Annotated in this window: 40 protein-coding genes (1 of these 40 cut by a window edge); 26 read left to right on the top strand and 14 right to left on the bottom strand. The window is 34.5% G+C overall.

The window, feature by feature from the left end; translation table 11 throughout:
- Positions 1-295: 295 nt before the first annotated feature.
- Positions 296-976 carry a DUF4294 domain-containing protein gene (locus tag Q1A60_RS19160; RefSeq protein ID WP_299769868.1) on the bottom strand — a complete coding sequence of 227 codons (681 nt, stop codon included), beginning with the start codon at positions 974-976 and terminating at the stop codon, positions 296-298.
- Positions 977-1,082: 106 nt separating this feature from the next.
- Here Q1A60_RS19160 and Q1A60_RS19155 point away from each other — a divergent pair, with 106 nt between their 5' ends.
- The 9 genes from Q1A60_RS19155 to Q1A60_RS19115 all read left to right on the top strand — a co-directional run bounded on the left by Q1A60_RS19155 (position 1,083) and on the right by Q1A60_RS19115 (position 10,465).
- Positions 1,083-2,171, top strand: a complete 1,089-nt coding sequence (locus Q1A60_RS19155; RefSeq protein ID WP_299769871.1) for a M42 family metallopeptidase — start codon at positions 1,083-1,085, stop codon at positions 2,169-2,171.
- Positions 2,172-2,360: 189 nt separating this feature from the next.
- On the top strand, positions 2,361-3,785 hold the full coding sequence (locus Q1A60_RS19150) for a hypothetical protein (protein ID WP_299769874.1): 1,425 nt from the start codon (positions 2,361-2,363) through the stop codon (positions 3,783-3,785).
- Between the two features lie 151 nt (positions 3,786-3,936).
- Positions 3,937-5,055, top strand: a complete 1,119-nt coding sequence (locus Q1A60_RS19145; RefSeq protein WP_299769876.1) for an outer membrane beta-barrel protein — start codon at positions 3,937-3,939, stop codon at positions 5,053-5,055.
- 122 nt (positions 5,056-5,177) lie between these two features.
- Positions 5,178-5,945, top strand: coding sequence for an AAA family ATPase (locus Q1A60_RS19140; RefSeq protein WP_299769878.1), 768 nt, complete (start codon positions 5,178-5,180; stop codon positions 5,943-5,945).
- Positions 5,946-5,950: 5 nt separating this feature from the next.
- Positions 5,951-6,850, top strand: a complete 900-nt coding sequence (locus tag Q1A60_RS19135) for a ParB/RepB/Spo0J family partition protein (RefSeq protein WP_299769880.1) — start codon at positions 5,951-5,953, stop codon at positions 6,848-6,850.
- Complete coding sequence (locus Q1A60_RS19130; protein WP_299769882.1) at positions 6,840-7,439, top strand: DUF5683 domain-containing protein; 600 nt, start codon at positions 6,840-6,842, stop codon at positions 7,437-7,439. Before Q1A60_RS19135 ends, Q1A60_RS19130 begins: the two co-directional genes overlap by 11 nt.
- Positions 7,439-8,140: a 4-hydroxy-tetrahydrodipicolinate reductase gene (gene dapB, locus Q1A60_RS19125; RefSeq protein WP_299769884.1), complete on the top strand. Its 702-nt coding sequence runs from the start codon at positions 7,439-7,441 to the stop codon at positions 8,138-8,140. Before Q1A60_RS19130 ends, dapB begins: the two co-directional genes overlap by 1 nt.
- Positions 8,141-8,194: 54 nt before the next feature.
- Positions 8,195-9,808, top strand: coding sequence for a signal peptidase I (lepB, locus tag Q1A60_RS19120; protein WP_299769886.1), 1,614 nt, complete (start codon positions 8,195-8,197; stop codon positions 9,806-9,808).
- A 9-nt stretch (positions 9,809-9,817) separates the two neighbouring features.
- Positions 9,818-10,465 carry a WbqC family protein gene (locus tag Q1A60_RS19115; protein WP_299769888.1) on the top strand — a complete coding sequence of 216 codons (648 nt, stop codon included), beginning with the start codon at positions 9,818-9,820 and terminating at the stop codon, positions 10,463-10,465.
- Positions 10,466-10,469: 4 nt separating this feature from the next.
- Here Q1A60_RS19115 and Q1A60_RS19110 read toward each other — a convergent pair whose 3' ends face one another.
- The 7 genes from Q1A60_RS19110 to Q1A60_RS19080 all read right to left on the bottom strand — a co-directional run bounded on the left by Q1A60_RS19110 (position 10,470) and on the right by Q1A60_RS19080 (position 16,768).
- Positions 10,470-11,501: an endonuclease/exonuclease/phosphatase family protein gene (locus tag Q1A60_RS19110; protein ID WP_299769890.1), complete on the bottom strand. Its 1,032-nt coding sequence runs from the start codon at positions 11,499-11,501 to the stop codon at positions 10,470-10,472.
- Positions 11,501-12,394: a rhomboid family intramembrane serine protease gene (locus Q1A60_RS19105; protein WP_299769893.1), complete on the bottom strand. Its 894-nt coding sequence runs from the start codon at positions 12,392-12,394 to the stop codon at positions 11,501-11,503. Before Q1A60_RS19105 ends, Q1A60_RS19110 begins: the two co-directional genes overlap by 1 nt.
- Position 12,395: 1 nt before the next feature.
- Positions 12,396-13,094 (bottom strand): rhomboid family intramembrane serine protease, encoded by a 699-nt coding sequence (locus Q1A60_RS19100; protein WP_363322602.1) that lies wholly within the window; start codon positions 13,092-13,094, stop codon positions 12,396-12,398.
- Positions 13,095-13,143: 49 nt separating this feature from the next.
- Positions 13,144-15,000, bottom strand: coding sequence for a DNA mismatch repair endonuclease MutL (gene mutL, locus Q1A60_RS19095; protein ID WP_299769899.1), 1,857 nt, complete (start codon positions 14,998-15,000; stop codon positions 13,144-13,146).
- Positions 15,001-15,008: 8 nt separating this feature from the next.
- The gene (locus Q1A60_RS19090; RefSeq protein ID WP_089374097.1) at positions 15,009-15,302 is read right to left on the bottom strand and encodes a hypothetical protein; all 294 of its coding nucleotides are present in this window, start codon (positions 15,300-15,302) and stop codon (positions 15,009-15,011) included.
- A gap of 123 nt (positions 15,303-15,425) precedes the next feature.
- The gene (gene ribH, locus Q1A60_RS19085) at positions 15,426-15,923 is read right to left on the bottom strand and encodes a 6,7-dimethyl-8-ribityllumazine synthase (RefSeq protein WP_299769934.1); all 498 of its coding nucleotides are present in this window, start codon (positions 15,921-15,923) and stop codon (positions 15,426-15,428) included.
- A 62-nt stretch (positions 15,924-15,985) separates the two neighbouring features.
- A complete protein-coding gene (locus tag Q1A60_RS19080; protein WP_299769937.1) occupies positions 15,986-16,768 on the bottom strand; it encodes a tetratricopeptide repeat protein in 783 nt (260 codons plus the stop codon).
- A gap of 138 nt (positions 16,769-16,906) precedes the next feature.
- Here Q1A60_RS19080 and Q1A60_RS19075 point away from each other — a divergent pair, with 138 nt between their 5' ends.
- The 3 genes from Q1A60_RS19075 to Q1A60_RS19065 are packed head-to-tail and all read left to right on the top strand — an operon-like array spanning position 16,907 to position 18,747.
- Positions 16,907-17,998, top strand: coding sequence for a DNA replication/repair protein RecF (locus Q1A60_RS19075; RefSeq protein ID WP_299769940.1), 1,092 nt, complete (start codon positions 16,907-16,909; stop codon positions 17,996-17,998).
- Between the two features lie 33 nt (positions 17,999-18,031).
- The gene (locus tag Q1A60_RS19070) at positions 18,032-18,457 is read left to right on the top strand and encodes a hypothetical protein (protein WP_299769943.1); all 426 of its coding nucleotides are present in this window, start codon (positions 18,032-18,034) and stop codon (positions 18,455-18,457) included.
- Positions 18,454-18,747 carry a DUF721 domain-containing protein gene (locus tag Q1A60_RS19065; RefSeq protein ID WP_299769946.1) on the top strand — a complete coding sequence of 98 codons (294 nt, stop codon included), beginning with the start codon at positions 18,454-18,456 and terminating at the stop codon, positions 18,745-18,747. Before Q1A60_RS19070 ends, Q1A60_RS19065 begins: the two co-directional genes overlap by 4 nt.
- 76 nt (positions 18,748-18,823) lie before the next feature.
- Here Q1A60_RS19065 and Q1A60_RS19060 read toward each other — a convergent pair whose 3' ends face one another.
- Positions 18,824-19,243 carry a nucleoside-diphosphate kinase gene (locus Q1A60_RS19060; protein WP_299685604.1) on the bottom strand — a complete coding sequence of 140 codons (420 nt, stop codon included), beginning with the start codon at positions 19,241-19,243 and terminating at the stop codon, positions 18,824-18,826.
- A 230-nt stretch (positions 19,244-19,473) separates the two neighbouring features.
- Between Q1A60_RS19060 and Q1A60_RS19055 the strand changes: the two genes are divergently transcribed.
- The 3 genes from Q1A60_RS19055 to Q1A60_RS19045 are packed head-to-tail and all read left to right on the top strand — an operon-like array spanning position 19,474 to position 22,203.
- Complete coding sequence (locus Q1A60_RS19055) at positions 19,474-20,484, top strand: bifunctional oligoribonuclease/PAP phosphatase NrnA (protein WP_299769950.1); 1,011 nt, start codon at positions 19,474-19,476, stop codon at positions 20,482-20,484.
- A 3-nt stretch (positions 20,485-20,487) separates the two neighbouring features.
- A complete protein-coding gene (gene gldI, locus Q1A60_RS19050; RefSeq protein ID WP_299769969.1) occupies positions 20,488-21,039 on the top strand; it encodes a gliding motility-associated peptidyl-prolyl isomerase GldI in 552 nt (183 codons plus the stop codon).
- Positions 21,040-21,054: 15 nt separating this feature from the next.
- A complete protein-coding gene (locus Q1A60_RS19045) occupies positions 21,055-22,203 on the top strand; it encodes a peptidylprolyl isomerase (RefSeq protein WP_299769972.1) in 1,149 nt (382 codons plus the stop codon).
- Between the two features lie 72 nt (positions 22,204-22,275).
- Here the strand turns inward: Q1A60_RS19045 and Q1A60_RS19040 are convergent, their stop codons facing one another.
- Both Q1A60_RS19040 and Q1A60_RS19035 read right to left on the bottom strand, forming a co-directional pair.
- Entirely contained in the window at positions 22,276-23,739 is a 1,464-nt protein-coding gene (locus Q1A60_RS19040; RefSeq protein ID WP_299769974.1) for an aminoacyl-histidine dipeptidase, read from the bottom strand.
- 193 nt (positions 23,740-23,932) lie between these two features.
- A complete protein-coding gene (locus Q1A60_RS19035) occupies positions 23,933-24,679 on the bottom strand; it encodes a CDP-alcohol phosphatidyltransferase family protein (RefSeq protein ID WP_299769977.1) in 747 nt (248 codons plus the stop codon).
- 123 nt (positions 24,680-24,802) lie between these two features.
- On the opposite strand from Q1A60_RS19035, the gene Q1A60_RS19030 reads away from it, so the two are divergent.
- Entirely contained in the window at positions 24,803-25,870 is a 1,068-nt protein-coding gene (locus Q1A60_RS19030; RefSeq protein WP_299769984.1) for a PorV/PorQ family protein, read from the top strand.
- Positions 25,871-25,875: 5 nt separating this feature from the next.
- On the opposite strand, the gene Q1A60_RS19025 is transcribed toward Q1A60_RS19030, so the two are convergent.
- On the bottom strand, positions 25,876-26,517 hold the full coding sequence (locus Q1A60_RS19025; RefSeq protein ID WP_299769987.1) for a M23 family metallopeptidase: 642 nt from the start codon (positions 26,515-26,517) through the stop codon (positions 25,876-25,878).
- 499 nt (positions 26,518-27,016) lie between these two features.
- On the opposite strand from Q1A60_RS19025, the gene Q1A60_RS19020 reads away from it, so the two are divergent.
- Positions 27,017-27,676, top strand: coding sequence for a helix-turn-helix domain-containing protein (locus Q1A60_RS19020; protein WP_299769990.1), 660 nt, complete (start codon positions 27,017-27,019; stop codon positions 27,674-27,676).
- Positions 27,677-27,750: 74 nt separating this feature from the next.
- On the opposite strand, the gene Q1A60_RS19015 is transcribed toward Q1A60_RS19020, so the two are convergent.
- Positions 27,751-34,920, bottom strand: a complete 7,170-nt coding sequence (locus Q1A60_RS19015) for a T9SS type B sorting domain-containing protein (protein ID WP_300008222.1) — start codon at positions 34,918-34,920, stop codon at positions 27,751-27,753.
- 171 nt (positions 34,921-35,091) lie between these two features.
- Positions 35,092-35,913 carry a dihydropteroate synthase gene (gene folP / locus Q1A60_RS19010; RefSeq protein WP_299768911.1) on the bottom strand — a complete coding sequence of 274 codons (822 nt, stop codon included), beginning with the start codon at positions 35,911-35,913 and terminating at the stop codon, positions 35,092-35,094.
- A 132-nt stretch (positions 35,914-36,045) separates the two neighbouring features.
- Here folP and Q1A60_RS19005 point away from each other — a divergent pair, with 132 nt between their 5' ends.
- The 9 genes from Q1A60_RS19005 to sucC form a co-directional block, all read left to right on the top strand.
- A complete protein-coding gene (locus tag Q1A60_RS19005) occupies positions 36,046-36,582 on the top strand; it encodes a DUF1599 domain-containing protein (protein WP_299768909.1) in 537 nt (178 codons plus the stop codon).
- A 65-nt stretch (positions 36,583-36,647) separates the two neighbouring features.
- Positions 36,648-38,387 (top strand): BT_3928 family protein, encoded by a 1,740-nt coding sequence (locus tag Q1A60_RS19000; protein ID WP_299768906.1) that lies wholly within the window; start codon positions 36,648-36,650, stop codon positions 38,385-38,387.
- Entirely contained in the window at positions 38,384-39,460 is a 1,077-nt protein-coding gene (locus tag Q1A60_RS18995; RefSeq protein WP_299768903.1) for an ABC transporter permease, read from the top strand. Before Q1A60_RS19000 ends, Q1A60_RS18995 begins: the two co-directional genes overlap by 4 nt.
- A gap of 589 nt (positions 39,461-40,049) precedes the next feature.
- Positions 40,050-40,802, top strand: coding sequence for a triose-phosphate isomerase (gene tpiA, locus Q1A60_RS18990; RefSeq protein ID WP_299768900.1), 753 nt, complete (start codon positions 40,050-40,052; stop codon positions 40,800-40,802).
- 458 nt (positions 40,803-41,260) lie between these two features.
- Positions 41,261-41,776: a hypothetical protein gene (locus Q1A60_RS18985; RefSeq protein WP_299768897.1), complete on the top strand. Its 516-nt coding sequence runs from the start codon at positions 41,261-41,263 to the stop codon at positions 41,774-41,776.
- Positions 41,777-41,780: 4 nt separating this feature from the next.
- On the top strand, positions 41,781-43,391 hold the full coding sequence (locus Q1A60_RS18980) for a S8/S53 family peptidase (protein ID WP_299768893.1): 1,611 nt from the start codon (positions 41,781-41,783) through the stop codon (positions 43,389-43,391).
- A complete protein-coding gene (gene prmA, locus Q1A60_RS18975) occupies positions 43,388-44,254 on the top strand; it encodes a 50S ribosomal protein L11 methyltransferase (RefSeq protein ID WP_299768890.1) in 867 nt (288 codons plus the stop codon). The genes Q1A60_RS18980 and prmA overlap by 4 nt, the downstream gene beginning before the upstream one ends.
- Before the next feature lie 78 nt (positions 44,255-44,332).
- Complete coding sequence (locus tag Q1A60_RS18970; protein WP_299768887.1) at positions 44,333-44,608, top strand: ATP-dependent Clp protease adaptor ClpS; 276 nt, start codon at positions 44,333-44,335, stop codon at positions 44,606-44,608.
- Between the two features lie 122 nt (positions 44,609-44,730).
- A protein-coding gene (gene sucC / locus Q1A60_RS18965) for an ADP-forming succinate--CoA ligase subunit beta (protein ID WP_299768885.1) crosses the window boundary here: on the top strand, positions 44,731-45,339 show its 5' portion. It continues 582 nt past the right edge of the window; the window shows 609 of its 1,191 coding nt (coding positions 1-609); the start codon lies at positions 44,731-44,733; its stop codon lies beyond the right edge, outside the window.

Here is a 45,339-nt window from a genome sequence, read left to right as displayed (position 1 = left end):
AACAAACAAAAAATGAAAAAAAATTTAATCTTTTTTTACCCCTCTAAAAACAACCAACATGCTATGTATATGAACTACCGCTTTCGCCGAAACGGACCGCAAAGATAACACCCCTTTTTTAATTAAAAACAATATTTATTCAACTTTTTTTGAAAAATATACAATTACCTGAAAAACAATTACATAAACCACACGAAAATAACCCCAACTTACCTTAATATATATAGACTACTAAATGCACGCAGAAAATGAAGGGATTTCGTTTTAGAAATGATGTATTTTAAAACTAGTAGATTTAATCTTCTTGCTTAGGAGTAGATTTCCATTTATTGGACAAATCCCAATATTCAAAATCCAAAACTGAATTACGCCTTTCAAGTATTCCAGATTGGAATGAACGTTGTAATATATCTTCAATTAAATAGTCTTCTTCTATATTTTCAGGGTCATACTCCCTCTTTAAAGAAATATCAAACGCACTTGCTGTTGTATTGTACCAAAAAGCTTTCCATCCACTTCGTAAGCGCTTCACCAATTCAAAAGTAGTTTCTCCCGTTTGCCTATGAATAAGTTTAATTAAAATCTGACCTTCTGTTCTAGTGAGTTTTTTAAGTTCTGTAGAAAATTCATTTTCAAGATACTTATGAATCACTTTTGTGTACTTCTTTTTAGCACTTTTCTTCTCAATAGATGCCAATCTTTCATTTAATGCAACTAGCCTATCTGCTGCGAGTTTAGCATATGGATATACTTTACGTGTTTTTCTACGAAGGATTAGGTAACGTCTACGTTCTTCTTTAGAGTCAAATTTTAAAGGTTTAAAAACAATTACTTCATTAAGATCTATAGCACTTCTAGGTATTGTATCTCCTTGTATTATATAGTATTCTATGTTTTCTTCAGGCTTGACAATAGTGTCTTGTGCCATTACTAATAATGGAAAGAATATAAATATGACTATTATGATGATGCGCATACTTTTATTTCGCTTTAAGCTAAAATCATTCCAAAATTAAAGATTACAGCGTTATAACACTATTAACTTCTTATTAATATTCTTATTTTTATAAAAAAATATTTAAATGGCTTCAAAAAGTATATTGAACAAAAAATCATTAGATTTTCTAGAGAAATACCTTAACAATGCTGCCCCAACTGGTTATGAGTGGGATGGGCAAAAAATATGGATGGACTACCTAAAACCGTATGTAGATGAATTTATTACCGACACATATGGTACTGCTGTTGCTGTAATTAACCCAAAAGCAAAATACAAAGTAGTCATAGAAGGTCACGCAGATGAAATTTCTTGGTATGTGAACTATATATCAGAAAACGGACTCCTATATGTTATACGAAACGGAGGAAGTGATCATCAAATTGCTCCTTCTAAAATTGTAAACATCCACACTAAAAAAGGAATTATAAAAGGCGTCTTTGGATGGCCTGCAATTCATACACGCAACAGAGCCAAAGAAGAACCTCCTAAGCCTAATAATATTTTTATTGATGTAGGCGCAAAAGATAAAGACGAAGTTCACAAAATGGGGATTCATATAGGATGTGTTATTACATATCCAGATGAATTTCACATTCTTAATGATGATAAATTTGTTTGTAGAGCGATTGATAATAGAGCTGGAGGTTTTATGATTGCAGAAGTAGCTAGATTGTTACACAAAAACAAAAAGAAATTACCATTTGGCTTATATATAACCAATTCTGTTCAAGAAGAAATAGGCTTACGAGGTGCTCAAATGATTGCAGAACGAATTCAACCTAATGTAGCTATTGTCACTGATGTAACTCATGACACAACCACTCCTATGATAGATCAAAAAATTCAAGGAGAAGCTGCCATAGGTAAAGGACCCGTTGTTGCGTATGCTCCTGCTGTACAACAAAAACTTAGGGATCGTATTACAGAAACTGCAGAGAAAAATAAAATTCCATTTCAGAGAGCTGCTTTATCCCGTGCTACAGGGACAGACACAGATGCATTTGCATACAGTAATAGCGGTGTAGCTTCTGCCCTTATCTCTTTACCTTTACGATATATGCATACCACGGTAGAGATGGTGCATCGCGAAGATGTAGAAAATGTCATCAAATTAATATACGAAACACTTTTAACGATAGAAGACGGAGAAACCTTTAGCTATTTCGAATAAATACGCTTTCGCGAAAGCGTATACACAAAACAAGGAAAATCATAAATAATGCAATAATTACACTTGCATCATTTATGATTTTTCATTTTTCAAGCTTATAAGTACCAAAGAATTAATGATAAAGTAATATAAAACTAATAAAATCCATCTATTTTTGCAGCGCATAATAAACAACAAATCAATATTATAATGAAGAAGGTTTTATCCTATTTTCTACTAGCCCTCATAGTGATAGCTTGTAGTACAGAAGAAAACATAGATAGTAGTACAGATATTGCTACTCTTGAAGTTGAAAATTACAAAGGAATATTTACAACGGTAAATGGAGATAATAGAGGTACATTAGATGTTACACTATCTGACGATGCTCTCTCTGCAACAGCTAATTTAACATTAGCTACAGGTGAAGTTATCAGTATTACTACAGATCAAATCTCTAATTTAGGAAACACAAAAGAAATCATATTTACATCAAATGAGCTTTCTTTTACAATGACTACTGGAAACGAAGGAGAAACATTAGAAATAAATACTGTTTCTTTTAGAGGTGCTGAAAGTTCAATTTTAGCAGCTAGAAATACATCAAGAGCTCCGGTAACGCCTGTTACTGGAACATACACTTGTACTACTTGTGCTGGGCCCGTAGACAACTCTATGACACAAACATTTAATTTTATGTTTGTAACTGCAGATGGAGATAGCTCTATTGCAACTCAGACTACATTAGGAATGACAGTCTATAATGGTATAGGAGTTCAAGATAATTGTATTGCAAGCGGTGATGAAACTACTTGTGATGTCACTAGTGGTGATGGAATGACTACTGTAGGTTATACTGCGGGAGATGGTGATGTAACATGGTCTGGAACACACACGTTTAATAATGAAGCTACTGGGCCTAATGATTGCTCTGGTATTTCTGGGACTTGGTCTTGGGCTTCTCCTCTAGTAGGAACTGTAGATGGAACTTTTGTTAGTGATGTTTCCTGCACAGAACCATTAACAACATTATATTCTGAAGATTTCCAATCTTTTACAGGTGCTGGGTTTGCGCCTATGCCTAGTGCTGGACAACTTGATTCTGACATCGTTATTGTAGATGGCGTTAGTGGTTCTTTGGATTATGGAGGTACTCAAACATCTGGAGATTTTGCAAGAGGTACAAGTAATGGAGGTGTAGGTACTGGAGGTATCTATGCTTTTGATGTAGATGGCGCTGGAGATACATCATTAGGAGCTCAACCGACTGGAGGTGATTTTACACCTGGATCATTTGATTTTAGAATAGAAAATACAACTGGAGCACCTGTTTCAAATTTCATGATTAGCTATGATATATATGTCAACAACAATGGAGCTGTAAACAGAAGCAATAGTCTAAATTTTTCTTATTCTACAGATAATATAACTTTTACTCCTATACCTGCGTTAGATTACGCATCACCGGGGACTAGTGATGCACTTGGCTTTGTTAGTACAATGAGATCTGCTTCTTTTTCTGCTACAGTTGCAGATGGAGCATTTATTTACATCCGTTTCGAAAGTAATGATATCTCGGGTAGTGATTCTCGTGATGAACTTGCTATTGATAATATTCTTTTACAAGCAAATTAATATAAAGCGTATTATAGTAAAACGCTAATCAATTATATAAAAAAGGGAAGCATTTAAAATGCTTCCCTTTTTTTTTACGTAAGAAATGAACTGTAGTTTCGACCAAATAGACATATTTTTTGATGATTTTAAACTCAAAAAAACTACTGCTATGAAAAAAAATATTCTCCTACTAGTATTTTCTCTAATTTTTATTTCCACAACTAGTATTGCTCAAAATTATACGAAAGGATCTATTGCTACTACTTCTAATGAAACCATTAAAGGACGCGTACTTATAGATTATGAAACACAAAAAATATCCTTGAAAAAAGACTTGAAAGAAAGTTCATATACTTTTAGTCAAGTTAAGTCAGTCACTTTAGGCACTACTACGCTAGTGAAAGGAGATATTGATGGAACTGCATATTACACATCAAATGTTGTATCTGGGAAAGGAAGTTTATATAAAATAAATGACTCTCAATACCTTATCACAGGGAATAACGGCAAAAATGTTGTTATTAACACAGATGAAAAATCTAGTAAAACACCTGGAAAACTAGCCGTTTTATTTGATGACTGTAACAGTATACGAGCTCTTTTAAATAATGAAGATAATTTTAACGCACCCGCACTTCGTAAAATAGTCGAGATTTATAATACCTGTGATTATGGCATTTACACTCCTACTAAAAAAGAAGTGAAAAATGCCACATTACATAATACAGACCAAGCAAGTTTTTTTGCGGGTATTGGGGCAGGCTTAAATAATGTGCGTTTTTTTGACAATAATAACTCGGAATCATTAGCTTCTGTACAAGTACAGGCGGGAGTGATTGCATCTCCAAGCTTCTTTGGTCGTATACAAGGCAATCTTTTTATAACACTCGAAGGGAGTGCTAATTTTTCTGGAGAAAAAGATTTTGATACGAATACCTCAGAAACCACTAGTTTTAGAATAAACAGCTATAGAGCCTTTTTAGGATTAGAATATTTATTTAATAAAACAGGGAAAATTAAACCTTTTGCTGGTTTCAGTATTGGAGTAACATCAGATTCTTTTGAAGGAAATGTAGATGGTTTTAATTTTGACATTACTGGAGGGAATCCAATTTTAGCTCCTAAAATTGGAGTGCGTTTACAGCTTCCTAATCAAAAGCATATAGGAATTACATTTACATACGTATCAGAATACGAAAACAATTTATCATTTCCTGTAAATAACACGGTCATACCACTTATTGTAAACAATGAAAACGTTACTCTAAGTCTTAATTATTACTTTTAATTTACATTATAAATCACGATAATTAAAAAGGTCATTGCTAGCAATGACCTTTTTAATTTTGAAAGCATTTTATTTACTCATTATAAATTGTATTTTTACTTTTTAAATTTCCTCAAATCTATATGGGCAAAATAATTGCTATCGCAAATCAAAAAGGAGGTGTTGGAAAGACAACAACTTCTGTAAACTTAGCTGCATCACTTGGTGTACTTGAAAAAAAAGTACTACTCATAGATGCTGACCCTCAAGCCAATGCCACCTCTGGCTTAGGCATTGACGTAGACAGTATTCAAATAGGAACGTATCAACTTTTAGAACATACAAACACTGCTGAAGAAGCTATTATACAAACAAGTTCACCTAATTTAGACTTAATTCCTGCGCATATAGACCTTGTTGCTATTGAAATAGAACTCGTTGATAAAGACAAACGAGAGTATATGATGCAAAAAGCAATAGGGCATTTAAGAGATATATACGATTATATTTTAATAGATTGTGCACCTTCTTTAGGGTTACTGACCTTAAACGCGCTTACTGCTTCAGATTCTGTTATTATTCCCATACAATGTGAGTATTTTGCACTAGAAGGTCTAGGCAAACTGTTAAATACTATTAAAAGTGTGCAAAAAATACATAATACAGCACTGGATATAGAAGGACTTTTATTAACTATGTATGATTCTAGACTACGTTTATCAAATCAAGTAGTTGAAGAAGTTCAAAAGCACTTTAGTGAAATGGTATTTAAAACCATTATTCAGCGTAATGTACGATTGAGTGAAGCTCCGAGTTATGGAGAGAGTATTATAAATTATGATGCTGGAAGTAAAGGAGCTACAAATTATTTAAGCTTAGGACAAGAGCTTATTACCAAAAATAACAGCTAGAGCATATGGCTAAAGCAACAAAAAAACAAGCACTAGGCCGTGGTCTTTCTGCATTATTGAAAGACCCTGACAATGACATCAAAAGTGCAGAAGATAAAAATGCAGATAAGGTTGTAGGCAATATCGTTGAGTTAGACCTAAAAGATATTGAAGTAAACCCTTTTCAACCTCGTACAAGCTTTAATGAAGAAGCCTTACGCGAGTTAGCTTCGTCTATACGTGAATTAGGCGTTATACAACCTATAACTGTACGTAAACTTAGCTTTAACAAGTACCAACTTGTTTCAGGAGAGCGACGTTTTAGAGCCTCAAAACTTATAGGCAACGAAACCATTCCTGCTTACATACGTATTGCAAATGATCAAGAGAGTCTTGAGATGGCGCTTGTAGAGAATATTCAGCGTCAGGATTTAGACCCTATAGAAATTGCCCTTTCCTATCAACGTCTTATTGATGAGATACAACTTACACAAGAACAAATGAGTGAGCGTGTAGGTAAGAATAGATCTACGATTGCAAACTATTTACGTTTATTAAAACTAGATCCTATTGTACAAACAGGGATGCGTGATGGTTTTCTATCTATGGGACATGGTCGTGCCTTGATTAATATAGATAATACAGGCGATCAACTTGATATTTACGAAAAAATCATTGCCAATAAATTATCTGTAAGACAAACAGAAGCACTAGTAAAGAATTACCATTCTACTTCTGAAGCAGTGCTTCCCCAAAAACAAAACGCACCTGAATTTATTCAAAAAGGGAATAAAGAATTTGCTGAGTATTTTGGAGCCAAAGTAGCTATACAAGTATCCAAAAATGGAAGAGGTAAAATTACGATTCCGTTTTCTTCAGAAGAAGATTTTAACCGCTTACAGAAATTGATCAAAGGTGCTAAATAGAAACAGCATATTACTCTTAGGTTTTCTTTTGGTATACGCTTTCGCGAAAGCGCAAACAGAAGACACCATTATTACAGACGATACAGATCCTGACACGATAAAAACGCAACAGAGTATAGACCCTCTTCGCCCTGCTAAAGCTGCTTTTTATGCAGCGGCATTACCTGGATTAGGACAAGCATACAATAAAGATTATTGGAAATTACCTATCGTATACGGGGCTTTAGGAACGGGTGTGTTTTTTGCTATCGATAATGACAGAGAATTTAAACGTTATAGAACTGCGTTTAAAGATAGACTTGCTGGACGTATGGATGAATTTACCATCATTAATGAAGATGGAACCACAACAGAAGTTTTTGACAATAACGGCCTTATTGAAGCTCAAGACTTTTTTAGAAGACAAAAAGAACTTGCCATTCTTGTGACAGCAGGGATGTATGTTCTCCAGATTATTGAGGCAAATGTAGATGCGCATCTCACTCAATATAACGTAAGTGATGATTTGACTTTTGCTCCAGATATTCAGACAGATGATTTAGGGCAGGCATTTCGTTACGGTTTTAAACTCACCTATCATATAGACTGATGAAGATTGCACTTTTAGGATATGGAAAAATGGGCAAGGCCATTGAAAAAATAGCACTAGCCCAAGGCCATGAAGTTGTTATAAAACGAAATGACAGTACTCCATTTAGTTTTGATACTATAGATGTAGCTATAGATTTTAGTCTTCCAGATGTTGCTGTCTCTCATATTAGCGCTTGCTTACATGCAGGAGTTCCTATTGTTTCAGGGACAACCGGATGGTTAGCGCATTATGATGAAATGATTGCCTTGTGTAAAGAAAAAAATGGAAGTTTTATCTATGCATCAAATTTTAGTATTGGAGTGAATATCTTTTTTGAAATTAATAAGAAGTTAGCACAGTATATGGCGCCTCATCACAGTTATAAAGTAGCGATGGAAGAAATTCATCATACTCAAAAACTAGACGCTCCAAGCGGTACCGCGATTACACTTGCCGAAGGCATTATAGATGCAGGAAATTATTCTAACTGGAAGAATACCGCTACTGAAGAAGCACATACCATTCCTATTATTTCTAAAAGAGAAGGAACTGTCCCTGGAACGCATGTGATTACTTATAAAAATGAAATAGATACCATACAATTATATCATGAAGCACATTCTAGACTTGGTTTTGCACAAGGAGCATTGGTTGCCGCTTTATGGCTTGTTGGCAAAAAAGGCGTATTTTCTATGGCAGATGTATTAAATATTTCTTAATTACGTAACATCAACAAACACTAAGACACTAACTACCCATAAATACAATATATCATGACAATCACACAATGGTTTATTTTTTTTCTAGCCGTACAAGTCATTCACTTTCTAGGGACTTGGAAATTATACATACGAGCTGGAAGACAAGCTTGGGAAGCAGCAGTACCTGTATACAATGCAGTGGTACTTATGAAGATCATAAATCGACCGTGGTGGTGGACGATTTTACTTTTTATTCCTATTGTAAACTTAATTATGTTTCCCGTAGTATGGACCGAAACAGCAAGGAGTTTTGGCTTTAATTCCTATAAAGACACTGCCTTAGTTGTTTTAACCTGTGGATTGTATTTATTTTATATCAACTATGCTACAGATGCTCCTCATATAAAAGAAAGAGATTTAAACCCTAAAAGCAGTAATGGAGAGTGGGTAAGCTCTATTCTTTTTGCTATCGTAGCAGCTACGATAGTGCACACCTATTTTATGCAACCCTTTACAATACCTACGTCTTCATTAGAAAAAACATTATTAGTAGGAGATTATCTTTTTGTAAGTAAGTTTCATTATGGCGCAAGAACGCCCATGACTACCGTGGCAACACCTATGTTACATGATGCAATTCCTGTAGTAAATAAAAAATCATATCTTTCTTCTCCTGAGTTACCTTATTTTAGGTTACCAGGCTTTCAAAGTATCAAACGTAATGACATCGTTGTTTTTAGTTGGCCTGTTGACACATTAACTGTAATAACAGATCCTACAAGTGAAGCTATATATAAGCCTGTAGATAAGAAATCTAATTATGTAAAACGCTGTGTTGCATTACCCGGAGATTCTCTAGAAGTTAGAGATGGATATGTGTATACAAATGGGGTTAAGAATAATCTTCCTGATAGAGCTAAATTACAGTTTTCTTATAAGATAGTATCTAAAGAACCTTTTGTAACTCAAAACGAAAGAGGCGAATATGCTTCCCCGACGCCTTTTTTGTCAAATCGATACGATATTAGTGATATTTATTTAAGTGATTATGATAAGGATAATAGAATTTACACTCAAGTCGCTCAAATGACTGATGCAGCTTATCAAAAATTAAGTAACAATTCTAGTATTATAAGTATTGAACCAAAAGATATACCTAACAATACTAATTCAAGTTTGTTTCCAGCTAGGAGCGGACATGACTGGAGTGTTCATAACTATGGTCCTATCTACATCCCAGAAGAAGGAAAAACAATTACCATCACACCTGAATCTATTCCTTTTTACAAGCGTATTATAGAGGTATATGAAGGTTCTGAAATGGGCATAAAAAATGACATCCAAGTAAATGGTAATGAAGTCACCTTAAATGGTAACTCTATCACAGAATACACCTTTAAACAAGATTATTACTGGATGATGGGAGATAATCGTCATAATTCTCAAGACGCAAGAATGTGGGGATATACACCATACACACACGTAGTCGGAAAACCTGTATTTGTATGGTTTAGTTTAGATCCAAATAAAAAAGGATTTCTAAATCGTATCCGTTGGGATCGTGTCTTTACTACGGTAGGCGGTGATGGAAAATTAACGAGCTATCGTTATCATTTTTTAGGGTTATTAATTTTATATTTTGGTTTCAATTTCTTTAGAAAGAAAAAGAAACAACAGAAAGCGTAACCCCATATAATGAGTCTAGATACTATTCTAATACATCCAGGGTATTGCTTGCCTATTATACATTATGCATGTATTGCCCAAGCTGATACTGTTATTTTTGAGGCGTTAGACAACTATCAGAAACAATCGTATAGAACACGTACTAAAATTGCTACTGCTAGCGGTATGTTACAGCTAACAATTCCTGTAAAACACAATCGTACATCTAAACAGCATCAACTCACTTTTGAAGTACAATTAGAAAACAAATTTCACTGGCAGCGTGATCATTGGCGCTCTTTAAAAGTAGCCTATCAAACCTCTCCATTTTTTGAATATTATGAAGATACGTTTGAACCCTTATACACAACGGTATATGATACCCTTATTGAATTTAATTTGGCGTGTCACACCTGTATCATGGAATGTTTGCAATTAGAAAAGGAGATTAGTTATACTGAAGAGTATTTTAGGAATCCAAAGCCACCTATTACCAACGTACGTCACCTTATTACGTCTAAAAAAGAACCTGATTATAACCTTCCTGAATACCATCAGTTATTTCATGATAAACATGGATACCTATCTAATTTATCTATTTTAGATTTGTTATTTAATGAAGGTCCTAATGCGATTACCTACCTAGAAAATGTAGATCTATCTAAGGTTATTTCTTAATCCCTTAGAACTTAAAATCCTTATTGATACTACTTTCTATAGGATAATGATCTGATAATTTGATATTATAATTTTTAAATTGAAGTATTTCAAATTTCGGATCGGCTAGTATAAAATCTATACGTAACGGGATAAAATCAAACGTAAATGAACGTCCAGTTCCAGAACCTGATTTCTCATATGCATCCTGTTTTGTTCCTCTTATCTTACGATACATATATGAGGTTGAACTATTATTGAAATCGCCAGCAACTATAACTGGATACGGTGATTTTTTTTCACTTTCAAGAAATTGCATTACTTGTTCTTCTTGTTTTTTGAAAGACTCCCCCATCCTACCTAATAATCGCTTTGACCCTTCTTCATTAAAGGTGCCAAATTTTGGAGACACCCGTAACGACTGAAAATGTACATTATATACTCGTATCGTATCATTATTTACAACAACATCGGCATATATCACATTATTACCTGTCTTATAAAAGTCTAAAGAACCCGTAGTAACAATCGGGAATTTAGAATATATAACCTGTCCAAAGCTTTTAGAGATCTCACTCATTTTTTTATACTGATACGGGTATTGATCTTTAGACAATGAATATTTAGGGTAATATTCTTGCAAACAAACAATATCTGGATCTTTTTGAGATATAAATTCTATAATACGATCGCCTACATTTTCTTGTTTAGACCAACCATGAATATTAAAAGAACGCACATTATAACTCAAAAGTTTGACTCCTTCTACACCAGCCTCACTTTTAGTATTACCAAAATGATATAGCGAACTTATATGTCCTATTCCAATAATAAGAACAAAGGCAGAAAGGAATAACTGTCTCTTTCCTCTCAAAACCCAATAGATAAGAAAAACAGCATTGATAAGAAGTAATACAGGCAACAACAAACTCAGTACAGAAAGTCTTGGAAATATATGTGGTGGGATATACGGCAATGCATACCCTAAAACTAAGAGAATGGCAAATATGCTATTAAAAAAGAAAATAGCTTTTCCAAAAAAGGAGAGTCCTTTCATCAATTATCTTTTCCAGCCTTAAATAGAAAGTCTTTTTCTGCTTTAGAAAGACTATCGTAACCACTCTTACTTATTTTATCAAGGATGGCATCTATTTGTTGCTGTTGCTCACTTTTACTAACGGGGGTTTGTCTGGTTTTCGTACTTTTTGGTGGTGCCTTTTTTGTTTTACGGTGCACTGTACGCATTCTTGCATTCTTCGTTTTTGGTTTGGAGGAAAACCAACCTGCAACTGTATCCATGATCTTTTCAAACCAGAGACCTATATCATTTCCCTTTGCAAGTTGCATTGCATATATATACCCAAAAGCGGCACCTCCTAAATGGGATATTAGCCCTCCTGCATTGCTAGAAGAATCGAGCGTTAGTAAATCTCTTAGCACAACAAAAGCTGCAATATGCCAAAGCTTTAAGTTAAACATAAAAATGCGTATAGGCGTATTAGGGCTATAGGTCGCTATAAAAATGATAATAGCATTTACTGCCGCAGATGCACCAAGCAAGACACTATTTCCTTTAAAAGCAGGCAATAGAAGGTAGACCAACACAAATGTTAACCCACCTACAATCCCACCTAATAAATAGATCGTGAGGAATCGTTTTTCTGTAAATAGATTTAAGATAAACTTAGAAAAAACATACAGAAATAACATATTAAATAGAATATGCAAGAAACCACTATGCAAAAACGCATATGTGATTACAGACCAAGGTTGCTGTATGAATCGCATAAGATCTGTAGGCAACACAAAATACCTTGTTAGCACCCCATTATCTATTTGTACAAGCCATGGTAAAATATTGAATATCAAAAAAACAGCGACATTAATTACGATAAGTTTAATCGCAATATTTGCTGTCTTAAATTGATTTAAAAATGAATTTGCCGCCATATTAATTCCAGCGTTTATTATTAAAACTATTTTTCTTCCAGTAATACATCATAATAAAACCAATTAGGGCACCTCCTATATGCGCCCAATATGCTGTATTTGAAGGTCCAATTATACTATGACCTGTGATAGCAGAATATACGTTCAACAAGAAATACCCTCCTATTAAATATTTTGCTTTAACTGGTATTGGAATAGGGAAAACCATTAATTCTAAATTAGGGAACAAGATCATAAAACCTGCAAGTAATCCAAATACTGCTCCAGATGCACCTAACATAGGATTCCTATTTGCAGTATAAGTGTTGTACAGGGCATCTTCGCTCACAAATTGAGCAATTGAAGTAGGATAAGAAGAAGTCTTCAAAAATGTATTAACGTCTTCTATTGACATACCATTACTTAACATTGCATCATAGCCTGGCCAAAAATCCAAGTATAGAACTCCAAGGTGTAAAATCATTGACCCCAAACCTGCTGAGAAATATAATATCAAGAGTTTATTCTTCCCTAAAATATTTTCCAAATGACTCCCAAACATATACAACATAAACATATTAAAGAAAATATGTAATACATCTGCATGCATAAACATATGTGTAAAAACCTGCCATACTCTAAAATTCTCACTATATGGAAACCACAATGAGAAGTATTGATACGTTACTTCAACAAATTGACTCCCTAGAAAAAAAATCACATTTATTATCAATAAAACTTTAACGGTATCTGTTATCCTTCCCATTTCCTTACTTAAATTTTCGATCTAATTCTTCTGCATTCATTGTTATAAACGTAGTGCGATTTCCTGGGGAAACCGTAGGTTCTTTACAGGCAAATAAACTATTTACAAGATGTTCTCTAGAACTCGCATCTAGCGTTTCTCCTGCTTTTACAGCCATACTCTTTGCCATACTTTTTGCTAAGGTATCTGTCTGACTAAATCCAGTGTCTGGCACTTCGCTTTCTAGATCACTCAATAATTGTTCTATAACGATTGGCACTTCAGATTCTGGTAATGACGTAGGAATTCCTGTAATTTCTAATGTTTCATTAGCTACGTTCCCAAATACAAAACCTGTATTCTCAAGTCCTTCTTTAAGTTGTACTAGTAATGCCAACTCTGATGAATTATAATCTAACACCAAAGGAAACAACAACTGCTGACTCACTGATTCCTTCACCGTAATATTACGTAAAAACTCTTCATATAACACACGTTGATGTGCCCTATGTTGGTCTATAATCACCATCCCACTTTTAATGGTGCTAATGATGTATTTATTGTTTAATTGATAGGTAGATGATTCCGCTTTCGCGAAAGCGTACCCAGATTCTTTTTTAAATAAATCTCCCGTTACCTCATCACTTTCATACGTAACATTACTTGTCCTATCTGAAGGAGTTGTTTTTAATCCTTCATATAATTGCTCCCATCCTTCTACATTTGGTTTTGTATAAGTAGGCATCGAAGCTCCTTTTTTAGGAGGCGGCACTGTATCAAATGGATTAAAGGTACGGTCTACTTCTACTTTAGGCGTATTTACATACTTATCTTTATACGCATAAGGTGTATCTAAGTTTGCATCTCTATCAAAATCAAGTACGGGCGCAATATTAAATTGCCCTAAACTATGTTTTATCGTACTACGTAAGATTGCATATAGAGAATGCTCATCATCAAATTTAATCTCTGTCTTTGTAGGATGAATATTAATATCTATTGTACTAGGATCGACAATCAAGTATAAGAAATAGCTAGCGCGTGTCTTATCTGGCAATAATCCTTCAAAAGCAGTGCTTACCGCATGATTGAGGTATGGATTTTTTATAAATCGATCATTTACAAAAAAGAATTGTTCACCTCTTGTTTTTTTAGAAAACTCAGGTTTTACGACAAATCCTTGAATGCTGACAATATCTGTTTCTTCAGCAACGGGTACTAATTTTTCATTGGTTTTTCCTCCAAAAATACCAACAATACGTTGTTTTAAATTTCCAGCAGGCAATTGAAATACTTCCCCATCATTATGGAACATCGCAAATACAATTTGCGGATGCGCTAATGCGACACGTTGAAATTCATCTATGATATGTCGGAGCTCTACATTATTAGACTTTAAAAAATTACGCCTTGCAGGGATATTAAAAAAAAGATTTTTAACGGCTAGTGATGTTCCTGTGGGTGTTGCGCATGGTTCTTGAGTGATGATCTTACTTCCTTCTATTTCAATACGCGTTCCTACGTCATTAGTATGTATACGTGTTTTTAACTCTACATGGGCGACAGCAGCTATAGAAGCGAGTGCCTCTCCTCTAAATCCTTTTGTATTGAGATTAAAAAGATCATCGGCAGATGTGATTTTGGAAGTTGCATGACGTTCAAAACTCATTCGAGCATCTGTCTCACTCATTCCTTTTCCATTATCTATAATTTGGATAAGTGTTTTACCTGCGTCTTTAACAATGAGTTTTATGGATGTTGCTTCAGCATCTATTGCATTTTCTAAAAGTTCTTTTACAACAGAAGCGGGTCGTTGTACAACCTCACCAGCAGCTATTTGATTTGCTACATGATCTGGTAAAAGCTTAATAATGTCTGTCATCTATGTACCTAAAATATGGATAGATCGAAATCTATAATCCATAAAAATATAAATGTGAGTATTGTAATTATAATCAATATCGTACTATTGAGGCCGCTATTATTTCTTGTTCTAGAAGATTTTCTCGCCTCATTCCAATGGGAACTAAAATCATTTTTATTATACGATTCACTATAAGCATCTATCTTAGTAGTATACTTAGTTTCATCTACATCATCTTTACCATCGTAATAACGAGGTGTATAATTAAACCTATTATTGGTTTTGAGCTTTTTTATTAATGTAAATTTTATTGGTCCCATAACGTACTTGGTATTATATCAAATATACGTTTTTTACAGTCAAAAAGCATGCCTATTTAACAGTTTACACCCCAAGATTTGGGAAAATAGTATAGAAATTAAAGTTGGATTTTGTTACCAATTTTAAAATTTCGACTCTTTTTTGAGTTGTGCCATTTTTATGGCTGCAATCGCTGCTTCGGTTCCTTTATTACCGTGTTTACCGCCGCTACGATCAATAGATTGTTGCATTGTATTATCCGTTAACACACAGAATATAACAGGAATATCGCCTTTAAGATTTAGCTCTTTTATTCCTTCAGTAACACCTTGGCATACAAAATCAAAATGTTTGGTTTCTCCTTGAATTACTGTTCCTATAGCGATAATCGCATCTAGCATATCATAGGATGCTGTCATACGTTTACAACCATAAATAAGTTCAAAAGCACCAGGAACATTCCAACGTACTATATTATCATTGATTGCACCGCAATCTTTAAGGGCATCAAAAGCGCCTTGAAAAAGACCTTCCGTAATTTGACCATTCCATTCAGAAACAACAATCCCAAATCGAAAATCTTTCGCATTTGGGATTGTTGCTTTATCGTAAACAGAAAGGTTATTTCCTTCTGTAGCCATATTAATTATGTTTTAAACTTCAATAGTACGTATTAGGAGACACCTAATTTACGTATTGAAAACTAGTTTCCAGCTTGTGCTCTTCCTAGATACAAATCTACTTGACTTGCATATTCCGAATCTTTAAACTCGTTTTTGATTCGGTTAAGGTAGGTTACTGCAATATCATTTTTACCTAAATCGATAGCTGCAACAGCGGCTTTAAATAAGAAACGAGGTGTTGTAAAATCGTTTGTATTTAATTTTAACGCTTTTTCATAATAATCTAATGCTTGCTCAGCTTGATCTAACTGCATAAACGCATCTCCTATAGCTCCTTTTGCAAGAGGCCCTAGTATCATATCACTAGAAGAAAATTTCTCTAAATGACTTATTGCATTTTTATAGTCTTTAATCTCTAAGTAAGACATCCCTGCGTAATAGTTTGCAAGATTTGCAGATGGTGTACCGCTATACTTATCTGCAACATCTAGTAATCCATACTTTCCTTGAGAACCATTAAGTGCTACCAAGTATAAAGAATCTTTTACATTAGTATTTGTAGTTTCAAGTGCCGTTGTAAAACTTTCTTGTGCTACTGTGAGTTCATTTGCTGCTTCTGCAATCTTAGGCTCTTTGATAAATTTACCATACGCCATATATCCTAAAGCGCCTGCAAGAATCAAAAGAATGACTGTCAAAATAGCTTTTTGATTCTTTTCTACCCACTCTTCGGTTTTAGAGGCACCCTCATCTAGGCTAGCAAATACTTCAGCAGTAGTACTGTCTTTGATATCTATCTCTTCCTCTACTACTTTTTCAGCTTTCGTTTTCGGTTTATATCCTCTTTTATTATACGTTGCCATATACTTATTTTGTTAGTGGCGCAAAAATATAATTTTTATTGAATTTTGAAAGGGAATTTATTCCTTATTTTTCGATATTTTGCAAACCATTTCTGAGAAATTATACGCTTTCGCGAAAGCGTACTCATAACAAACCCTATGATTTTAAAATCTCTGTCCTTAATTAACTATAAAAACTTCGCCTCAAAAGCCTTTGAATTTGACGCCAAAATTAACTGTTTTGTAGGCAATAATGGCGTAGGAAAAACCAATATTCTCGATGCCATTTACCACTTATCTTTCGGAAAGAGTTATTTTAATCCTGTAACGAGTCAAAACATTAACCACAATGCAGATTTCTTTGTTATAGATGGGGTTTACGACAAAAGTGAACGTGAAGAAAAAGTAGTAATCAGCGCTAAAAAAGGGCAAAAAAAAGTTATAAAACGCAACGCAAAAGTATACGATCGTTTTGCAGATCACATTGGTTTTTTACCTTTGGTAATTATCTCTCCAGCAGATAGAGATTTGATTACAGAGGGAAGTGATATGCGTCGTAAATTTATAGATGGTGTTATTTCTCAAAGTGACAAAAATTACTTATCAAATTTACTCTCATATTCGAAAGTTTTAAGTCAACGAAATGCATTATTAAAGTATTTTGCGGCTAATAATACCTTTGATCAGGATACTTTAAGTGTCTATAATGAGCAATTAGTCACCTATGGACAGCCAATTTTCGAAAAAAGAAAAGCGTTTTTAATACAATTTGCTCCCATTTTTCAAGAACAGTATAAAGCCATTAGTGGAGCAACCGAAGAAGTGTCTCTTACTTATCAAAGTGCTTTGCATGATATGCCGTTAGAGCACTTACTTACCAATACATTAGCTAAAGATAGAATGTTACAATATACAAGCGTAGGAATCCATAAGGATGATCTGGCTTTTGAAATAAATGGATATCCGGTTAAAAAGTTTGGTTCTCAAGGGCAACAGAAAACGTATCTTATCGCATTAAAGCTCGCTCAATTTAATTTTATCAAAAAGGAAAGTGGTGTAAGCCCTATTCTATTGCTTGATGATATTTTTGACAAGCTCGATGAAAATAGAGTCACGCATATTATCGAATTGGTAAATACTAATAATTTTGGTCAACTGTTTATTAGTGATACACATCCTGATCGTACCGAAGAAGTGGTGAAAAAAATTCATCAGAGTTATGAATTATTTCACTTAGGTCATCAAGAATAATCCACTCTTTTTTGCGTACTTTGCTATCTGCTTATGAAACAAATACTTATTTTCTGTTTTTTAATTAGTTTATGTGTTTATGGTTGTACCCAAGCACCTGAAGAAAAACTAACCCATTTAGAAGGATATTGGGAAATTGCAAGTGTAACAACACCTAGTGGAGAAACAAAAACATTTTCTATAAGTCAAAATATCGACTTTTTTGATATTCAAGACAATCATATAGGGATTCGTAAAAAAGTACAACCAGACATAAGTGGGCATTTTACAACCTCACAATCTTCAGAGAATATAGACATCGAGATTCAAGAAGATCAATTGATATTAACATATACAACTGCTTTTGATAGTTGGAAAGAAACTGTAGTTAAAGCGTCTAAAGAACAATTAATTCTTCTTAATGATAATGGAAATACCTATACTTATAGAAGATATGAACCTATACTCCTTTCTAAATGACAAAGCGTAATACAGATCCTATATCAATAAGTGATGCCTTAGGAGAGTTTGTATCTAAAAACAAACTCCAAAAAGGGATAGACAAGCTAGATGTAGAAAATGCTTGGTACTCACTTAATCCTGCCTTTAAAACCTATACGATTTCTGTTCGCTTGGAAAGAGACACCTTATTGGTAAATCTTAGTTCTTCTGTCTTTAGAGAAGAATTAAGTTACGGTAAAGAAAAAATTATGGAGCGTCTTAATGAAGAATTAAGAAGAGATGTTGTAAAGAAGCTTATTTTACGATAGAAATTATAAACACTTTAACCCATAAAAAAGGGCTATCTAAAATTAGATAGCCCTTTTTTATATTGTGGATAATGTATTAAAACATCTCTCTTCCTGCAAAGTGGAAAGCTCCTTCAATAGCAGCATTTTCATCACTATCACTACCGTGTACAGCATTTTCTCCCATAGACGTTGCATATAAAGCTCTGATAGTTCCTTCAGCAGCATCTGCTGGATTTGTTGCTCCAATTAATGTACGGAAATCTGCTACTGCATTTTCTTTTTCAAGAATTGCTGCAACGATAGGTCCGCGTGTCATAAATTCAACAAGTTCTCCAAAAAATGGACGCTCATTATGTACAGCATAAAAAGTTTCAGCATCTGCTTTTGTCATTTGCGTTAACTTCATTGCTACAATACGAAATCCGCTAGCTGTAATTTTTTCTAAAATTGCTCCGATGTGTCCATTTTCTACGCCATCAGGCTTAATCATTGTAAACGTTCTATTTGTTGCCATAGTCTTAAATTTAACTCTCTTTCTTAAGAAGAGTCTTTAGTATTTATAAAATATTCTTTTATATGCTTTCGCGAAAGCGTATAACTTCTTTTTAAATTTGGCGCAAAAATAGTGCTTTTCTACATTATGGAAATGGTAAGCTTCATGAAATTCAGTTTCTTATTTCAATTTTATAAATTAGTGAGCATCTTTCTTACGCATCATACTCATAAATTGTATCTTCGCCCCCTATGAATTCTAATGAAATAAAGACTGTACATTCATTACTTAGCACTCCTAAATCTATTGTGGTTGTCCCTCATAAAAATCCTGATGGAGATGCCATGGGAAGCACGCTTGCATTATGCAAGTATTTAAATAGTCAAGGACATACTGCAGTTGTTGTAGCCCCTAATGAGTATCCTCATTTTTTAAAATGGCTGCCAGGTAATCATGATGTCATCACCTATAGTTCCGATCCGAAAGGAGCTGCTCAAAAAATAGACAGTGCTGATCTTATTTTTACATTAGATTTTAATGATTTTTCTAGAACTGGAGACATGGGACAGCTACTTGCTGCTGCTTCTGCAGATTTTGTTATGATAGATCATCACCAACAACCTTCAGATTATGCTTTAGTTACTTATAGTGACACGAGTATGAGTAGCACTTGTGAGATGGTATATCATTTTCTAGATGCAATACAAGCTACAGATCATATTGATGCCGATATGGCTACCTGTTTATATACAGGAATTATGACAGATACAGGTTCTTTTAGATTTCCTTCAACTACAGCAATTACGCATGAAGTGATTTCTAAATTAATTGCTATAGGGGCTAATAACGCAAGTATTCATCGTAATATTTATGATACAAATAGTCATACCAAATTACAACTCTTAGGCGTAGCTCTTAAGAACCTTAGAATTCTTCCTGAATACAAAACCGCTTATATTACATTGACTCAAAAAGAGCTAGATGATCATAATTTCCAGAAAGGAGATACAGAAGGCTTTGTAAACTATGGATTGTCTTTAAAAGGAATTATTTTTGCTGTAATTTTTATAGAAAATAAAGCAGATGCTATTATAAAGATGTCATTACGCTCTAAAGGTGAATTTTCTGTAAATGAATTTGCGCGTGCTCATTATGAAGGTGGTGGTCATACCAACGCTGCGGGAGGAAAAAGTGACCTTTCATTAAAAGATACCGTAGACCAATTTATTAGTATATTACCGCGTTATAAAGACAAATTATAAGGAATGAAAAAAGGGATTATACTCATAATATGTATGTTATGCCTTCTTGCTTGTCAAGAGCCAGAAGCAAGACGCCCCATATCTCAAAAAACAGGATCTTATATTACTGAATCTGTAAAACGTAATAAAGAACTCATCTCGGAAGAGGAAGTCATTATTAAAAAAATCATCGAAAAAGATACTAGCAATACCTATATAAGTTCTGAAAGTGGGTTTTGGTATACCTATACAACACAAGATACACTGTCTACAAAAACTCCTATAAAAGGAGATATTGTTAATTTTACCTATGATTTACAAACTTTATCTGGCACTGTTATTCTTCCTAAGGAAGAGATAGGAGTACAAGCCATTAAAGTAGATCAAAGTAATCAAGAACTTATTTCTGGTATACGTGACGGAATTAAAATTTTGAAAGAAGGAGAGACTATCACTTTTTTATTTCCTTCTCACAAAGCATATGGTTACTATGGTTTTGAAGATAAAATAGGAAGTAATGTTCCTATTCGATCTACAGTAACCTTACTTAAGATAGAAAATAATGAACCAAAATAATTAATATAATAACCCATGAAAAAAATATCAATGTTACTTATTGCAGCCCTTTTTGCATTGCTATCATGCAATGATAAATACCCCGACCTAGAAGATGGTATCTACGCAGAATTTATTACAGACCAAGGAACTATGGTTGCCGAATTGTACTATGAAGATGCTCCTGCTACGGTAGCAAACTTTGTAGCTCTTGCTGAGGGAACACATCCTATGGTAGATAGTGCTTATGCAAATAAGCCATACTATAATGGTTTAAAATTCCATAGAATCATTAAAGACTTTATGATTCAAGGAGGAGACCCAGAAGGTACAGGAAGAGGTGGACCAGGGTATAAATTCCATGATGAATTATTACCTACAAGAAGACACGATTCAAAAGGAGTCCTTTCTATGGCTAATTCAGGAGAGAATACAAATGGAAGTCAATTTTTTATTACACACAAAGCAACACCACATCTTGATGGATTTGACCAAAATGGTGGAAGAAAAAATTGTGGAGGAAGACGTGTAAGTTGTCATACTGTTTGGGGAAAAACAGTTATTGGACTTGAAGTAATTGATGCTATTACTGGCGTAGAAATGACTAGTGCTGGAGGAAGTTCTCCAAAAGAAGACGTAATTATGAGAGAAGTGAACATCATACGTATTGGTACTGCTGCTAAAAACTTTGATGCTCCCGCTACATTTGCAAAAGAGTTAGATAAATATGCAAATAGATTTTCTGAATTTAAAAATAGATTCAATGAAAAATTAGCAAAAGCAGAAGAACTCCCTAGTGGTCTTAAAATACACTGGGATCATAAGGCAGGTGGACAAAAACCAGTTATCGGAGATTCTGTAAATGTGAAATACGCTGGTTTTTTTGCTGAAAGTGGAGAGCTATTTGACACAAGTATAGAAGAGGTAGCAAGAAGTCAAGATAAATTTGACCAACGTCGTAAAGATGCTATTGGTTATAACCCACTAGGTACTTTATACAGTCCAGATGCAGCTCTTGTTCCTGGATTTAAAGAAGGATTACAGCTTTTGAGTATCGGAGATAAAATCACTTTATTTATTCCTTCTCATTTAGGCTATGGTGCATCAGGATATCCAGGTGCAATTCCTCCTAACTCTGATTTAGTTTTTGAATTAGAACTCGTAGGTATTAAAGAGAAACAATAGAATAACATACTGTTCATTAAAAAAGGCTAGAGAAAATTCTCTAGCCTTTTTTAATATACTATATATACAATATTATTTTACAGGAACGTCCTTTAAAATTTCAAGGACAAAGTTCCAATATTTCTGCGCAGAAGAAATACTTGCACGTTCATCTGGTGAATGTGCTCCTTTAATCGTAGGGCCAAAAGAAATCATATCCATATCTGGATAGTTTTGCCCTAATATCCCGCACTCTAAACCTGCATGACATGCAGCTACATGCGGTGCTGCATTATTTATTTGCTTATACTTATCTACAAGAACAGAAAGAATAGGACTCTTCATATTAGGCGCCCATCCTGGATAATCTCCCGATAATTCTACTTCACAACCTATCAATTCAAACGTAGCTCTTAGCGCATTTGCCAAATCTATTTTAGAACTTTCTACAGAAGAACGAGTAAGACATCCTATTTTAATAGTCCCTCCCTTTACTAAAACACGTGCTATATTATTTGAAGTTTCTACTAAATCTTCTATATCCGGACTCATACGATATACACCATTATAAGCTGCGTATAAAGCTTTTGTCAATCCTTCTTGAACGCCTAATTCTAAAACGTTTTCTGGAAGCTCAATTTGAGAAAGAATAATCTCTAAGCTCCCTTCTAAGGATTCAAATTCTTTTTTAATGGTATTTGCTAATGCATCAAATTCGAATTCGAATGCGTTTTGTTGGATTTTATCTACCACAATCGTAGCAAAACTCTCTCTAGGGATTGCATTACGCAAACTCCCACCATCGATTTCAGAGATACGTAATCCAAAGTTTTCAAAACCATTATATAAGAGACGATTCATCAACTTGTTAGCATTCCCTAATCCTTTATGAATATCCATTCCAGAATGCCCTCCTTGGAGACCTTTTACTGTTATGATATATGCTATTTTTCCTTCTCCTATTGCCTCTTCTTTATACGATCTAGTAGCTGTCACATCAATACCGCCAGCACAGCCTACTCCTATCTCATCATCTTCTTCTGTATCTAGGTTCAATAAAATATCTCCCTGTAAAATACCTCCTTTTAAACCCATAGCTCCAGTCATACCTGTTTCTTCGTCTATGGTGAATAATGCTTCAATGGCAGGATGCTCAATAGTATCACTCTCTAGTATTGCCATAATTGTGGCTACTCCCAATCCATTATCGGCTCCTAACGTTGTTCCATTAGCTCGTACCCAATCTCCATCTATATACATTTCGATACCTTGGGTATCAAAATTAAATGTAGTATCTCCATTTTTTTGATGCACCATATCTAGGTGTGATTGCATCACTACCATCTTACGGTTTTCCATCCCAGCAGTAGCAGGTTTACGTATGATTACATTCCCTACTTCATCTTCAATCGTTTCTAGGTTAAGATTGTTCCCAAAATCTTTCATAAACTGTATGACACGTTCTTCTTTTTTTGAAGGACGTGGTACAGCATTAAGATCTGCAAACTTATTCCAGAGCACCTTAGGTTCTAATGCTCTTATCTCTGGATTTGTCATAAAAGTGTCTTTTTTACAAAGATACTTCCTTATCCCATTTACAGATAAAAATTTCGCATATAATCTCATTCTCTTTCTACTATATCTTCGTTATAAAATGAAACAATACCTATGGCTATTCTTGAATTTTATGCCTAGATATAGCAAAAAATATTTACTCTTATTTAAACAAAAATTTTATCCATAAATGATATTATTCGTTTTTAGTAGAATATTTTATGTTCTTATCAGGGAACATTAATGATAGTAATACATACAAAACTATGAGTAATGGAATTGCTAGATATTTCAAAAAGATTAGTAGTAGAATACTAGCAAGAATAAACAGATAACGCACTTTATTTTCTCCAAAACTCCAGGTTTTAAATTTAAGAGCAAATAAATGGATTTCGGCGTTAAGCATATAGCAACTAGTAATCGCAATCCCAATTAAAACATATGGATTTGTAAATACCGCTTTCGCGAAAGCGTACTCACCATATATTAAAATTAAAGGTATGCTAATGATAAAAAGTGTATTGGCAGGCGTTGGAAGACCGATAAATGAATTGGTCTGACGGTCATCTACATTAAATTTTGCAAGGCGATACGCAGATGCTAAGGTGATTATAAATCCAATATATGCAATATTAAAATGGTATGCATCTAAAGAAGCTCCCCAAGGGATATCTGTTGCATCTAATAATAACTGATACATAACAACACCTGGCACTACGCCACTAGTGACCATATCAGCAAGCGAATCTAATTGAAGACCAACCTCACTTTGCACCTTTAAAAGGCGTGCAAAAAAACCATCAAAAAAATCAAAAAAGATACCAAGCGCTACAAAAATTGCAACATATTCCATTTGATCATGCACAGCAAATAACATCGCAATACATCCGCTTAAAAGATTACCCATGGTGAGGGCATTAGGTATATATTTTTTGAGTCCCATTCTTAGTATTTCTGTAAAAATAGAAAAGAAAATGAATTATATAATTATATATACAATATCTCGATTAAAATAAAGTTTAGAATATGTAATAAAAAGGGGATATTTGCTCCGTAATTACTGCTTTTGAAAAAGAACATTACCATAATTTTTATACTGCTTACACTTTCTGTAAGCGCACAAGCTGTGCGTAAGTACTCTAATGAGTTCTTAAACATAGGTGTAGATGCTGCTGCCTTAGGAATGAGTAATGCTGTCGTAGCTAGTACTAGTGATGTAAACTCTGGCTACTGGAACCCTGCAGGTCTTATACATCTAGAAGATAATCAAGTATCTATAATGCACGCCTCTTATTTTGCTAATATTGCTAACTATGATTATGTAGCCTTTGCAAAACCTTTAGATGATAAAAGTGCGGTAGGTATTTCTGTAATACGTTTTGGGGTAGATGATATCCTAAATACAACACAACTTATAGACGCCGAAGGAAATATTGATTTTAATAGAATAAGTTTATTTTCTACAGCAGATTGGGCTGTCACCTTTTCGTATGCGCGTGAACTTCCTTTAGATGGACTTGCTATAGGTGCTAATGCAAAAGTAGTACGCCGTGTTATTGGTGATTTTGCTAATAGCTGGGGGTTTGGTATCGATATAGGATTACAATGGAAAAAAGGAAATTGGGATTTTGGATTAATGGCTCGTGATATTACGACTACAGTAAATGCATGGAGTATTGATGAAGAACAATTTGCTACCATTAGTGATGCTGTAGCTGGACAGAATCAAGAACTTCCTGAGAGCACTGAAATTACAATCCCAAAATTACAAGCAGGCTTTGGAAGAACGTGGATACATCACTACGATTATAGTTTTAAAGCAGAAATTGATTTTAACGTTCGTTTTGCACAAACTAATGACATTGTCTCTTCATCGGCAGTGAGTGTTACTCCTGCATTTGGTTTTGAATTTGGATACTCCGAGTTGGTATATGTACGAGCTGGTGTAGGAAACTTTCAAGAAATTACAGAATTAGATAATTCTACTTCTATAGGATTTCAACCTAATATTGGGGTTGGTTTTAAATACAAAGGAATTCATGTGGACTATGCACTTACAGATATTGGTGATCAAAGTGCTGCTATTTATTCGAATGTATTTTCTTTAAAATTAGATTGGGAACTCTTTAGGTAATTATTTTAATAGGGCAATGCCGTATAGGTTGCACCAGACTCTGGTCCTCTTTCATTTGCAGTAGTATTTTTATAATTATGAGGAACAGATATATATGGATATTCCCATCCTCCTCTTGTTACTACAAAATGTAAATGTGGATATCCAGCCAAACCTGTAGCACCACTATATCCTATAAGTTGACCTTGACTTACACTTTGCCCTACAGTTACCGTAGCACCTCCTTGTGTTAAGTGCATGTACTGATCATAGGTATCTCCAGAAAAAACGACGATAACATTATTAGGGAATCCAAAATCTTGTCCTGATTGTTCTATATGTACGACTGTTCCTGCGCGAGATGCTGTAATTTCAGAACCTATACTCATAGCAAAGTCTACTGCAAATTGATCAGGTTGCCCCGGTCCATGATAAGACCCTGTACACTGACTTAAATCTACTCGATACGATTCTCCAACGGGAAAAGGCAATACGTATTCAGACAACATCCAATCTTCATATTCGGCGTTTTGACAAAAAATCACAGAATCACCTACATCACCCACATCAGAAAGATCAGGAGTCACAGATTGCAATTCACTGTCGTCTTTATCACAAGAATAAAACAACACACTAATAAGTACTAAAAGAGAAATAGATTTATACATCGTTTTTTTTATTGCAAAGTATTCAGTACAAAGCAAAAACAACATTAAATCAAGCAAAATCGGATAAAGAATAATTATTTTTAAGTATATTGTTTCTAATGGAAATTTTACGTTACCTCATATTCCTATACTGTATTCTTGGGATATTTGTCGCAGGTGGTCTCTTCTATTCTAAAAAGGTTATTGGCAATATATATATATAGCTGCATATATTATCTGTTTTACTTTAGATCAGTTTAATTTCTTATACTAAACAAGCTTCTTATTAAAAACATACCCTAATTTTTTTCTCGTTCTATATCCAATTTGTTTGTTATTAGGTCCCTTTCTTTGGCTTCACTTTTTTTCAATTGTAAAAGGAAATAGTCTACACATACGGAGTCAATTATTACATTTTATTCCTTTTTTTCTATTCATTCTATTTTTTCTTATTCCACTATATCGATTATCAGGTATAGAACGTATCTCATTTGCTTCAGAAAACTTCATGAATCGTATTATGCCATTAAACTACATTAGAACCTCTCATGTAGTCATATATGGTATTATGATGATCCTAGTACTTATAAAACAAAAGCTTTTACAAAAACACCCAAAAGCTATATATCTACTAGGTATTTCTATTATCTATTTTTTAACAGCAGTCATACAATCTTATTTAACAGCTTTTGCAAACGCATATACAGACTTCGCTATTTATTATTCATTAGCGGCTACTATTGTTTTATTTGCTGGAATTATGCTATATAAATACCCTCATGTTCTGTATGAATTTCAATCAAAATATTTCAGTAACTCGTTAACTAAAAATGATAAAAAGCGTATTGCTAAAAAGTTAGAAAAGTTTAAAAATGAAACTTCATTTTTTTTAAATAATAAAGCTAATCTCACAGAATTGAGTGTTTTAATAGGCGAAAAAAAACATCATTTATCACAAGTATTATCTGAACAGATGAATTCCTCATTTAGTGATTATGTAAATATTACGAGAATACAGTATGCTCAAAATCTACTTTTGAATCCTGCTTATGAAAATGTAAAGATCATTGCTATTGCTTTCGAATCAGGCTTTAATAATAACGTAACTTTCAACAAAGCATTTGTAAAATTTACAGGAAATACGCCACACAAATTTCGAAAAGAAAACAGTATAATTTAGATATACCTCTATAAAAAAACTCCTAGTGTTTAACTAGGAGTTTTTTTGGTTTATGTGTTTCTTTATTCTTGTCGTTATCTTTTCAGTGTAAAGTGTCCTACAAATTCTCTTTGAGTTCCTAGTCCATCTGGTTCTGTATAGTTTACTCTAAACCAATAATCATCTGAGTTCATCGGTTGACCATTAAAGGTACCATCCCACCCTTGACTGGTTGGACTTAGTTGCTTTAACAGCTTCCCATATCTATCAAAGATATAAATCTGAGCATTCAGGTTAGGAGCTACTCCAATTCCTATAATATTCCATGTATCATGGAACCCATCTTGATTCGGTGTAAAGAATCTTGGATAATCGATAATGCCTATCTCTACTTCAGAGATACTACACTCTCCTGTAATTCTTCTTCCAAATACAGTATGTGTTCCTGGAGTTACTCCTGTAAAGATCGTACTAGATTGGAAAGGACCATCATCAATAGCAAACTCATAATCTTCTAGGGTACTATTAAATCCAGATACATTAATCACCTCTACAGTATATACCCCTCCTGGGTTAAATGAACTCTCTAAGACCACTGCTTCAAACACCGGTGCACTAACTGCTACATAGCTTGTATTAGCTACATAGGTACAAGCTGGCTCTCCATTTGGATAACCCGCTGTAATAGTCACCTCATACTCTCCTTGTTGATCTACCAATACAGTCGACTCAAAAGAAACCTCAGTCCCATCTCTTCGCCATATATATGAATACATCACCCCATCTATTGGGTCTTCCACGCTTCCATCTATAATAAATGGATCTAAAGCCTCTCCTGTAATCTCATCCACACATATCTCTCCTCCTTCATCACTTAAATCTGTAAATGGTAATGGGTTGACAAATATCATAAATTCGATAATCGCTGTAGACTCACACATACTGGCGGTATTAATCGCTCGTGCATAAATCGTCTGAGGATCGCTTGTATTTACATATGCCGATGGATTCGGTATTTCATTCTCCATGTTCTGTGCATCTTCTAATGAAGTGTAATACACCACCGATGTCGATGGCTCACCTCCTGTAATCACAGCATTCTGTTGGGTTAAATCAAAGGTAGAAGCATCCTGAACTGGAATCCCGTTGATCCCAGGATCATCAGCACATTGTACAATATCACTCACATCATTGGCCAGTGGACGCGTCTCTACGGTAAAGATCACACTACTCAAGGAAATACATCCCGTAGTTATATTCTCTATTCTAAAGAAAATTTCATCCCCATCTGTTACTGTAAACAATACTGATTGATCTATTGGATTGGCATTATTCTCTGCCTCTACAGCTGTTTCGTGATAGGAGATATTAAAATCAGTAGTCACCTGTGGCGCTAGTAAGAACCCAGCATCATCAGCTAAAGTAGTAAGGTCTACATCCCCCATGGTATCATCTCCATCAAACTCCTCACAGAAGGTATACTCAAAAACAGTATCCTGTGATAAAACAGGTAATGGATTCACCACTACATCAAATGGAACAATTACAAAACAAGCAACACCATCTATAATACTCACGGTACTATCTACACGGGCATATAAGGTTTGACCTCCAGGGGTTGTATTGGTATACAAAATCTCACCGCCACCACCTACTGTGGTAACAACATTAGCTACATTCACTGGTGTCTCCTCTGCATTGGCTAGACTATCAAAAATATTGATATCAACCGTCTCTCCGCCTGTGATAAATGCAACCGTTGATGTAAGATCAAATTCTACAATACCATCAATATCACTACCACTTTGATCATCATCACAAAGCGCTACAGCTTCAGTTGGCGTCTGTGGACTTGGAAGAGGTAATACCTCTAGCTCAAAAGATCCTTGACTTGAACAATCTGGAAGATCAAATGGGCTTACTAAAAATTGAATCGTTTGTGAGTTGATCACATTGGTGTACGCCTCTGGGTTTGCAATCGCAATACCAGCATCTAAATCAGCTTGTGAGGCATAATACACTACATTTAATAAATCATCACCATCGGTAATTAAGTCTTCAAACATTGTTAAATCAAACTCAAAGGTCCCGAGTGGGTCAACATCTACTCCATCATCATTACAAACAGTCATATTAAGATCAGCTCCTGTTGGGTTAATCACCGGAGGAGTCACTACCTCTATATCAAATTCTATAAATGATGGACAGTTATTTGGTGTTCCATCATTAGTTTCTACGCGTACATAGATCGTCTCTATCATACCTGCTACCTGATTCACATACATATCAGGAGTAGGGATCGCATTTACTCCATCGAGTGCATCCATCTCACTGTTGTGATAAGTCACTATAAAATTCCCTTGATCGACTACAGGGATATTTACTAAAATCGCTGGCTCTTGACTAGTTAAATTAAACGTGGCAAATCCATCACTATCCTCATCACATTCACGTAAGTCATCAATCTCTAATGGAAGATCAGGCATTGGGAAGACTAAAAGCTCAAAACTATAAATCTTGGTACATCCTGTAACGGTATTCTCTGCTAGGATGTATAATTCTGCCATTCCTGTGATGTTATCATAAGGAACAGTGATGTCTATCTGCTCAGCCGTATTATCATTCTGTGCATTATCAAAGGTTTCATAAAAACGTAAAACAACGTCCGTTAATCCTGCTAAAATATCATCTGAATACTCTTGAAGATTAAATACCCCAAATCCATCATTGTCATCATCACAGGCAACACTCGCTGGTAATGGCTCTGCGATAAATGGTAATGGGTTTACCACCAAATCAATCGTCGTCTGAGCCATACACATTCCAGCAGCAGTACTACTGATCTGAATGAATATCGTCTGTGGGGTTGTTGTATTTACATACATATCTGGATTAGGAATTGCAAGTCCAGCATCTAAATCTGCTTGTGATTCATAATAGATCACCTCTAGTGTCACATCCCCTGCGGTAATCCCATCATCTAATGAGGTTAAATCAAATAGGGTGATCCCATCAACATCTGTCCCAACATCAACCCCTTCGGTATCACAGGCCTCCAATGTTGCTGGTGGGGCTGTAAAAACAGGAATCGGTGCAATCACAACTTCAAACGGAGCAACAGAGGCACATCCCGTTACATTATCTTCTAAACGAACCCATACTGTAGTACCAGGGGCTACAACTAAATAATTCTCAGGATCACCAATAGGAAGCATATTGTCTTCTGCATTCATCTCTGACTCATGATAGCTCAAGGTGTAAAGTGTAGGATCAAGTAAACCAATAATATTTGCTTCATTATCAGTAAGATCAAAGATTGCTTGATCACTACCATCATTACATAAAGTAAGATCTGGTATCGGTAAAGCGATCTCTGGAATAGGATTTACAACCAAGTCAAGTGTTATAACTCTAAAACATTCTGTGCTTGTGGCTGGATCGGTATCGGTAGCACGTACATAAATCGTAGTGGTGCCACTGTTATAGTTTGCAGGATCTGGAATGGCTGGAGCTCCTAACTCTGCCGCAGCTAAAGTCTCATGGAAACTCAATGAAAAATTAGTCTCTCCATTGATGATGGCTCCAGAAATTTCATCTGAGGTAAGATCAAATACAGCAATCCCATCAAAATCATCATCACACGCTTCTACAGGGGCTATCATCGTTGGGGATGGTAATTGATTAACCACTAAAGTGATGGTAATAACCTCATGACATCCTGTGGCAGCATCTTCCACTCGAACCCAAACCGTTTGAGAAGCTGGATCTACATTCTGATACATATCAGCAAGGCTTGGCATACCAGCATCGGCATCAGCTTCAGTTAAATGATAGCTCACAATCCAATCAGCATTCCCTCCAGTGATCTCATCATCACGACTACGTAAATCAAAAGTAGACAACTCATCGATATCACTACCACTCTCTATATCATCACAAAGTTCAAAAATAGCCGGTTGTACTGGAGTTGGAAGTGGGTTTACCACTAAATTAAGATCTACTTGGGCACTACAGAAGGTAGTCGTACTCTGTGCGATATCTGTCACAACAGCAATTACTGTATTGGTATTACTGGGGTAATTCATTGGATCTCCAATAGGAACATTCGCATCTACAGCAGCTTGATTTACAAACCATGTAACTGTAAAGATTGCGGGATCCAAACCATCTAATATCTGAGCCTCTTGTGTGGTTAAATCAAAGATCGAAAGACCATCGGTATCACTACCACTGGCTATATCATCACAAAGCTCATAGTCATCAGGCATATCATTAGGCATAGGTGTGTTAAGAATCACTAAGTTTAATGGAACTACAGCAAAACAACCTGCAGTATTAAACACACGAGCATATACCGTTTGAAAGAATGGATCATTCACATTAATGTAGGTCATATTATCAATCTCTCCATCTACAGGAGCATTGTTTGCATCGGCTTCGGTAAAATAATACACCACCGTAAGAGTGGCATCTCCACCTGTAATCTCTGCATCTACATCAGATAATGAAAAGGCATCAAATATTCCATCATTATCTATATCACAAACCTCTAAATCTGCAGGAATAGTTGGAACTGGAAGTAAAAATACTTCTACAGCTAATGGCTCGGTTGAAAAACAACCTGTTATATTATTAGTAACTCTAGCAAATACAATCTGTGGGTTTGGTAATGTATTTGTGAAAGCTGTTGGATCTGGAATCGAGGCATCATCGATATTGGCACCTGCTTGAGTAAGGTGATAACTCACCGATACATTTGGATTAAACCCTCCAGTGATTTCAGCATTTTTAACGGTAAGATTTATGATAGTGACTCCATCTGGGGTGCCATCATCATCACAAACCTCTAAAGTCGTAGGAGTTACCGTTGTTGGATTCACGTTGACGATAAGATCAAAGGTAGTACTCGTAGAACATCCAGTAACATCATTTATCACTGTAACTGTAATAGTTTCTAACTCAACAATGCTATTTGCAAGAGGATTTGGTAAAGGGCTTGATAATGGAATACCATTTCCGTCTACGTATTCTACAGAAACTCCTGTCTGAGTACCTATAACCGTTGCTTGAACCATTGATGTATCAAAAAGACCAAAACCATCATCATCACATCCACCTATATTCATTAAATCTGGCAATGCATTTGCTACTGGATTTGGATTTACAATTAGATCAAATGTATTTGTAGACTGACACCCAGTAATTGTATTAGTTAATGTAGCCGTAATTGTTTCTGTAAATAAAACCGTGTTTGATAGTGGATTTGGTAATGGTGTTGGTAACATCACATTATTACCATCTACATAGGTAATCGTAATATCTGTTTGTCCGCCAAGTAATGCAGCTTCTATTCCTGAGGTATCAAAAGATTCAGCAATGCCATCACTAGGGTTAATACCATCATCACAAGCTTCAAGTGCTGCTACTACATTAATAATTGGTAATGGATCTACAGTTATAAAAAAGCTAGTTACAGAAAAACAATCTGTAAAAGTATTATTCTCTACACGTACAAAAATTTCTTCCTGATTTACAACACCATTTGTATACGCAGTGGGATTTGCTATCAAATCTATAGTTCCATCATTAGCACCTATAAGTGACGTATGAAATGTCAACATAAATTGTGTAGGATCTTGCCCATTAAAAATGGTAGCCTCATTTTGTGTTAAATCAAACTGTGCAAAACCATTTGTTGGGTTTCCATCTTGATCATTATCACAGATATTAATATTATCTGGCATCACTGCTTCTGGTGTTTCAAAAACATTAAGATCAAACATAACTGTTCCAAAACAATCCGTTAATCCATTATTTTCGACCCTAACAAATATTGTTGTACCATTTGCAGCATTAAATGCATCTGTTCCCATAAGAACTCCTGTACCATTTTCTGCTTCCATTAAACTTAAATGGAATGTTACTGAAAATTCCATAGGGTCTAAACCATTAAGAATAGTCGGTATCAAAATATCTAAATTGAAATCTTCAGAGCCATCGCCATTCACATCATCACAAGCATTTTGGTCTCCTGGTGAAACAGGTACAGGGACTTCAAAGAATGATACTACCACATCATCTGTAATTGTACAAGTAGGATCTGATGGATCTGTAACTTCTACAGTATATGTGTTACTTCCAGGCGTATCGGCTGTGTATGTAGGATTTGTTTCTCCTACTTCTGGAACTCCATTAAGAAACCACTGATATGTTGCGGCTACACCTACATCACCATTAAGAATTACTGTTGTACCATCGCAAACATCTTGATCGGGTCCTAAATCTGGATTAAAGGGAGCACTCTGTGTTATTTCTACATCATCAGTAAGGATAACCTCATCCCCATTACAGTTGGTATATGTTACACGAGCTGTATAAGTACCACTAGGAACATCTATAGATGCATCTGTTCCAATAACGGCACCTGTATCATCTAACCATTCAAAAACATATGTTTCTAATCCAATAGGTGAAAATTGCCATGCTTCATTGGTGGTTGTCCATGGAGAATCTGACGTATTCCTTCCTGGAGGAACAAAAGCACTATTACCAGCATCATTTTGAATTCCAACAGCTGCTGCTCCACCATTCCAAGCTGTACAAACTGGCTTATCTTGTATATATATTTCTATTACATTAGAAAATTCATAGAATACGGCCATATGTGTTGCCGTGATATTATTACAACTAAAATATGGTACGTTAAAAAAGGAAACTACTAATACTCTATTTGGAAATGTTCCTAAAACTTCATATCCTATTTCCTCAGCATTACCAACAGAAGGGTCTATATCATGAACTGGGGTAAAAATATTTGCTTCCCCTAATGTAGGGTTTGTATTATTAGGTAAATCTTCTGTAAAACCAAAAGCATTTGTAGTATCGCCAGGATCTACATCAAAACGAAGTACACCATTAGAACCTACTTGAAATTGTGTTTCTATATTTCCAAAAAAGCAAAAATCAAAAGGAAGGTTATCTACTCCAGACCATGCATCATCAATATTAGGGTTTAATGCATTTGCTAGACCATCAAATGCAAAAGGAGGATTATAAGGAATAGATGTAACTTCATAGTTTTCACTAATCGTTTCAAATGTTTCTAGAAAATCTGCTGTAATTGTTGCAGTATTACCTGCTCCACAATCTATGTTTTGATCTGGACCTGCATCTACAAATAACGAACCAGGTCCTTGACCATAACTATTTGTAAAACATAAAATTAAGCAAACTAAAATAAGGCCTTCGCGTAGGATTTTCATCATAAATAGGTTTATTAGGGCGAAAAATAGGGATTTTTTGTCAAAATTCTGTTAAAATCGCGCTGCTTTGTATGTCCAAACGTTTAAAAAATAGAATTGGTATGTATGTGTTAAAAAGTTATCTATATAACATATAATGACCAAAAAGTTATTTTTTATCACATTTGCACTAAATCACATGAATAATTTATGAAGTTTCACACACTCTACAGCTTCTTTAACATCGTGAACACGTAGTATAGAAGCTCCATTTTGTAATGCAATCATATGTAGTGCTGTTGTGCCATTTAAAGAAGTGGAAGGATTACCATCTAGTGTTTTATAAATCATCGACTTGCGAGATAATCCTGCTAGTAATGGCACTCCTAATTCTTTTAAAACATCCATCTCCTTAAGGAGTTTAAAATTCTGTTCTATTGTTTTGGCAAAACCAAAACCTGGATCAATAATTAAATCATGAATTTTACAATGCCTCGCACATGCCAATCGTTCACTAAAATAGAGAGATAATTCCTTTATAATATCCTCATAACCAGTTAAGGTCTTCATAGTTTGAGGTGTGCCGCGCATATGCATTAATACATAAGGGACTCTTAACTCTCCCACTACATTCATCATATTCTTATCTAGCATTCCTGCACTTATATCGTTTACCATACAAGCACCTGCATGAATAGCCTTTTTCGCAACATTTGATCGAAATGTATCTACAGAAATTAAAGCTTCTGGATAGTTTGTTAGCACTTCTTGTAGTATCGGTATTAATCGTCTTTCTTCTTCTTCTATACTAATATCGGTAGCATCAGGTCTAGAGCTATAAGCGCCCATATCTATAAAAGTTGTACCCTCTTCTAGCATTTTTCCCACCTGCAAAAGCACTGCATCTATATCTTTATACTTCCCACCATCGTAAAAGGAATCTGGTGTAAGATTTACAATACCCATTACCTTAGGGATAGACAGATCAATTAGTTTTCCTTTACAATTTATATACATAGATCAACTACAATACGTATTTTTACAACACCTTGATTATAGGGTTGTGAATACTTGTTTGAAACAAACTTACAACCCCATTTTTTATATTACGAATTTTAAGCGAAATTTACGCAAATTCTATATCCATTTATGAGTAATACCTCAACACAGTACGATAACGCCATTACAAAATGTCGAAATCTCTATATAAATAAAATGAAAGATTATGGAAGTGCGTGGCGTATTTTACGACTACCATCACTTACAGATCAGATTTTTATTAAAGCACAGCGTATTCGTGGTTTGCAAGAAAACGAAGTGCAAAAAGTAGATGAAGGACAGGTTTCAGAATTTATTGGTATTATCAATTATTCTGTCATGGCACTTATCCAGTTAGACATGGGAGTCGTAGAGCAACCCGATCTTGAGTTGAAAGAAGCTATTAAAGCATATGACCAAAAAGTGGCTATCACAAAATCCCTGATGGAAGATAAGAATCATGATTATGGAGAAGCATGGAGAGATATGAGGGTGAGTTCGCTCACAGATCTTATTCTTCAAAAATTATTACGCGTTAAACAAATAGAAGACAATCAAGGTAAAACATTAGTTTCAGAAGGAATTGATGCCAATTATCAAGATATGATTAATTATGCAGTGTTTGCTTTAATTCATTTGGAAGGATAGCTATCAAATACTTTGTAATTTAATAATCATCCGCTTTCGCGAAAGCGTATAAAACAGTCATAAAAATGAAACCATTAGTAGACATAGCACGTTTTTTAGTAGGCGCCCTTTTTATTTTTAGCGGATTTATAAAACTAAATGACCCTTTAGGGTTTTCATATAAACTTCAAGAATATTTTGCTCCTGAAGTCTTAAACTTAGAGTTTTTATCTCCTTATGCACTTCTTATCTCTATAATCCTTGTGATTGTAGAAGTAGTATTAGGTATTGCATTACTTATAGGGTACCGTAAAAAGATAACCTTATGGCTACTATTGGCCATGATTGTATTTTTCACGTTTCTTACTTTCTACTCAGCCTATTTTAATAAAGTAACAGATTGTGGATGCTTTGGAGATGCTATCCCACTAGTTCCTTGGGAATCATTCATAAAAGATCTTATACTTTTAGTATTTATTTTATTCTTATTAGTGTTCCAGAAACATATACAGCCTATCTTTAAAAATAATATTATACAAAATAGTATTGTATTTTTATCTTTTGCTGCGTGTATGTGTTTTGGATATTATGTATTAATGCATTTGCCTTGGTTAGATTTTAGAGCGTATAAAGAGGGTTCTAATATTGCCGAGAATATGGAGATTCCTGAAGGTGCTCCTGAGGCAGTCTTTGACTATCATTGGAAATTTAATATCAATGGAAAAGAAAAGATAGTAACTACCTCTGGTGGATATCCTCAAGTAGATGGAGAATTTATAGGGTATGAAACAGAACTCGTACAGGAAGGCTACACGCCTCCAGTGCATGATTTCACTATAGAAAAAGGGGATCAAAACTTTACAACAACGTTCTTAGAAAAAGAGAATCTTATCGTTATTGTTGCTTATAATATTGACAAAACAGAACGAGAAGGGTATTATAACATTAAGAAAGTAACAGAAGAAGCCATTCGAAAAGGATATACTGTTATTGGACTTACTTCCTCAAGTCCAAGTGTGCATGAAGCGTTTGTGAGAGATTATAAACTTCCATTTGACTTTTATTATACAGATGAGACAACATTAAAAACGATTGTTCGTGCAAGTCCGGGAATTGTAAGTATGAACAAAGCCACTATTCTTCAGAAGCTGCATTATAATGATGCTGAAGACCTTATTTTAAATTCATTACCTACTGCCAAACCTGACTTAAATTTCAATTTAAAATTTCAATTAGATAGTATTGCTGTATTAGACCAGAAGTATCGTAAACTTATGCAAGTTCCTGAAGGTCCAGAACGGAAAGCTCTTGGTGAATCTATGGGATTAGATTATGCTGATTATTCTGGTGATTTATGGAAACGTCAAATTGCTTTGGATACGAGTAATCTTAAAAAAATAGAATCTATTTTAAAAAAAGGAATATATCCTGGTAAATCTTTAGTAGGTACTCCTACCAATACAGCTGCTTGGTCTGTAATTCAACATTCTAACAAGATTCCTGAGTATCTTGATCTAATGAAAAAAGCCGGAAAAGCTGGCGAACTTCCATTTGCTTTAGTTGCTATGATGGAAGACAGGTATTTAATGGGTGAAGGCAAACATCAAATATATGGCTCTCAAGGAATGACCTATAATAATGGAACGCCTTTTATCTGGCCTATAGAAAACCCAGAAGAAGTAAATAAACGTAGAGAAGAAGCTGGTTTTACGACTACTGTAGAAGTATATGCGAAGAGTCTTTTTGGAGAAGATTTTGAATATAAAAACATCACTCTTGAAGAAGCAGAAGCACTAAGACTTGCTTCTATTAAAGACCACGAATGATCTCATACATTATAAAAAAATTAGGATATGCCATAGGAACACTCATAGGAGTAGTTACTGTCATATTTCTTTTATTTAATGTATTACCAGGAGATCCTGCACGTATGATGCTTGATCAAAATGAAGATCCAGAGCAACTTGCCATTGTAAGGGCTAAGTATGGTTTTGACAAGCCACTATACAAGCAGTATTTATACTATATCAACGACCTCTCACCTATATCTTTTCACGCAAGTGAACAACATAATTACACCCATTTAAGTACCGGAAAATATAATGCTATTTCTTTATTTTCTATAGCTGAAACAACGGTAGCGCTAAAAACACCTTATTTACGCGAAAGTTTTCAAAAGACAGGAAAACGTGTTACCGAAGTAATTGGAGAAACCTTACCTAATACGTTTGTATTAGCTATAAGTGCCATTAGTATTGCCATCATTCTAGGGATCTTATTTGGCATTATCTCAGCGCAGATGCGAGATACTTGGGTGGATAGAACCATTCAAATTATAAGTACGCTAGGGATGAGTGTTCCTAGTTTTTTTAGTGCCATTCTATTTGCATGGCTTTTTGGTTTTGTACTTCATAAGTATACCAATTTGAATATGACAGGAAGCCTTTATGCTATGGATGATTTTGGGGAGCATATCACGATACAATGGAAAAATTTGATCCTTCCTGCTTTTGTATTAGGAATACGACCGCTTGCTGTGGTGATACAACTCATGCGTAATTCTTTATTAGAAGTATATAATCAAGAATACATTCGAACGGCCAAGGCTAAAGGATTAAGTAACTTTCAAATTATACGAAAACATGCTTTAAAAAATGCATTGAATCCAGTAGTTACTGCTGTTTCAGGTTGGTTTGCATCTATGCTTGCTGGAGCGGTATTTGTAGAATATATTTTTGGTTGGAATGGATTAGGAAAAGAAATTGTAGATGCACTTAATACGTTAGACTTACCTATTATTATGGGTGCTGTAATTGTGATTGCTACACTATTTATTGTTATTAATATTTTTGTAGACCTGATTTATGGATGGTTAGACCCAAAAATACGTTTGTCATAATTGCAAACTCATTTCACATTAGCGTATGAAAATGTTTATTAAATTCTTCTTTTCTATTCTTATATTTGACTTAGTGATTTCTTTTATTGCTAATCTCACATACCAAATATCATCTAATACGCTTATTGTTTCTATTTTAAACTTTATTACTTCTATCCCATTATATTTTATAAGTAAAGATTACCCATACTATGTTAATGGTTCCTCTTCATTTATAGGTATATTAATATTAGTTAACACACTTTTACAGACAACAGCCATCTATATTCTTTGGAGGGTCTTTAAATTATCCAGACGCTAATTACTTTTTTCTCTTTTGTTACATTTTATGCAATGAAATACAGAAAAACATCTTTTTTTTCACGTATCAATAGCTGCAAGTCTTCCCTATTGAGACATTCACAATAATACATTTCTTCTTCTATTTTATAAGAAGATTATCAATCTTATTGATATTTTTGTACTTGAAGATAAAAAATCTTCAACCAAGGACCCCGCTGAAAAAGCGGGGTTAGTTCAACTAACTATTTTGAATACGTTGTTATACAACTTTTCAAAATAGTGTTTCACTAATAAAAACACATCTTACATGTCTAGAAAACATATTGTCGCTGGAAACTGGAAAATGAATAAAAATCTTTCTGAAACGCAAGCTTTACTGACTGCGCTTAAAGAAAAGAAAAACACAGGAGATGCTCAAGTAATTGTAGCCCCTACATCCATTAATTTACATGCGGCTGTGACTACATTACAAGACAGTGAGATACAAGTAGCAGCTCAAAATATGCATCAAGCAGAAAGTGGCGCATACACTGGTGAAATATCAGCTAGTATGATTGATAGCATTGGTGTAAACACAGTCATTTTAGGACATAGTGAGCGTCGTGCTTACTTCCATGAAGATGATGCATTACTTACTCAAAAAGTCACAACGGCCATAGCGCATGGATTTACTGTTATTTTTTGTTTTGGAGAAGAACTGGAAGATCGTAAATCTGGAAAGCATTTTGATGTGGTAGAAAGCCAACTTAAAAATGCAATTTTTCACCTTACTTCGGCACAATGGTCACATATCGTATTAGCATATGAACCTGTTTGGGCTATAGGAACTGGAGAGACAGCATCTCCAGAACAAGCACAAGAAATGCATGCATTTATACGAAAAACAGTAAAAGATTCTTATGATGCAACGACTGCAGATCAAGTCTCTATATTATATGGAGGTTCTGTAAAACCAGGAAATGCAAAAGAAATTTTCTCAAAGCCAGATGTTGATGGTGGCCTTATTGGTGGTGCTTCTTTAAAAGCAGATGACTTTTTTGAAATCGTAAATGCTTTCTAGTAAACTCCCTTGAGATACGTCTATAACAACCCGTTGTGCATTTAGATGTTCATCACTCTAATTTTCTAGTGAAATTTTTAGTTTTTACCTCAATCCTAAAGGAAGAACTAAAAATTTCGTCGATATTCCCTTTAGGGTTAGGGAAAAAATCGATGAAATTACTCAAAATGCACAATAGGTCATAATACATTTATACGAAACTGAATTCTAATTTCGAGCCAGACATCGGATTTTTCAGCCTTTTGTCGGTGCCAATAAAGCACTTACATATATTTTAAAGCAACTTTCATAGTATTTTTATACCTTAGGTCTATAACTATAGACTATGAAATGAGCATAAACAAAATTAATTTTTTGCTTGCCTATCGAAACAATTAAATTTTTTATGCGAAAGCAAAGCGGTTGATCTAAGCAGAAAATTTTTATTTACTTCATTTCTAATAAAAATTTTTAAATAGATGAAAGTTTCTTATTTACTCCTTTTTCTTTGTATTAGCATTTGCTTCTCTTGCCAAGCGCAACAAGTAATTACCAATACAGATGGTTCTCTTACACTTCTTGAAAATACTAAAGAGCAAAATGCTGTATATATCACAAAAGATGGATATGTAGGAATTGGCAAAAAAGATCCAACAGATAAACTGGAAGTAAATGGACAAATCCATGCTAAATCTGCAAAACTAGATCTTAAAGAATGGGCAGATTATGTGTTTGAAGATGGATATGATTTAATGCGCTTACGCGAAATAGAAAAATACATCAATACCTATGGCCACTTACCTGAAGTTCCTACTACGGAAGAAGTTCAAAAAAATGGTATTGAATTAGGACAGATGAATACATTACTTCTAAAAAAAATAGAAGAACTCACCTTACATCTTATTGAAAAAGAACATCAAGTTGAAAAACTACAAGAACAATATGATGATCTTCAACAGCAAATCAAGCATATTCAAGAAGTTATAAAAGGATAAGCTTGTGAAAACTATATACCTTTATATCATTTTTGGAATACTATGCTCCTCGGCTATCTATGCGCAAGAAGATCGTTTTTACATCCGAGCTATAGATGAAGATATTGAAATACCTGTTGTTACAAAAGATTCTATTGTGTCCTATACAGGAGATCATCAAAAACTAAAATCTCTTTTTAAAAAATACCAAGTGAAAGTATTTAGAAAAGGGTTTAAATATGCAGATCGAGATAAGTTAAAGCGCACATATTTTGTCATTGCCACTAGTCCTAATTTCCAGAAAGCATTATTAGAAGAGGTGTCAGACATTTTTGAATTTGGCGAAAGCCTATTACCAGAAACCATAAAGATATATGAACCTAACGATTATGGAACAACAAGTACAACAGGAAGTAATCAAGGAATACAGGCGTATTTAGATTATTATGACTTTCTAGGCGTTCCTGAAGCGTGGTATTACACAACGGGTAGTAGAGATATCATTGTAGGTATTTCTGATGGATATGTTGATCCCGAAAACCCAGAGTTTAAAGGAAAAATTAAAGTGTTTAAAAAAAGCTCCTATTCTAAAGGTCATGGAATTGCTATCGCAGAAACTGCCGTTGGGCAAGGAGATAATGGTTATGGCAGTACGGGAATCTGCTACAATTGTAGTGTTTATACAACTACATATGGAGATTTTAAATTTTTAAATCAATTATTAGAATTATCTAGAGCAGGCGCAAAAGTAATTAATTGTAGTTGGGGTAGTACTCGTTATTATGAAACAGCCCAAGAAGCCATTAATGAGATGAGAGATAACGGTACTGTGATTGTTTCTGTACCGCATAATGCATCATTTAACAAAACGAAAGGAAAAGCTCCTAGATACCCAGGCGCTTATGAACATGTTATTTCTGTGGGAAGCATACAGCATAGATTTGATGATATCACAGAAACATTACATACCAGTGAAAAAGGAAATACATATGCGATAGGTTTAAAATATTATGTGGGAAGAACTGTAGGTTTTAAAAAAAATGACATCAATGGAGAGCAATTTATTTTTCAAGCTTCTACAAATAATCTAGACCCACAGGTAGATATTCTCGCACCTGGCAACTTTATATTTAGATATAATAAGTATTTAGAAGATGGGGAAATTCTATATAACAAAGTTGAAAAAACATCCCCCGCTGCTCCATTAGTAACTGGGACTATAGGGCTTATGTTTTCTATTAACCCTTGTTTATCTGTAGATGAAGTGAATAGCATTATAAAATTAACAGCAACCAATATAGATCACATAAAAGCAAATGCCCCATTTAAAGGAATGTATGGTGCTGGTAGTTTACATACTGGCCGTGCAGTAAAAATGAGTTATAACATGTTACAACTAGAATTATATACTGTTATTGAAAATCAAAACTTTAGTCGTTGGAACTTTAAACTACAAGCTCCTTATAAATTAAAAATCAAAAATCAAAAATTCACGGATAGTGTTTCTGTAGATTTTACTGCAAAAAATGAAATCTTAATTGAAAATGAAACTGTACTTTTGCCGGACGAAAATGGAGAAATTTTACTAAAAATTGATTCAAACACGTCTTATAACTGCAAAGAAATTAAAGAATGACACCCATATATCTAGGATATACGTTTACAATACAACCTACTGTTCCTGCTACCGAAATTTTAATAGCTGAATTAGGCTATGCTGGTTTTGAAAGTTTTACAGAAACCGAAACGGGCGTAATTGCCTATATTCAAAAAGAAGAAGCTTTTCCGAATAATACACCTTTAGATTTTGAACATTTACTCACTGATATTCAAATTTTAAAATCTGACGAATTTGAAATTTCATATACTGCTCAAGAAATTGAACAGGTAAATTGGAATGAAGAATGGGAAAAAAACTTCGACCCTATTGAAGTAGATGGACGCTGTGCTGTACGCGCTCCTTTTCATGAAAAAACAGACGTAGAGTTTGATATTGTTATTGAGCCAAAAATGTCATTTGGCACAGGTCATCATGAGACTACTCATATGATGATAAAGCATCTTTTAAAACTTGATATCACAGATAAAAAGACCTTGGATATGGGTTGTGGTACTGGAGTACTTGCCATCCTAGCCGAAATGAAAGGGGCTCATCCTATAGATGCTATTGATATTGATAATTGGTGTTATCTTAATTCTATAGAAAATGCAGAGAGAAATAACCGTAAGCATATAACAGTATATGAAGGCGATGCCTCTTTACTGAAAGACAAAGCCTATGATTTAGTAATTGCTAATATTAACAGGAACATCTTATTACAAGACATTGCTACATATGCTGCTTGTCTTTCTTCGGGTGGTATTTTACTGTTAAGTGGTTTTTATACTGAAGACATTGCTTTAATTACAGAAAAATGCAATGAAAACGGACTTTATTTCGTTGGTAACTATGAACGTAATAATTGGGTAGCTTGTAAATTTGAAAAAAGAACTTCTTAAATTTTATGTTATAAAACATTACTATTATAAGTAATAAGCAATTTATTTTGTAAATTTCTATTCAAAAAGTTTACTCTCATGAGTACAAAAGAAAAATACCAAGAAGACGTAGACGTCCTCACAGAAGAACAAAAGCAGCATGAGATTGTATTATACAATGATGAAGTAAATACATTTGATCATGTTATTAACTGTCTTATAGGAGCTTGCGACCATACGGAAGAACAAGCACACCAATGCTCCTTAATTGTACATTACAAAGGAAAATGTACTGTAAAAACAGGAGACTATGATGATCTTAAACCAAGATGTTCTAAACTTTTACAGGCTGGTTTAAGCGCTGAAATCGTATGATTAGTAAGCTTTCTACAAATACTTAGACATATCATTTAATTTTAATCTAAAAACTATTGTGCTCCCGTAGCGCTTTTGTTACTTTTGCACAGCATAAATAAAGCACCATATAAAAAGGTATTATGAATCTACACGAGTATCAAGGAAAAGAAATGTTAGCTAGTTTTGGCGTACGTATCCAAAGAGGTATTGTTGCCACTACACCTGCAGAGGCTGTTGCTGCTGCAAAAAAACTTACTGAAGAAACTGGAACAGGTTGGCACGTTATAAAAGCACAAGTTCACGCCGGTGGCCGTGGTAAAGGTGGTGGTGTAAAACTTGCCAAAAGTCTTGAACAAGTAGAAGAAATTGCTGGTCAAATCATAGGAATGAATCTTGTGACTCCGCAAACAAGTGCAGAAGGAAAAAAAGTACACCAAGTACTAATTGCTGAAGATGTATACTATCCAGGAGATAATGAACCAGAAGAATATTATATGTCTGTCCTTTTAAATAGAAGTACAGGTCGTAATATGATTATGTATTCTACAGAAGGTGGTATGGATATAGAAACGGTTGCAGAAGAGACACCGCATCTTATCTTTACTGAAGAAATAAATCCTGCTACAGGATTATTACCATTTCAAACCCGTAAAATTGCTTTCAATTTAGGATTAAGTGGTACTGCTTTTAAAGAAATGACAAAATTTGTTGCTTCTTTATATAAGGCATATGTTTCTACAGATAGTTCA

The organism is uncultured Dokdonia sp. (genome assembly GCF_947492535.1).
In the GTDB taxonomy this organism is placed as follows: domain Bacteria; phylum Bacteroidota; class Bacteroidia; order Flavobacteriales; family Flavobacteriaceae; genus Dokdonia.
This window is presented reverse-complemented; position numbering and strand designations above follow the sequence as displayed.

What these genes read in the sequence shown, in the direction of transcription:
- Q1A60_RS19015 (WP_300008222.1), bottom strand. Translation starts at nt 34,920, where the DNA reads ATGATGAAAATCCTACGCGAAGGCCTTATTTTAGTTTGCTTAATTTTA.
- Q1A60_RS19150 (WP_299769874.1), top strand. Translation starts at nt 2,361, where the DNA reads ATGAAGAAGGTTTTATCCTATTTTCTACTAGCCCTCATAGTGATAGCT.
- Q1A60_RS19075 (WP_299769940.1), top strand. Translation starts at nt 16,907, where the DNA reads ATGATTTTAAAATCTCTGTCCTTAATTAACTATAAAAACTTCGCCTCA.
- Q1A60_RS18970 (WP_299768887.1), top strand. Translation starts at nt 44,333, where the DNA reads ATGAGTACAAAAGAAAAATACCAAGAAGACGTAGACGTCCTCACAGAA.
- Q1A60_RS19055 (WP_299769950.1), top strand. Translation starts at nt 19,474, where the DNA reads ATGAATTCTAATGAAATAAAGACTGTACATTCATTACTTAGCACTCCT.
- Q1A60_RS19105 (WP_299769893.1), bottom strand. Translation starts at nt 12,394, where the DNA reads ATGGCGGCAAATTCATTTTTAAATCAATTTAAGACAGCAAATATTGCG.
- Q1A60_RS19080 (WP_299769937.1), bottom strand. Translation starts at nt 16,768, where the DNA reads ATGGCAACGTATAATAAAAGAGGATATAAACCGAAAACGAAAGCTGAA.
- Q1A60_RS19065 (WP_299769946.1), top strand. Translation starts at nt 18,454, where the DNA reads ATGACAAAGCGTAATACAGATCCTATATCAATAAGTGATGCCTTAGGA.
- mutL (WP_299769899.1), bottom strand. Translation starts at nt 15,000, where the DNA reads ATGACAGACATTATTAAGCTTTTACCAGATCATGTAGCAAATCAAATA.
- lepB (WP_299769886.1), top strand. Translation starts at nt 8,195, where the DNA reads ATGACAATCACACAATGGTTTATTTTTTTTCTAGCCGTACAAGTCATT.
- Q1A60_RS19155 (WP_299769871.1), top strand. Translation starts at nt 1,083, where the DNA reads ATGGCTTCAAAAAGTATATTGAACAAAAAATCATTAGATTTTCTAGAG.
- Q1A60_RS19060 (WP_299685604.1), bottom strand. Translation starts at nt 19,243, where the DNA reads ATGGCAACAAATAGAACGTTTACAATGATTAAGCCTGATGGCGTAGAA.
- gldI (WP_299769969.1), top strand. Translation starts at nt 20,488, where the DNA reads ATGAAAAAAGGGATTATACTCATAATATGTATGTTATGCCTTCTTGCT.
- prmA (WP_299768890.1), top strand. Translation starts at nt 43,388, where the DNA reads ATGACACCCATATATCTAGGATATACGTTTACAATACAACCTACTGTT.
- Q1A60_RS19160 (WP_299769868.1), bottom strand. Translation starts at nt 976, where the DNA reads ATGCGCATCATCATAATAGTCATATTTATATTCTTTCCATTATTAGTA.
- Q1A60_RS19040 (WP_299769974.1), bottom strand. Translation starts at nt 23,739, where the DNA reads ATGACAAATCCAGAGATAAGAGCATTAGAACCTAAGGTGCTCTGGAAT.
- tpiA (WP_299768900.1), top strand. Translation starts at nt 40,050, where the DNA reads ATGTCTAGAAAACATATTGTCGCTGGAAACTGGAAAATGAATAAAAAT.
- ribH (WP_299769934.1), bottom strand. Translation starts at nt 15,923, where the DNA reads ATGGCTACAGAAGGAAATAACCTTTCTGTTTACGATAAAGCAACAATC.
- Q1A60_RS19035 (WP_299769977.1), bottom strand. Translation starts at nt 24,679, where the DNA reads ATGGGACTCAAAAAATATATACCTAATGCCCTCACCATGGGTAATCTT.
- Q1A60_RS19020 (WP_299769990.1), top strand. Translation starts at nt 27,017, where the DNA reads ATGCCATTAAACTACATTAGAACCTCTCATGTAGTCATATATGGTATT.
- Q1A60_RS19145 (WP_299769876.1), top strand. Translation starts at nt 3,937, where the DNA reads ATGAAAAAAAATATTCTCCTACTAGTATTTTCTCTAATTTTTATTTCC.
- Q1A60_RS19045 (WP_299769972.1), top strand. Translation starts at nt 21,055, where the DNA reads ATGAAAAAAATATCAATGTTACTTATTGCAGCCCTTTTTGCATTGCTA.
- Q1A60_RS19110 (WP_299769890.1), bottom strand. Translation starts at nt 11,501, where the DNA reads ATGAAAGGACTCTCCTTTTTTGGAAAAGCTATTTTCTTTTTTAATAGC.
- dapB (WP_299769884.1), top strand. Translation starts at nt 7,439, where the DNA reads ATGAAGATTGCACTTTTAGGATATGGAAAAATGGGCAAGGCCATTGAA.
- Q1A60_RS19135 (WP_299769880.1), top strand. Translation starts at nt 5,951, where the DNA reads ATGGCTAAAGCAACAAAAAAACAAGCACTAGGCCGTGGTCTTTCTGCA.
- Q1A60_RS19000 (WP_299768906.1), top strand. Translation starts at nt 36,648, where the DNA reads ATGAAACCATTAGTAGACATAGCACGTTTTTTAGTAGGCGCCCTTTTT.
- Q1A60_RS18995 (WP_299768903.1), top strand. Translation starts at nt 38,384, where the DNA reads ATGATCTCATACATTATAAAAAAATTAGGATATGCCATAGGAACACTC.
- Q1A60_RS19005 (WP_299768909.1), top strand. Translation starts at nt 36,046, where the DNA reads ATGAGTAATACCTCAACACAGTACGATAACGCCATTACAAAATGTCGA.
- Q1A60_RS19140 (WP_299769878.1), top strand. Translation starts at nt 5,178, where the DNA reads ATGGGCAAAATAATTGCTATCGCAAATCAAAAAGGAGGTGTTGGAAAG.
- Q1A60_RS19070 (WP_299769943.1), top strand. Translation starts at nt 18,032, where the DNA reads ATGAAACAAATACTTATTTTCTGTTTTTTAATTAGTTTATGTGTTTAT.
- Q1A60_RS19115 (WP_299769888.1), top strand. Translation starts at nt 9,818, where the DNA reads ATGAGTCTAGATACTATTCTAATACATCCAGGGTATTGCTTGCCTATT.
- Q1A60_RS18985 (WP_299768897.1), top strand. Translation starts at nt 41,261, where the DNA reads ATGAAAGTTTCTTATTTACTCCTTTTTCTTTGTATTAGCATTTGCTTC.
- folP (WP_299768911.1), bottom strand. Translation starts at nt 35,913, where the DNA reads ATGTATATAAATTGTAAAGGAAAACTAATTGATCTGTCTATCCCTAAG.
- Q1A60_RS19090 (WP_089374097.1), bottom strand. Translation starts at nt 15,302, where the DNA reads ATGGGACCAATAAAATTTACATTAATAAAAAAGCTCAAAACCAATAAT.
- Q1A60_RS19025 (WP_299769987.1), bottom strand. Translation starts at nt 26,517, where the DNA reads ATGTATAAATCTATTTCTCTTTTAGTACTTATTAGTGTGTTGTTTTAT.